This is a genomic window from Priestia sp. JV24, from assembly GCF_025910025.1.
Lineage (GTDB): Bacteria > Bacillota > Bacilli > Bacillales > Bacillaceae_H > Priestia > Priestia megaterium.
Window position 1 is genome coordinate 1 of record NZ_JAPCIN010000002.1, and the last position, 49,365, is coordinate 49,365.

Sequence of the window (49,365 nt, forward strand, 5' to 3'; positions counted from 1 at the left end):
AAATAGCTAGTCCTTTTTTTATTATTCACAGAGTATAAGCTATCTACATAAAATGGGGTAAATGAAGTGCATAAAGAAGTTATATCTTGTCGATACTTATTTAGTGGAGGTGGAGAGTAATGGAAAAACAAATTAAAACATGTTCCGTTTGTCATGAACAGCATACAAAGGGTATTGAGGTGTTTTCCAGCTTTATATGCCAACACTGCGAGGTAGAGATTGTAGAGGTGGATTCATCTCATTTTCGTTATCAATTGTTAGTAAATCAATTAAAGAGAATATCAGGAGTGTTTTCTTACTAAAAGCCCTTTTTTATAAGGGCTTCTTTATATGGCTCAAAAAAATCATCTAAGTTTGTTATAATGAAAGAAAAATGAATTTTGATAGGAAAAATACTTACATATTCTTTTATCAAGTTAGCAATGTTATATTTACAAAAGTAAGGAATGGATGTATGGATACATATTTACCTTTATATAACCGTTTAGTAAGGCACAGCGAAAAGAGGTCACTCTCTTATCACGTGCCCGGCCATAAAAATGGTCAAATTCTACCTTCACATATTCAGTCTTCTTACGCAGACTTTTTGCAATACGATCTAACGGAAATTAGCGGATTAGATGATTTACATGAAGCAGAATCTGTTATTAAAGAAGCACAAGAGTTAACGGCAAAGTTGTATGGAGTAGATGAAAGCTTTTTTTTAGTTAATGGTTCTACTGTTGGCAATCTCGCCGCGATTTTATCTCTTTGTCATGAAGGAGATAAAATTGCTGTTCAAAGAGATTCTCATAAATCTATTTTTAATGCTATTGCTTTATCAAAGGCATCACCTATTTTTTTAGCTCCTGAAATAGATTCCAAAACACATCTTAGTACAGGTGTATCCATTAAAACAATTAAAGCAGCTTTAGAGGGTTCTCAGGATATAAAAGCATTTGTATTAACAAATCCTACTTATTACGGGGTGGCGCGAGATCTAAAGGAGATCATTGACTTTATTCATGGCTACAATATTCCTATAATTATTGATGAAGCTCATGGAGCCCATTTTATTTTAGGTAATCCTTTTCCGTCGTCAGCTGTTACGTATGGAGCGGATCTTGTTGTTCAGTCAGCACATAAAACGCTGCCAGCTATGACTATGGGTTCTTATTTACATATGCAGGGGACGTTGATAAATAAGCAAAGCGTTCGGCATCACCTACAAGTACTGCAGTCAAGCAGTCCCTCATACCCTATTATGGCTTCTCTCGATTTAGCACGGTATTATCTGCAGCAGTTTACTCAGTATGATATTGATAGAATGACTGAAAATATTCATTCGTTTGTTGAAAAGATTAATGAGATTGATACACTTTCAACTATTGATGTGGAAACAGATCAAACTGCTACCGACCTTTTGAAAATGACGTTGACTTGTTCGGCTGCAACAGGATATCATTTGCAAAAGGAACTGGAAAAGCAAGATATTTATACAGAACTAGCTGACGTTAACTATGTATTGTTTGTGCTACCTTTAAGCAGCAGTTGGGATTTTAATGATACAATTAAGCGGGTTAGACAAGCAGTAGAGAATATACAGCGTAAGTCATACGAAAAACTAATAATCAAACCATTTCGTTTTTCAAAAGCAACGGTTCTCCTGCCTATGGAAGAAAGAAAACTAAGAACAAAGCATATGTGTTCTTTTGAAGAAGCGATTGGGCGTGTAAGCGCACAATCTGTTATTCCATATCCTCCTGGAATTCCTATTTTAATGGAGGGAGAAACGATTACAAGCAATCATATTGACTATATTTTGCATATTCAAAGGTTAAATGGTCATATTCAGGGCGGCTCTTGTATGGAAGAAGGAAAGATAGAAGTATTTAAATAGAGAAAGGAATTTATATACATGTCAGGAACGTTTATTACATTCGAAGGGCCAGAAGGTGCTGGTAAGACGACGATCATCCACATGGTTCAACAAAAATTAATACAAGAGGGCTATAATATTGTATTAACAAGAGAGCCTGGAGGCATACGAATTGCTGAACAAATTCGTGAAATCATCTTAAATCCATCTAACACGGAAATGGATGCCAGAACCGAAGCGCTTCTTTATGCTGCGGCTAGAAGACAACATCTTGTAGAAAAAGTGATTCCTGAGCTAAATAAAGGGAATATAGTATTATGTGATCGTTTTATTGATAGCTCACTTGCTTATCAAGGAAATGCGCGGGGTATAGGCGTAGAAGATATTTTTGCTATCAATCAATTTGCTATTGAGCAAACGATGCCACAGGCCACTTTATATTTTGATATTGAGCCTGAGGTAGGGTTAGAAAGAATTAATAAAGGTCGAAAAGATGAGATTAATCGATTAGATTTAGAATCCTTAGACTTTCATTACAAAGTACGAGATGGATATTTATCTCTTTTGAGTGAATTTCCAGAGCGTATTCGACGAATTGATGCAAATAAATCCGTTGAAAAAGTCTGTGAAGAAGCTTATAAACAAATAAAATTGATTTTAAAATAAATACAGATGATCGTTATTCTTGCTATACTATTCTTAACAAAAAAGTAAAATGAGGTGTTATTCATGAAATTAGTAATGGCCGTTATTCAAGATTCAGATAGCTCAAAGCTTTTAAATGCACTTGTAGAAAGAGGGTTTCGTTCAACCAAATTATCAAGTACGGGCGGATTTTTAAAATCAGGGAATACAACAATTATGATTGGTACAGATGATCATAAAGTAGATGAAGTACTTGATATTATTAAGGGCCAATGTGAAAACCGCAGGCAGATGATTTCTCCTGTGGCACCGATGGGCGGTAATGCAGATTCATACATTCCGTATCCTGTTGAAGTTGAAGTGGGCGGAGCTACAGTATTCGTACTACCAGTAGATCAATTTCATCAATTTTAAGAGAGAAGATTTTAAATAGAAAGTGATGATTGAATGGGAAATACATGGGAACACCTTGAAGCTCTTCAGCCGAACGTATTAAAGATTTTGCAAAACAGCTTACTTAAAGAGCGAGTTGCTCATGCTTATTTATTTGAAGGAAGCAAAGGAACAGGTAAAAAACAAATTAGTTTTTTGTTTGCTAAAGCGCTGTTTTGCCAAAATCCAGTTAATCATAGGCCGTGCCATGAGTGCAGTAACTGCCGGCGAATTGATTCAGGTAATCATCCAGATATTCACTTGATTGAGCCAGCCGGTTTATCGATTAAAAAAGAGCAAATTCAATTTTTGCAATCAGAATTCACAAAAACCGGTGTTGAATCTAATAAAAAGTTATATATTGTGAATCATGTTGATAAAATGACAGTAAGCGCAGCAAATAGTTTACTGAAATTTTTAGAAGAGCCTGGCAACGGAACTTATGCAATTTTATTAACAGAAAATATACAGCGCTTATTAGATACAATTATCTCACGTTGCCAAGTAATATCATTTCGATCTCTTACACCAGAACAGTTAGCTGAAAAACTAGTAGAAAATGGCCTTTCCGGAGTAGATGCGTCCATCTTGTCTAATTTAACAAACAGCATTGATGAAGCAATTGAATTAAGTAAAGATGAATGGTTTGGACTTGCAATAAAGTTAGTGATACAATTATATGAAGTGTTAACAACGAGACCTCAACAAGCTCTTCTTTTTATTCATGAAAAGTGGGTAGCACATTTTAAAGAAAAAGAACAAGCACATATTGGTTTAACTTTATTGATGCTTCTTTATCGTGATTTGTTGACGCTGCAAGTTGGACAAGAGTCTAAAATCGTCTATCGTCATAAAATAGAAGAATTAAAACAGCAAGCTCTTCAGACAACGCAGGAAAAAGCGATTTATCGCTTAGAGGTTATCTTGAAGGCCAAAAATAAATTAAATTCAAATATGAATCTACAGTTATTAATGGAACAGCTGGTGTTGGATTTGCAGGAGGGATAAAAGCTTGTATGATGTAGTAGGCGTTCGCTTTAAAAAAGCGGGAAAAATATATTATTTTGACCCTGGAGAACTTACAATTCCAGATGGTGAGTTTGTTATTGTAGAAACAGTTCGTGGTGTTGAATTTGGCAGAGTGGTTATTAATAAAAAGCAAGTAAGTGAACACGATGTCGTACTTCCTTTGAAAAAAGTAATCCGCATTGCCGAACAAAAAGACAGGCTGATTGTGGATGAAAATAAACAAGCTGCTAGAGAAGCGTATGATGTATGCGTGCAAAAAATTCAATCACACGATTTAGATATGAAGTTAGTAGATGTAGAATATACGTTTGATCGTAATAAAGTCATTTTTTATTTTACAGCAGACGGCCGTATTGATTTTAGGGAGTTAGTTAAAGATTTAGCTGCTATTTTCCGTACGCGAATTGAGCTTCGTCAAATCGGTGTACGAGACGAGGCAAAGCTGTTGGGCGGGATAGGTCCTTGTGGACGTATGCTATGTTGCTCAACGTTTTTAGGTGATTTTGAGCCGGTTTCTATTAAGATGGCCAAAGACCAAAACCTATCGCTTAATCCAACGAAAATTTCTGGTTTATGCGGACGTTTGATGTGTTGTTTAAAATATGAAAATGATGAGTACGAAACGGCAAAAGAACAGCTTCCTGATATAGGCTCAACAATTAAAACTTCAGATGGTTCAGGACGTGTAGTGGGTTTGAATATTTTGGAAAGAATTATTCAAGTGGAACTGTCAGATCACGAACAAATTTTAGAGTATACTCTGGATGAGATCAATAATGAAGGTGCTGTTTCGTTTCAAGCCACAGATTAACGAGGTGGGCAAAGGTGGATAAAAAAGAGATTTTTGATTCGGTGACAAACATGGAGGAACAAATTGGTCATTTATATAAGCAGTTAGGTGAGTTGAAAGAGCATCTTGCTGAGCTAATTGAAGAAAATCATCACCTGCAAATAGAAAATGATCATTTGCGCCGTCGCCTTGACCAGACAAACTTCGAAACGAAGCTGAAAAATAGACATTCAAAAGCAAGCGCTCAAACAAAAGAGCAAAAACAAATTGATATCGGAGAAGGATATGACAATTTGGCTCGCCTTTACCAAGAGGGTTTTCATATTTGTAACATTCATTATGGAAGTGTGCGTAAAGATGGAGACTGTTTGTTTTGCTTGTCATTTTTAAATAAAAAGTAACAACACCTCTCCCTTTTGGAGAGGTTCTTTTTATGAGTAAAAGATATAAATAATAGATGTACAAGGAGAAGAACGACTATGGTTGAGTTATATGGAGATGAACGTTTAGATTATCTATTAGCGGATGAGGAGATGCGCATTATTCAAAGTCCGTCTGTCTTTTCCTTTTCATTGGATGCTGTGCTTTTATCTCACTTTGCTTATGTCCCAATTCGTAAAGGTAACTTGGTTGATTTATGTTCAGGAAACGGTGTAATCCCCCTGTTTTTATCTAAACGAACGAAGGGAAAAATCATTGGTGTAGAAATTCAAGAGCGGCTACACAGTATGGCGCAAAGAAGTATTGCGTATAATCAGCTCGATGGGCAGATTAAAATGATACATGGTGATTTAAAAAATGCGCCTCAAGAACTGGGTTATGGACAATATGATGTTGTAACATGTAATCCTCCTTATTTCACCACATCCAATAAAGAAGAGATAAATGAAAACGAACATTTTGCAATCGCTCGCCACGAAATTCATTGTTCGTTGGAAGATGTGATTAGAGCCAGTAGCCAACTAGTGAAGCAAGGCGGAAAAGTGGCATTAGTTCACCGTCCAGGAAGACTATTAGATATCGTTACGTTAATGAGGCAGTACCGTTTAGAGCCAAAGAGACTTCAGTTTGTCTATCCTAAAGATGGGAAAGAAGCAAATACACTTTTAATTGAAGGTACGAAGGATGGAAGTCCAGATTTAAAGATTCTTCCTCCCCTGGTGGTCTACCAAGATAATGATGAATACACGGACGAATTAAAAAGGATTTTATATGGAACAAAATAATCATTATTTTTATGTAGTTGAATGCAAGGACTGTACGTATTACGCTGGTTACACGAATAATTTGCAAAAACGTATTTCTGTCCATAATGAAGGAAAAGGGGCAAAATATACGAGAGCAAGAAGGCCTGTTTCATTAATTTGGCATGAGGTGTTTACTTCTAAAACAGAAGCTATGCAAAAAGAGTATTGGTTCAAACAGTTAAGCAGAGTGCAAAAACAGGCTTACATTCGAAGGGAGCAAGAAAAGCAGAATGAAATCACAAAAAAGTTATGATGTATCGAATGAACGAGGCGTTTTATATTTAGTTCCCACTCCTATTGGAAACTTAGAGGATATGACATTTCGTGCGATTCGAATTTTAAAAGAAGTTGATTATATTGCCGCAGAAGATACGAGACAAACGAAAAAACTATGTAACCACTTTGAGATCGATACGCCTATTACAAGTTATCATGAACATAATAAACATACAAAAAGTGAACAGCTGTTAAGCGACTTAGACAGTGAAAAAAATATTGCTTTAGTAAGCGACGCGGGCATGCCTTGTATTTCAGATCCTGGTTATGAGTTAGTGGTAGCTGCCGTTAAAGAAGGATATACGGTTGTTCCGCTGCCGGGGCCTAACGCAGCATTAACAGCTTTAATTGCTTCGGGACTACCTACGGGGCAGTTTTACTTTTATGGATTTTTAAACAGAAATAAAAAGCAGCGTAAAGAACAGCTTCAAGAGCTTCAATATATTAAGGAAAGCATGATATTTTATGAAGCTCCTCATCGATTAAAAGAAACGCTAAAGAGTATAGAAGAAATTTTAGGGAACCGATCTATTGTGTTATGTAGAGAGTTAACAAAACGCTATGAAGAATTTTTAAGAGGAAGTGTATTAGAAGCAATTGAATGGACAAATGCCACAGATATTAGAGGCGAATTCTGCTTAATTCTTGAAGGGACAAATGAAGAAGCGCCAGATGAAAGTAATCTATGGTGGGAACAGCTCACCATTATCGAGCATGTTGATCACTATGTAGAAGAAGGACTTTCAAACAAAGAAGCTATTAAGCAAGTGGCAAAAGACCGAGATGTGTCAAAGCGAGACATTTACAGTGAATATCACGTACATTAAAAAAAGCTGTCTATCATAGACAGCTTTTCGTTTTATTTAGAAGCTTGTAAAGAATCTTGAAGTTCTTTCATGATTTGTTCTGCACCTTCACGGCTTAGAATTAATTTGCCGCTAGCAAGCTGAATGTTATCATCAGATACTTCACCTGTTACTTGGCAAGTCATGTTTGGTTTGTATTTTTTTAAGATGATGCGCTCTTCATCTACATAGATTTCTAGAGCATCTTTCTCTGCAATTCCTAATGTACGACGTAATTCAATTGGAATTACTACGCGTCCTAATTCATCAACTTTACGAACAATACCTGTAGATTTCATGTTAATCGTTCTCCTCTCAGTAATCATTTTTCTATGTTATTACTTTCGTCATTATTCGACAATTTCAACGTACTTTCATAATACCAGCGTTTCCAAAACTAGTCAATCATTTTATATGTAAAAAAATGTAGCTGGTAAAAAATTTTTTTCTCCACTTGTTTACAAGCTAATTGTGACCGTCAGTCAAGGAATGACAAGGGGTTTCATTGGAAAAAAGATTAATCGCCTAAATAGCTTGATATTAACTATTTTGAAGATAGGGTAAATATAATTCGACATAAAACGACAAAATTAGACCTATTTGTCGTTTTCATCAAAATGACTTTTTGAATGAGAGTATATTTTATATAAAAATAGGGCGAAGCTGATACAATTAACAGGATTATTTTTTGGGAAAATAACGATTATTTAAAAATGAAGTGAATCCGTCATATTCCCATGTATATAGGAAGAGAATGTTTTGAAATTATCATGTAAAATAGTATGATAGATAGTAGAATAAGAAGACAGGGTTTATATGATTACATACATATAAACCAAAATGTTGAAATGGAATGTTGGAGGTTATGAACATGGCAGATGGAAATAATACATTTTATATTACTACGCCGATTTATTATCCGAGTGGTAAATTACATATAGGACATGCATACACGACGGTAGCGGGAGATGCAATGGCTCGTTATAAACGTTTGAGAGGGTTTGACGTACGTTATTTAACAGGTACAGATGAACATGGTCAAAAAATCCAGCGAAAAGCAGAAGAGAAAAACGTGACACCTCAGCAATACGTAGATGATATTGTATCTGGAATCAAAGAGCTGTGGGATAAGATGGATATTTCGTATGATGATTTTATCCGTACAACAGAACCAAGACATAAAGAAATCGTGGAAAAGATTTTCGCGCGCCTTTTAGAACAAGGTGATATTTATCTTGATGAGTATGAAGGTTGGTATTCAGTTCCCGATGAGACGTATTATACAGAGCATCAACTAGTAGATCCAATCGTTGAAAATGGAAAAGTTGTAGGCGGAAAAAGCCCGGATAGCGGACACCCTGTAGAGCTCGTTCGAGAAGAGTCCTATTTCTTTAAAATGGGGAAATACGTAGATCGTTTACTAGCTTTTTATGAAGAAAACCCTTCATTTATTCAACCAGAGTCCCGTAAGAACGAAATGATCAATAATTTTATTAAGCCTGGCCTTGAAGACTTAGCTGTTTCTCGTACGACGTTTGATTGGGGGGTAAAAGTTCCAGGTAACCCAAAACACGTTATTTACGTATGGATTGATGCGCTTTCTAACTATATCACCTCTCTTGGGTATGGTACAGAGAACGATGAAAACTATCGAAAGTATTGGCCGGCTAACGTACATTTAGTAGGAAAAGAAATCGTACGTTTTCATACCATTTATTGGCCAATCATGTTGATGGCCCTTGATTTGCCACTTCCTAAGAAAGTATTTGCTCACGGCTGGTTATTAATGAAAGATGGAAAAATGTCGAAGTCAAAAGGGAATGTAGTAGACCCAGTGACATTGATTGACCGCTATGGATTAGATGCCCTTCGTTACTACTTACTTCGTGAAGTTCCATTCGGTTCAGACGGTGTATTCACACCAGAAGCGTTTGTTGAACGTATTAATTTTGACTTAGCAAATGACCTTGGCAACCTAGTTAATCGTACAGTGGCGATGATTAATAAGTATTTTGATGGTGTTATTCCGACTTATGAAGGCAATGTAACAGAGTTTGATGCACTTATCGTCCAAGCTCAAAAAGATACAGTGAACAAATATGAAGAAGCGATGGAAGATATGGAGTTTTCAGTGGCTCTTGCTTCTATCTGGCAATATGTAAGCCGTACGAATAAATACATTGATGAAACGCAGCCTTGGGCGTTAGCAAAAGATGAGAATAAGCGTGCAGAACTTGCTTCTGTTATGACACATCTAGCTGAATCAATTCGTCACATTGCGGTATTGCTGCAGCCATTCTTAACACGTACACCTGAGAAAATTTTTGCTCAGATTGGTGTAAAAGAAGATGTATTAAAAACGTGGGAAAGCACGACGCGTTTTAATATGCTTAAAGAAGGCACAAAAGTAGAAAAAGGTGAGCCAATGTTCCCTCGTCTAGATCGAGAAGAAGAGGTAGCGTTTATTAAAGAGCAGATGCAAGGAAGTGCTCCAAAGGAAGAAAAACCTGTTGTGAAGGAAGAGCCTTCTGAAGAGATTACAATTGATGATTTCATGAAAGTAGAGCTTCGTGTAGCGCAAGTTACGCAAGTAGAACCAGTTAAAAAAGCAGATAAACTATTGAAGCTTCAGCTTGATCTTGGCTATGAAAAACGCCAGGTTGTATCAGGTATTGCCAAGTTTTGTAAGCCTGAAGAATTAGTAGGTCGAAAAGTAATTTGTGTAACCAATTTAAAACCTGTGAAACTGCGCGGTGAACTATCACAAGGAATGATTTTAGCGGGTGAAGATGAGAATGGTCTTTCACTAGCAAGCGTAGATCAAAACTTAGCAAATGGCACGAAGATAAAATAACTATAGGTAAAAGGGGTGTTTCACGTGTAACATGCGAGGACCCCCTTTTATTCATGGAAAGGATCGATTAGATGTTATTTGATACACATGTTCATTTAAACGCAGAACAGTATGAAGATGATTTGCAAGAAGTAATTAATCGTGCGTTAGAAAAAGGTGTTCAAAACATGGTAGTTGTTGGATTCGATGAACCTACCATTAAAAAGGCTATTCAAATAGCTGAAACGTATGACTTTATCTATGCTAGTGTAGGGTGGCATCCAGTAGATGCAGTTGATATGACGGATGAGCACTTAGCTTGGATTGAAAAGTTAGCTCAGCATCCGAAAGTTGTTGCTTTAGGGGAAATGGGATTAGACTACCATTGGGATAAATCACCTAAAGAGGTTCAAAAGGACGTATTTCGCCGTCAAATTCGCTTAGCTCGCAAAGTGAATTTACCTATCATTATTCATAATCGTGATGCAACAGAAGACGTGGTAACCATTTTAAAAGAAGAGCACGTAGAAGAAGTAGGCGGGATTATGCATTGCTTCACGGGCAGTATTGAAGTAGCGAAGCAGTGTATGGATATGAATATGTATATTTCTTTTGGCGGACCTGTTACTTTCAAAAATGCGAAAAAACCAAAAGAAGTTGCTACAGAGCTTCCTTTAGATAAACTATTAATTGAAACAGACTGTCCTTATCTGACTCCTCATCCATTCCGCGGCAAGCGCAATGAACCTGGTTATGTTTCATACGTAGCAGAGCAAATTGCAGAGTTAAAAGGTATAACGTATGAAGAATTAGCTGATATTACAACAGCTAACGCTAAAAAGCTATTTGGCATTAATGATTAAAACTTTTTCTCATATAACAATCATTTTCGTGTTAAAGTAAAGATAGGCGCAGAGGAGAATGTTATCCTCTGCCTTTTTCAGTTAAAATAACAGGTAGATGTTTTTTAATTTAGTTGATAATAAGATAAAACGTTGATTTCATAGAAGAAAAATGATGTGCGCAACTAGCATTTCATTTTTACTGAAAAGCAAATGAACAAAACTGAATGTTTTGGAGGAAGCAATGAAGATTAAAGAAATTATTGTAGTAGAAGGCCGAGATGACACTGTAGCAATTAAACGTGCAGTGGATGCGGATACCATTGAGACAAATGGATCAGCTGTAAATGAAGAAACCATTGAGAAAGTAAAATTAGCTCAAAAAACACGAGGCGTGATTATTTTTACAGATCCAGATTATCCAGGACAGCGAATTCGAAATATTGTTTCAGAACGTGTTCCCGGATGTAAACATGCATTCTTAGATAAAGAAGAGGCTCGCCCTAAAAATGGCAAAGGTATTGGAGTTGAACATGCTTCTATTGCATCTATTCAAAAAGCACTAAAAGATGTGAAGCAAGAGTGGATGGGGGCAGCTATGGAGATTTCTCAAGAGGATTTAATCGTAGCTCGTTTGATAGGAGATAGTAAAGCCAAGTCTCGACGTGAAAGAATAGGCAAGTTATTAAAAATTGGTTATGCCAACGGAAAGCAGCTCCATAAACGATTACAGATGTTCCAAATTTCAAAAGAGGACTTTATCAGAGCTGTTGAGCAGATAAATAAGGAGGAAAAGGGATCGTGTTAAAAGATATTGCAACGCCTAATCGAACCAAGGAAATTTTAAAGAAATACGGTTTTACATTTAAAAAGAGTTTGGGACAAAATTTTTTAATTGATACGAACATTTTACATCGTATTGTTGATCATGCGGAAATAACAGAAGAAACGGGAGCTATTGAGATTGGACCTGGTATCGGGGCCTTAACTGAACAGCTAGCAAAGCGCGCAAAAAAAGTGCTGGCATTTGAAATCGATCAGCGTTTGCTTCCGATTTTAGCTGATACTCTTTCTCCTTACTCAAATGCAAAAGTTATTCATCAAGATGTGTTAAAAGCGGATTTAAAAGGGACGCTCGAACAAGAATTCGAAAACATAGAAGATTTAATGGTCGTTGCGAATTTACCGTATTACGTGACGACACCCATTTTGATGAAATTATTAGAAGAGCAAATTCCGGTACGTGGAATCGTCGTTATGCTTCAAAAAGAAGTTGCTGAACGTATAGCAGCTAAACCGGGAACAAAAGAGTACGGTTCACTTTCTATTGCTATTCAATACTATACAGAGGCTGAGACGGTTATGATTGTGCCTAAAACAGTGTTTAATCCGCAGCCTAATGTGGACTCAGCTGTTATTCGATTGTTAAGAAGACCGAAGCCAGCGGTAGAAGTCCGAGATGAAGCATTCTTCTTCCAAGTTGTACGGGCAAGTTTCGGACAGCGTCGAAAAACAATTTTAAACAATCTAGTGAACAACTTGCCAAATGGAAAGCAGAAAAAAGCGGACATTGAGCAAGCACTTTCAACTGCTGAAATTGATCCGAAACGAAGAGGCGAAACGTTATCTATTCAAGAATTTGGAAAGCTAAGTGATCAACTTTTAAAATCATTTCGCTAAATTATCACATTTTTATCATGAAGTCATAGGCTATGAAGAGAATTTATTTTTGAAGTAGCAAAGACGGAGTGAAGCATATGAACATCAAAATTGGTGATATAGTTACACGACCTTCTTATCAAAGAGATTTGCTTTTTCGTGTTATAGCTATTAATGACAGCGAAACGGGGAAATATGCGACTTTAATAGGAGAAGACGTTCGGTTGATTGCGGACGCTCCTTGTACAGATCTAGAGGTTGTGGATGCTAAAGAACAGGATCAAAGAAAAAAACAAGAAGAAGAACTTTTAGAAAGATCCTTGGAGCTTATTCAACAGGATTATCGGCTCGTTCGAGAGAAAACTGAATATAGCATGACAAATGGATACAGCCATTCACATCGCTTATTTCAAATTCCAGGAAAGGTCCTGCACGTAGACGGAGACCCTAATTATTTACGTAAATGTTTGTTGGTTTACGAAAAAATTGGTGTTCCTGTTTATGGTGTTCATTGCGTTGAGTCAGAAATGCCTGAGAAGGTTGGAAAGCTAATTGAGGATGTAAGACCCGATATTCTAGTGCTGACAGGTCATGATGCCTATTCCAAAGGAAAAGGAAATAAAGATGATCTCCTTGCTTATAGACATTCCAAGCACTATATTCAAACAGTCCAAGAAGCAAGAAAAAGAGTTGGTAATTTAGATCAGCTGGTGATTTTTGCAGGTGCCTGTCAATCGCATTTTGAATTATTGATTCAAGCTGGAGCAAACTTTGCTAGTTCACCCTCACGTGTAAATATTCATGCTCTTGACCCTGTGTATGTAGTAGCAAAACTAAGTTTTACTCCTTTCACGGATCGTATTAATGTATGGGACGTCTTACGTAATACATTAACGGGTGCTAAAGGTTTAGGAGGAGTAGAAACAAAAGGGCTGCTTCGCACGGGCATGCCTTATGAAAGCGATGAGTAGAAATAAAAACAACTGGTTACAGCATGTACACGCATGATGTGCAACCAGTTGTTTTTTCGTATGAAGCCAAAGTATACGCTTAATTACACAAAATCATTTTCAATATTTGCTAAAGATATACATATTTCGTTGAAAAACGAGCATACTAACAGCGAAATGTAGATTCATGTTGAAAATTATTTATTGACACAATTAGAGATAGATTGTTATAATTTTATGTTTTTGACTATTTTTCTAACATGTGTTATACTATACATAGTGAGGTGGACCAATATGGCGAAAACTTTGTCTGATATTAAGCAAGCGCTGGATTTGCACCTAGGCCAACGATTAACTTTAAAAGCAAACGGTGGTCGTAGAAAAACAGTAGAACGTTCAGGTGTATTAACAGAAACGTACCCATCTGTTTTTATCGTTGAATTAGATCAAGAGGAAAACTCTTTGGAGCGGGTTTCGTATAGTTACGCAGATGTGTTAACGGAAACAGTGCAACTAAAATTTTTCTAAGAATGACATAGGCAATATAGCAAGTGGTGATGAGCAGTGGACATTGGTTTACTGCTTTTTTATTGGTCTTTTTTTCAAATTATATATGCATTATTTTTTATACATACTATACATATCGTCCTCGCGTTTCTTATGTAAAAGAGCGAGGAGATTCAGGTTGAAATTTCATTTTATACGTAAAGGAGCCATGTGCAATGTCAAGGCGTAGAGGGATTATGTCATCGAAGCTGAAAGAAGAACTGGCTAAAGAACTTGGTTTTTACGATACTGTACAAGCAGAAGGCTGGGGCGCTATTCGGGCAAAAGACGCAGGCAATATGGTGAAGCGAGCTGTAGAGCTTGCACAGCAGCAGCTAAAGCAATAGCATAGTGAAAATCAATGCTTATACGACTATTTAAAGTGAAATGAGGAAAACCGAAGTGTATAACCGCTTCGGTTTTTTTGTCCCAAAATGAAAGATAAAACAGAGGATTAAACAAAGATGTTTAAATGAACAGCTATATCTTGTTCATTTTATGATAAAATAGCGTTAAACTCGATAAGATGAAGTAGGTGAAGTAAGTTGAAATTAATGGTGAAAGCACCGGCTAAAATAAATTTGTCACTTGATGTGTTACATAAACGTCCAGATGGTTACCATGAAGTTAAGATGATTATGACAACAATTGATTTAGCGGACAGAATTGAACTTTCTGACCGTGAAGATGGACGAATTGTTATCTATTCTCATAATCGCTTTGTTCCAGATGACCAGCGAAATCTCGCTTATCAGGCAGCGCAGATTTTGAAGCGACGTTATAACATTTCAAAAGGTGTAAATATATTAATTGATAAACATATTCCAGTAGCTGCTGGATTAGCTGGAGGCAGCAGTGACGCGGCTGCTACATTACGCGGTTTAAATACGTTATGGGAATTAGGGTTATCATTAGACACACTTGCACAAATAGGGGCTGAGATTGGCTCTGACGTATCTTTTTGCGTGTACGGAGGGACAGCTCTTGCTACAGGGCGCGGAGAGATTGTAGAGCATATTGAGGCACCTCCAAGCTGCTGGGTGATTTTGGCTAAGCCTGAAATAGGTGTTTCTACAGCAGATGTATATCGAAACTTAAAAATTGAAGAGATGGATCATCCTAAAGTAGATGAGATGGTTCACGCCATACAATCAGGAAATTATGATCAAATGTGTAGCCTTGTAGGAAATGTATTGGAAGCAGTAACGCTGAAAATGCATCCGGAAGTAGCTCTCATTAAAGAACAAATAAAGCGTTTTGGCGCCGATGCTGTGCTCATGAGCGGCAGTGGGCCAACTGTATTTGGACTTGTACAGCATGATTCACGTATGCATCGCATTTATAATGGATTACGTGGCTTTTGTGATAAAGTTTATGCAGTTAGGCTACTAGGTGAACGAATAACGCTTGAATAAATCCGTATGTTAATGTTATATTTACATTACAATATTCGGATTTTCAGGAGGATGTTATGAAGTTTCGACGTAGTGGACGATTAATTGATATGACCAACTATTTCATTCAAAACCCTCAGCGCCTTATCCCTCTTACGTATTTTGCAGATAAATATGATTCCGCAAAATCATCTATTAGCGAAGATATGGCGATTATTAAACAAACTTTTGAACAGCAGGGTATCGGAACTTTGGTTACGCTACCAGGGGCTGCCGGCGGAGTTAAATTCATTCCAAAGATGACGAATAAAGAAGCTGGTCAGCTTGTTCAAGAATTATGTGGGTTGATTGAAAAACCTGAGCGTTTACTGCCAGGTGGATATTTATATTTAACTGATATTTTAGGGAACCCCCGCGTTGTGAATAAAATCGGTCGCTTGTATGCATCGCTTTTTGCTAACCGCAAAATCGATGTGGTGATGACTGTAGCAACAAAAGGTATTCCTATTGCGTATGCGGTTGCTCAGTATTTAGACGTGCCGGTTGTTATTGTGCGCAGAGACAGTAAAGTAACTGAAGGATCGACCGTTAGTATTAACTACGTGTCGGGTTCATCTAAGCGCATTCAAACGATGCTGTTAGCTAAAAGAAGTTTAGCGGTGGGGTCAAATGTACTCATCATTGATGATTTCATGAAAGCTGGCGGTACTGTAAATGGAATGGTTAGCTTGCTTGAAGAGTTCGATGCAACTGTTGCTGGTATTGGAGTTTTAGTAGAATCAGAAGATATTGAAGAACGTTTAGTGGATGAGTATGTGTCCCTTGTACAATTAACAGATGTAAATATCAAAGATAAACAAATTCGAGTACAAGAAGGCAATTACTTAAAATATATTTGATCAAGTAAGGGAGAGGAACATATGTTACAGGTTCAAACAAAAAATGCACCGCAAGCTATTGGTCCATATTCACAGGGAATTGTTGTGAATAACTTGTTTTACAGTTCAGGTCAAATTCCACTTCGTCCAGATGGTACGTTGGTCGAAGGAGATGTTCAAGTACAAGCTACTCAAGTATTTGAAAATCTAAAAGCAGTTCTTGAAGAAGCTGGAGCTTCTCTAAATACAGTTGTAAAGGCAACCGTGTTCATTAAAGATATGAACGACTTCGCAGCGTTAAATGAAGTCTATGGCGACTACTTCGGGGACCATAAGCCGGCACGTTCATGTGTAGAAGTTGCGAGACTACCTAAAGATGTACTTGTTGAAATTGAAGTTATTGCGCTTGTTAAAGGGTAATTAAATTAACAAATTTCTAACAAAAAGCAAGTAACTTCCAATTGTTCACTTTTTTTGCGAAAATTTTCTAAAAAATTTTTCTGAATAGCAGGAAAACACAAAATTCTGTGGAATTAAGTATGTAAAGCTTCGCATAGAAAAAGGTGGTGAACAAGATGGAAGTAACTGACGTAAGATTACGCCGCGTGAACACTGAAGGACGTATGAGAGCGATTGCTTCAATCACATTAGATGGTGAATTTGTTGTTCATGATATTCGTGTGATTGATGGTAATAATGGCTTATTTGTAGCCATGCCAAGTAAACGTACACCGGATGGTGAGTTCCGTGATATTGCACATCCAATCAATTCAAATACTCGCGGAAAGATTCAAGATGCTGTTTTAGCAGAATATCATCGTTTAGGTGAGGTAGAAGTTGAATTCGAAGAAGCGGGTGCTTCGTAAACATATGATACATTAAGAGTCTACTGAAAAGTAGGCTCTTTTCTTTTTGATTACCACTTATATAATTTCACACCTTTGTAAAACTTTAGCATTACCAAAAAATAAAATTCATGACTTATAAATGATTCCTTGAAATGCTGTCATTTTTGATATAATATTCTTAATGGATAAAAAGGTAAAATTGGAGGCCTGTTATGTCAAAAAGATATGCAGTCATATTGGCAGCTGGTCAGGGTACACGTATGAAGTCATCTTTATATAAAGTGTTACACCCTGTGTGTGGCAAACCGATGGTGCAACACGTAATTGATCAGTTATCACGTTTGGATTTAACAAGTTTAATTACAGTTGTAGGTCACGGTGCCGAAAAAGTGAAATCACATGTTGGAGATAAAAGCTTATTTGCTTTACAAGAAGAGCAGTTAGGAACAGCTCATGCAGTAATGCAAGCAGAATCTTTACTTGCACATGAAAAAGGTACGACAATTGTTGTATGTGGAGATACTCCGCTTATTACAGCTGAAACAATTGAATCTTTATTAAAGCATCATGAAGCAACAAATGCAATGGCAACTATTTTAACAGCTCATGCAGAAGATCCAACAGGATATGGACGCATCATTCGAAATGAACAAGGGTCTGTTGAAAAGATTGTGGAGCATAAAGATGCCACAGAACAAGAGCGTCTTGTACAGGAAATTAATACTGGTACGTATTGTTTTGATAATGAGAAATTATTTGAGACACTTTCAAAAGTTTCAAATGATAATGTACAGGGAGAGTATTATTTACCTGATGTTATCGAAATTCTAAAAAATGAAGGTCAAATTATTTCTGCATATCAAACATCCGATTTTGCTGAAACATTGGGCGTTAATGATCGATTTGCTCTGTCTCAAGCAGAAGAAACAATGAAAAAGCGCATCAACAAGCAGCATATGTTAAATGGAGTGACGATTGTGGATCCTTCTAACACGTACATTTCAGCAGATGCTGTCATTGGCAGAGATACGGTTATTTATCCTGGTACGGTTATTCAAGGAACAGTTGTAATTGGAGAGAATTGTGAAGTAGGACCTAACAGTGAAATTAAAGACTGCAAAATAGGTAATAATACTTCTATTCGCCATTCTGTTGCTCACGATAGTGAAATTGGTCACGAAGTCACAATTGGCCCATTTGCACATATTCGTCCTCAATCATTAATTGGAGATGAAGTGCGCGTAGGAAACTTTGTAGAAATTAAAAAAGCATCTTTTGGCAAAGGTAGCAAAGCTTCTCATTTAAGTTATATTGGAGACGCAGAGGTCGGAAAAGATGTAAACTTAGGGTGCGGATCTATTACAGTTAACTACGATGGGAAAAATAAATTTTTAACAAAGATTGAAGATGGGGCATTCGTAGGATGTAACTCAAACTTAATTGCACCTGTAACAATTGGTGAAGGCGCCTATGTTGCAGCTGGTTCAACCGTAACGGATGATGTGCCAGGAAAAGCATTATCAATTGCTCGTGCGAAACAAGTAAATAAAGAAAACTATGCTGAAAAGCTTGATATTAATAAAAAATCCTGACGGAGGTTTCACAATAAAATGTCAAATGTATATGCTGATGAAAATTTAAAGTTATTTACGCTAAATTCAAACAAGGCTTTAGCTGAAGAGATCGCAAAAGTAATTGGTGTGGAATTAGGTAAATGTTCGGTTGATCGTTTCAGTGACGGTGAAATTCAAATTAACATTGAAGAAAGTATCCGTGGTTGTGATGTATTTATCATTCAATCAACAAGTGCTCCAGTTAACGAACACTTAATGGAATTATTAATTATGATTGATGCATTAAAACGTGCATCAGCTAAAACAATTAACATCGTTATGCCTTACTATGGCTATGCTCGTCAGGATCGTAAAGCTCGTGCACGTGAACCAATCACTGCCAAATTAGCAGCAAATATCATTGAAAAAGCGGGAGCTACTCGTATTATCACATTAGATTTACATGCTCCTCAAATTCAAGGTTTCTTCGATATTCCAATTGACCATTTAGTAGGTGTTCCAATTTTAGGTGAATACTTCAAGAGTAAAAACCTTGATGACGTTGTTGTTGTATCTCCGGACCACGGTGGCGTAACGCGTGCTCGCCGTTTAGCGGAACGTCTAAAAGCGCCGATCGCTATCATTGACAAACGTCGCCCACGTCCAAACGTAGCAGAAGTTATGAACATTGTTGGACAAGTGGAAGGAAAAACAGCAATCTTGATTGATGACATGATTGATACAGCTGGTACAATTACAATTGGTGCAAGTGCATTAATTGAAGCAGGTGCAAAAGAAGTATATGCTTGTTGTACACACCCAGTACTTTCAGGCCCTGCGATTGAGCGTATTCAAAACTCTACAATCAAAGAGTTAGCTGTAACAAACTCTATTGCTTTAACAGAAGATAAGAAAATTGATAAAGTAACAGAACTTTCAGTAGCTCCGTTAATCGGTGAAGCGATTATTCGTGTTCACGAAGAGCAATCAGTTAGTACATTATTTGATTGATAAACAGAACCTCTTTCCATTTGGAAAGAGGTTTTTTTGAAAAAAATTTAAATGTGCCAACCCTTGATTTTAAAGCGCTTTGGATGGAATGCACAAAGATATATTACTGTTCAAACTGGGTTTCATGTTTAGCAACCTTCTAAAAAGGGTACATTTTAAGTAGAAAACATACTGGAAGGTGAATAAAATGAGTATTTCAATTCAAGCAAATAAAAGAACGGATTTCAAAAATTCTACAAATAGAAAGATTCGCGACGAAGGAAACTTCCCAGCGGTTGTTTACGGAAATAAAACAGAATCCACACCTATTTACTTAAACAGTGCTGATTTTATTAAGACTATTCGTGAAGCAGGACGCAATGGAGTGTTAACGTTACAAGTGGATAAGCAAAAATATTCCGTAATGTTACATGATATTCAAACTGATCCATTAAAAAACGAAATTGTCCACGCCGATTTCCAAGTGATCGACATGAAGAAAGAAATTGATACTGAAGTTTCTTTATCTCTAGTAGGAGAAGCAAAAGGAACAAAAGAAGGCGGCGTATTACAGCAGTCTTTATATGAAATTTCATTAAAAGGCTTGCCGCAGGATATCCCATCGTCTATTGATGTAGATGTATCAGAGTTAGGAATTAATGATACAATCACAGTAGCGGATATTAAGGTAGGTAAAAAGCTGGAAATTACGCATAATGCAGAAGATACAGTTGCTTCTGTGCTACCTCCTCAACAGGAAGAAGAGCCGGACAGCGGCGAAGTTCAGGATGCTGAAGGCGATGTTGAAGCAACAAAAGAAAAAAATAACGAAGAATAATATAAAAAGACGTAACCAAAAGGTTACGTCTTTTTATGTGAATTGATTATAATAAAAGTGATACTATATAGTAATGTAAAACATTAAAGACATTTACCTATTATGTACAACTTACATAGAGTGGAAAGGAGTATCTATTTTGAAATTAATCGTTGGTTTAGGGAATCCTGGAAAAGAATATGACCGTACCCGTCATAACATAGGATTTATGGCAATTGATAAAATTGCTGAACAGTTTATGATTTCACTAGATAAAACAAAGTTTAGCGGAATATATGGAACAGGTATAATAAAAGGAGAAAAAGTCATATTATTAAAGCCTCTAACATATATGAATTTATCAGGAGAAAGTATTCGCCCGTTAATGGACTATTTTGATATAGACGTCGAAGACTTGCTTGTTATTTACGATGACTTAGATTTACCGTGCGGAAAAGTAAGATTGCGTACAAAAGGAAGTCCGGGCGGCCATAACGGAATAAAATCAATTATTCAGCATTTAAAAACCCAAGAGTTTAACCGAATTCGTATTGGAATCGATCGTCCGAAAAACGGTATGAAAGTAGTTGATTACGTACTAGGGCGCTTTACAGAAGATGAAATGGTTCATATGGAAGAAGCGATGAAAACGTCTATACACGCGAGTGAAGATTTTTTAGGTAAACCGTTCTTAGAAGTAATGAATCGCTATAATTAAGTAGAATAAAATTTCTCTCAATCGTCCATACTAACACTAAAAGATTTGGGAGGATTTGTATGTCTATTCATTATTTCTGTAGACATTGTGGCGCAAAAGTCGGTATGATAGAAAAGACAGCTCACAATACAGAAGCACTCGGTTTTAATCACCTAACCGCAGATGAACGAAAAGACTTTATTCACTACCATAATAGTGGAGATATCGTGGTTAAAATTATTTGTGAAGACTGTCAAGAAGCGCTAGAACGAAATCCAGACTATCATCAGTACGAAACATTTATACAATAAAAAGCTTTGGTCTCAAACCAAAGCGTTTTTCTGTTTAGTTTAGACATATTATGGGAGGAGGGAATTCCTTTGCGAGGGATTAGACAGCAATTTGAAGAAAATAAAGAAATTGGAGCTGTTGTCAGCAGCTTAGAAGAAGGTTTGAAAGAACAGTTAGTAACGGGAATTTCCGGTTCAGCTCGATCTGTATTAATGGCACTCTTAAATGAGGATAAAAAATACCCTTTATTAGTAGTGACTCATAATTTATATCAAGCTCAAAAAGTGTATGAAGACCTTTTGCATCTTTTACCGGAAAAAGACGTTTTCTTATACCCTGTTAACGATTTAGTTGCTACAGAAGTGGGGATTGCAAGTCCAGAATTAAAGGCTCAGCGAATTGAAGTACTCAATTATTGGAGTCAACATACAGGTGGAGTAGTTGTAACACCGCTTGCAGGAATTCGAAAGCTGCTGCCTCCTAAAGCAAGATGGGAGCAAACACAGCTGCCGTTTCAAATGGGAATTGACATCGACGTTGATCATTATTTAAAAAGGTTAGTTGAGTTGGGCTATGAGCGGGCATCTATGGTTTCAGCTCCGGGTGAGTTTAGTGTGCGCGGAGGAATCATTGACATTTATCCGTTAACAGAAGAGCTACCTGTCCGAATTGAACTATTTGATACGGAGATTGATTCCATTCGTACTTTTACAATCGAGGATCAACGCTCTCAAGAGCAGTTAAAAGAAATTTCAATCGGTCCTGCTACGGAAATCATTGTGAACCAAAATGAAGTGGCCCAAGGAATTGAAGAACTAGAAGCACAGCTGGCTTCGACGCTGCAACAAGTAAAAAACGCAGCGCTAAAAGCTACCTTAACAGAAAATATTAAAGGTGAAATCGAACAGCTGCGTCAAGGTCAGCTTCTTGAAAATATGTTCAAGTATTTATCATTCTTCTACGAATCGCCTGCTAGTTTACTAGATTATTTACCAGAAGGCGGCCTTGTCATCTTTGATGAAACCACTCGAATTCAAGAAACGTCTGATCAGCTTGAAACAGAGGAAGCTGAATGGATAACCGAATTATTAGGACAGGGGCAAATTGTTCGAGATGTTCAATTATCTCATAAGCTCCCATCTCTTATTCAGCGAGCAAAACATCAGTTTTTATACTTATCGTTATTTTTGAAGCACGTATCGTATACGAGTCCGCAAAATATTATTAATATTTCATGTAAGCAGATGCAGCAGTTTTACGGCCAAATGAACTTATTAAAAAGTGAAATTGAACGTTGGAAAAATGCTAATTATACGGTAGTCCTCTTAGGAGCAGATAAAGAGCGCGTGAAAAAACTTGAAGGTGTACTAGCAGATTATGATATTGATTCATCTATTTTAGATGGAAATGGTCAGCTTGTGCCAGGTCTTGTTCAAATTATTGAAGGCGATTTACAAATGGGCTTTGAACTGCCGATGCAAAAATTAGCTGTTTTAACCGAGGAAGAATTGTTTAAAAAACGGGTAAAGAAATCAAAGCGTCGTCAAAAGCTTTCCAATGCAGAACGTATTAAAAGCTATTCAGAGTTAAACGTAGGTGACTATGTCGTTCACGTGAACCACGGTATTGGCCGTTATTTAGGAATGGAAACGTTAGAGATTAACGGTAATCATAAAGATTATATCCATATCAAATATGAAGGCTCTGACAAGCTGTACGTTCCTGTTGAACAGATTGATCAAGTACAAAAATATGTAGGCTCTGAAGGGAAAGAGCCAAAAGTATATAAACTTGGCGGAAATGACTGGAAGAAAGTGAAACGAAAAGTTGAGTCTTCTGTTCAAGATATCGCTGATGATTTAATTAAACTGTATGCAGAGCGTGAAGCAAGTAAAGGTTATGCATTTTCCCCGGATGGCGATTTACAAAGAGAATTTGAAACAGCTTTCCCTTATCAAGAAACCGAAGATCAGCTTCGTTCTGTACAAGAAATTAAAAAGGATATGGAACATGAAAGACCAATGGATCGTTTGCTTTGTGGAGACGTTGGATATGGAAAAACAGAAGTAGCCATTCGTGCTGCATTTAAAGCTGTGACAGATGGAAAACAAGTGGCTATTTTAGTGCCAACCACTATTTTAGCTCAGCAGCACTATGAAACCATCCGTGAGCGTTTTCAAGACTATCCAATCAACATTGGGCTATTGAGCCGCTTTCGCAGTCGTAAACAGCAGCAAGAAACAATTAAAGGGCTAAAAAACGGGACCGTAGATGTGGTGATTGGTACACATCGTTTACTATCTAAAGACGTGATTTATAAAGATTTAGGATTGTTAGTTATCGATGAAGAGCAGCGTTTTGGTGTAACGCACAAGGAAAAAATCAAGCAAATGAAAGCAAACGTTGATGTCCTTACACTTACAGCAACACCTATTCCACGAACATTACATATGTCTATGTTGGGCGTAAGGGATTTGTCTGTTATTGAAACGCCGCCTGAAAATCGTTTTCCGGTTCAAACATATGTAGTGGAGTATAATCCGGTTTTAGTTCGTGAAGCGATTGAGCGTGAGTTAGCGCGTGATGGCCAAGTTTACTTTTTATATAATCGCGTAGAAGATATTGAACGAAAAGCAGAAGAAATTTCGATGCTCGTGCCTGATGCTAGGGTAACGTATGCCCACGGAAAAATGAATGAAACCGAACTCGAAGCGGTTATCTTAAGCTTTTTAGAAGGCGAATATGACGTGATTGTGAGTACAACCATTATCGAAACGGGAGTAGATATTCCCAATGTAAATACGCTTATTGTCAATAATGCTGATAAGATGGGATTATCACAACTGTATCAATTAAGAGGGCGTGTAGGTCGTTCAAATCGCGTGGCATATGCGTACTTTACGTATCACAAAGACAAAGTACTGACAGAAGTAGCTGAAAAGCGTCTGCAAGCTATTAAAGAATTCACCGAATTAGGTTCTGGTTTTAAAATTGCTATGCGTGATCTTTCAATACGTGGTGCCGGAAACTTACTGGGTGCTCAGCAGCATGGATTTATCGATTCTGTCGGTTTCGATCTCTACTCGCAAATGCTTAAAGAAGCGATAGAGGAAAGACGCGGGTCTGACGGAGAAAGTGTGAAATTTAATGTGGAAATGAATCTGGACTTAGACGCATATATTCCTGATCAGTACATTACAGACGGCCGCTTGAAAATTGAGATGTATAAGCGCTTTAGAGGAATTGAAGCACTAGAAGATATTCAAGAATTGCAGGATGAAATGATTGATCGTTTTGGAGAGTATCCGGCTGAGGTTGAGTATTTGTTTAAAGTAGCTGAAACAAAAGTATATGCAACGCAGAACTTAGTAGAATCTATTCTTCAGTCAAAACAAGAAATTTCTATTCTGTTGTCTGAAGAAGCGAGCTCAACGGTAGACGGCCAAAAATTATTCATGCTAGGTGATCAATTCGGCAGAATGGTCAGCTTAGGTATGGAAGGCAAGAAAGTAAAATTAGTGGTTAATGTAAAAGGACTTGCTCAAAAAGAATGGCTCAATATTGTGTATCAGTTAGTAAAAGGAGTAGCCACTGTTAAAAAAGAACAAGTTACGAATTAAAACAGGCAAGACAAAAGTATTTTAGTTAAAGGAAAATCCGAACGATGAATTGAGGTTCTTGATAAAGAATCCAACCCGTTCGGATTTTTTTATTGATATGGTGAATACAGGTTTCATGTATGTGGCTGCTTTTAGATGGTGATTGAAGGACAAGACAAAGACTCCCGCGGGAAAAGCGGAAAGCGAAGTCTTGCACAGAAATCAGCAGCGGTGTCTCAAGCGGTTTACCTCATGTCTCCTAGTTGTTCGTCTTTAGGCGAGATAGGTTTAGTTATGTCTCAGCCTCTCTTGTATAGTCAAATAAAAATATCCAGATCCCCATGTTTTGGCGGTTTTTTGGACATTTTTTTAATAAAAGCACACTTTTTAACAAAAAAAGAGATGGTTGGTGAATAGAAGTTGTAGAGTGAAGAATACTAACCTCAACAAAGGTGAACCTTTTATCATATAGCCATCAGTGATATTCACCAACTATTTTAATCATCATATGAAAGAGAGGCTTCAATGAATGAAAGCAACAGGTATTGTTCGTCGTATTGATGATTTGGGTCGCGTTGTGATTCCAAAAGAAATTAGAAGAACGCTTCGCATCCGAGAGGGAGATCCGCTAGAGATTTTCGTCGATCGCGATGGAGAAGTTATTTTAAAGAAATATTCGCCAATTAGTGAATTAGGAGACTTTGCAAAAGAGTATGGCGAAGCGCTATACGATAGCTTAGGTCATCCTGTACTTATTTGTGATCGCGATGTATTTATTGCGGTAGCAGGAAGTTCTAAAAAAGAATACTTAAATAAAAACATTAGTTCGTTAGTGGAATCTGTTATGGAAAGCCGCAGTTCTTCTTTAGTAACCGATGGGAAAAACCTTGAATTTGTCGATGGATACGAAGAAAATATTTCTTCTTATACAATCGGTCCGATTATTGCAAATGGAGATCCGATTGGAGCTGTTGTCATTTTCTCAAAAGATAAGTCCCTTGGTGAAGTAGAGCATAAAGCCGCCGAAACAGCAGCTAGCTTCTTATCTCGTCAAATGGAGCAGTAAGCGTAATTATCTTTATTTTACATTATCTACTGAAAAGGTAGCAGTTTCTGCTGCCTTTTTTCATGCTGTCTTACCTTAGAAATAAAGAGAACATGATATAATGGTACGGTATTTTATTTATTGGAAAGTGCAGGATGTTTTATAAGAACAAAGCTCTATTCTATTGCGGTTAGCGGCTAATAAAAAGAGTTGTTCACATCATTACAAGCTGCAGGTGAAAGGTGTAGGAATGCAGAAACAATCAAAGCTCTATTCTATTTTTAACGGCGCCATTATTTTAACGCTCGCAGGTTTATTTACGAAAATCTTAAGTGCCACTTATCGTATTCCATATCACCATATTGCGGGAGATATAGGGTTTTATATCTATCAGCAAGTTTATCCGCTATATGGAATTGCGCTACAGCTAGGTACATATGGTTTCCCTGTAATTATTTCAAAGTTAGTAGCTGATTATGGGGCAACAAACCGGAGAAAGGAAATACGGGGAATACTTCAAGTTTCATTTGCTTTTTTGTTTGTAGTAGGCTGCACGATATTTGCGCTCGAATATATCTTTGCAGAAACAATCGCCGAGTGGATGGGAGATCGGGAGTTAACGATTCTCATTGAAATTATTTCATTTTCCTTTTTACTTATTCCGTTTATTGCTGTTATTCGTGGTTATTATCAAGGATTATATAATATGTTTCCTACAGCGCTGTCTCAAATCGCAGAACAAGTTGTGCGAGTAGGGACTATTTTGTATCTATCTATTTTCTTTGTGCACCATGGATATGGTCCTTATACTACGGGGGCGGGAGCAATTTTTGGCTCCATAACAGGCGGTCTAACATCTCTTATTGTTTTGTTTTTATTTGTTTTTAGAACAAAGACAAATTCTAAGGGAATGTTTCAACGCATAAAGAAAGCAGACGTCAAAAAAATAGTAAAAGTCCTGGTTATTCAAGGTTTATTAATTTGTATTAGCGGTATGGGTCTGCTGTTTATCCAGCTTATTGACTCCTTTACTTTATATTCTAGTCTAACGGCGCACGGCATAGCTGAAGAAGCAGCACAAATTTTAAAAGGTATTTACGACCGCGGTCTTCCGTTGATTCAATTAGGTACAGTAGTAGGTACAGCTTTTTCGCTTTCGCTTGTACCTGTTATTTCTTCAGCCATTGCGAAAAAGAACTTGTCATTTGTGGTTGAAAAAGTTCAGCTGTCTCTCCGTCTATCGCTTGTAGTCGGAGTTGGAGCAGCTTTTGGCTTGATTGCGCTGATGAAACCCATTAATATGCTTTTATACGGTGACTCCCACGGAACGGACGTTTTACAAATTTTGAGCTTGTTAGTTATATTTACAACAGTAGCAGCAACTGCTGGAGCTGTGCTGCAGGGGATGGGAGCTGTTTTCGCGCCTGTAATAGCCGTCATCGCTGGCATGGCAGTCAAACTGATATTGAATCTTTGGCTAATACCAGATTTTCAAACCATAGGAGCAGCCATTGCTTCCTCAGCTGGATTCGCTATCGTTGCAGCAATCAATCTATTTAGTCTGTATAAAAAGTTAGCTGTACCTCTTGTTCCGAAAAAGGTGAGTGGAGGTATTTTTATAACGGGCATAGCAATGGTCGTTCTTTTGCAAAGCTATTTATTTTGTTTACATCACTTTGTATGGTCTAATGGTTTAGATACAAGCAAACAAGTGGTTGAAACAGGAGCTGGTGTTTTAATAGGCGGTTTGTTTTATTTGTTTATCATTATGAAACAACACATTTTTACCGAAGAGGAATTACGTTTACTTCCAATGGGAAGTGTTTTAGCTAAATACGTATTAAAAAATAAATAAGAAGGTGAAGCAATGACAGGTAAAGTAACAGTTATTGGTTTAGGAGCAGGCGATTTAGAACAGCTACCTGTAGGCATTTATCGCTTGCTACAGCAGGAAAAGCATATTTATATGCGCACAAAAGAACATCCTGTAATCAAAGAATTAGAAAGTGAAGGCTTGACGTATGTATCCTATGATGACGTATACGAATCTTATGATGCATTTGAAGAGGTATATGAACATATATCAAATGATTTAATCGATAAAGCTTCAATAGAAGAAGTGGTGTATGCCGTTCCTGGGCACCCTTTAGTGGCAGAACGTACGGTTCAATTACTTTTACAAAAAGGAAAAGAACGAGGCATTCCTGTTGAAATTAAAGGAGGACAAAGCTTCTTAGACCCAATTTTTGGTGCGCTAAAGATCGATCCTATCGAAGGATTTCAGCTGCTAGACGGAACAGATTTAAAGCGAAGCGAAATAGAGTTAACCGGTCATGTTCTAATTGCTCAAGTGTACGATCAGTTCGTTGCTTCAGAGGTAAAGCTAACGCTGATGGAACACGTTCCTGATGATTACCTCGTTTATATTGTAACAGCAGCAGGAAGCAGTGAAGAAAAAATCCAGCCGGTCAAGCTGTATGAATTAGATAGAGAAATGTCGCTCAATAACTTAACGACTATTTATGTGCCTCCCGTAGCAGACGAAACAATTTTATATCATCAATTTGACTCGTTCAGAAGGATTATTGCCACGCTCAGAGGGCCAAACGGATGTCCTTGGGATCAAAAACAAACGCATGAATCGCTCAAGCGCTATTTGCTAGAAGAGTCATATGAGTTATTAGATGCAATTGACCGTCAAGATGACGATAATATGATTGAAGAGCTCGGTGATGTATTGCTGCAAGTATTGCTTCATGCCCAAATCGGTGAAGATGAAGGAATGTTTTCAATTGATGATGTCATTCGCAGTGTTTCAGAGAAAATGGTAAGACGCCATCCACATGTATTTGGGGAAGTGAGCGTGAATGATGCAGATGAGGTCTTAAAAAATTGGGATGAAATCAAAAAAGAAGAAAAAGGAGAGGAACCTTCTTCTCTGTTAGCTTCTGTACCTGGGGCTATGCCTTCTTTAATGAAAGCGCATGGATACCAAAAACAAGCTGCAAAAGTTGGTTTCGATTGGTCAGAAGTTGAACCTATGTGGGAAAAAGTACAGGAAGAACTTGCTGAATTCCAAGAGGAAGTACAGCATGCTGATAAAGAAAAAATGAGCGATGAATTTGGAGATATTTTATTTGCTTTAGTGAATATTGCAAGGTTTTATAAAATTGACTCTGAAGCCGCATTAGCTAAAACGAATACAAAATTTTTAAATCGATTTCAATATATTGAAGAAAAAGTGAGAGCTTCTGAAAAACCATTTGAATCTTTTTCGTTAGAAGAGTTAGATGAATTTTGGGAAGACGCCAAAAAAACAGGTTTGTAAAACAGAAAGGTGAGGGAATTATGAGGTTAGATAAATTTTTAAAAGTATCACGTTTAATTAAGCGCCGTACATTAGCAAAAGAAGTATCAGACAAGGGCCGTATTACCATTAATGGTATTGTTGCAAAAGCAAGCACAAATGTGAAAGTAGGAGATGAGTTAGCGATCACATTTGGCACGAAGAAAATTACCGTTAAAATAGAGGCTCTTCAAGAAGCAGCTAAAAAAGAAGAAGCAGCTAATTTATACTCAATTGTCAAAGAAGAGCGTATTTCATCTGAAGTATAACTGATGAAGGCTTGTTCTAAATCACCTTTCTCATTCATATGTTTTAAACAACAGATAACAAGAGCGAATGCTCTTAATGAATGAGGTGGGGATGAAGATATGAGCCAATTTTACGAAACAAGCAATTCAAACAAAGACCATACTCCAAATCATGATTTAGTGATGAAGGGTCGGCGTCTCTTAGATATCACGGGTGTGAAGCAGGTAGAGAGCTTTGACAATGAGGAATTTTTACTTGAAACAGTGATGGGTTTCTTGTCAGTTAGAGGGCAAAACCTGCAAATGAAAAATTTAGACGTTGATCAAGGAATTGTATCGATAAAAGGAAAAATCTTTGATATAGTTTACTTAGATGAGAACCAATCGGAGAAGGCTAAAGGATTCTTTAGTAAGTTGTTTCGATGAGTTTAAACATTCAGCTCTATACAATGCTTGCGATGGTATCGATGGGAAGCGGTTTAGGTGCTTCTCTCGATACTTATCGTTACTTTGTTAATCGCTCTAAATCACGCCCATGGTTTGTATTTGTGAATGACGTGTTGTTTTGGATGGTGCAAGCTCTTCTCATTTTTTATGTGTTGTTTTTAGTGAATGAAGGAGAACTGCGTTTGTATGCGTTTCTTGCTTTGTTTTGCGGCTTTGCCGCGTATCAAAGCTTATTTCAATCACTGTATTTAAAAGTATTAACATTTACTGTCTCGAGCGTATTAAGTTTATATCGAGGTGTTCTAACGCTTAGTAATATTTTTTTGGTCAAGCCTATCCGCTTCTTTATTCATATTTTAGTTGTAGTCGCTTTAGGGATCTACCGAGCTGTTCATAAGCTGCTCGTATTCTGTCTAAAGCTTATTTACGTACCGACCAGGTGGCTTCTTTTCGTATTTTGGAGAATGATGCCTAAACCTGTAAAACGATTTTTACATATGGGTTTTCGGTATATAGAAGGAATTTACAATCGTGCAAAGAATATGATAATGAGAATTGTTGCATGGGTGAACACTTTAAAAAACAAGGGGGACGACTAATTCAATGAGTGCGGTACGAAAAAAAAAGGTCGCGAAGTTAAATACTGATTATAGCCATAAACAAGAGCAAATTAAACAAAATACAGATCGAAAGCGTATCGGTTTAATTAGGCGTTTGACTGTTTTCGGAGTGTTGGCCTTAATCATTGGTGGATTGATGGTATCAGCTTTAATTACGCAAACCTCAGCTATTGAGAACAAAAAAGCTGAGAAGGTGAAATTAGAACAGCAGCTGACAAAATTACAAAGCAAGCAAAAACAGTTAAAAGGTGAAATCGTCAAGTTAAATGACGATGATTATATTAAAAAGATTGCCCGCAGAGATTATTTTTTATCAGAAGACGGGGAAATTATCTTTAATGTAAAAAAAGACTAAACGTATGGTTCGTTGACAGTGTATTTTTGCTTTTTGTATAATATAATAAATTGATTTCTTTTATCATTTAAGGAGGAGCATTTTTTTTATGTCAATCGAAGTAGGCAGCAAGTTACAGGGAAAGGTAACAGGTATTACGAACTTTGGAGCTTTTGTTGAGTTACCAGGAGGTTCAACAGGCTTGGTTCATATCAGTGAAGTAGCTGATAATTACGTAAAGGACATTAACGACCATTTAAAAGTGGGCGACGAAGTTGAAGTCAAAGTAATTAACGTTGAGAAAGATGGTAAAATTGGTCTTTCAATTAAGAAAGCGGTAGACAAACCAGAACGTCCAGAAAGACCAGAGCGTCCTGCAAGAGCGCCACGCTCAGACCGTCCACGTGATTCACGCCCACAACGTAATAACAATCGTGGTGGCGGTAATGATTTCCGTACAAAAGAAACATTCGAACAAAAAATGAATCGTTTCTTAAAAGACAGTGAAGAACGTTTATCTTCCCTAAAACGCCATACCGAATCAAAACGCGGTGGACGCGGTGCAAAACGCGGTTAACTTGCTGCTTATATCAAATAGATAGCGAGTTTTTGGAAAGTGCCTTTTATCTAAAAGGTGCTTTTTTTATATGTAAAAAAGAGTAGAAAAAAAGCATGTACTGTTGTACATGCTTTTTGATGACCCGTACGGGATTCGAACCCGTGTTACCGCCGTGAAAGGGCGGTGTCTTAACCGCTTGACCAACGGGCCTTTATTCGAGTAGCGGCGGAGGGGATCGAACCCCCGACCTCACGGGTATGAACCGTACGCTCTAGCCAGCTGAGCTACACCGCCATTATACGTTCTCTAAAAGACATTTATAATGATATAAAAAAGAAGGGTTATTGTCAATAACTTTTTTGTTATTTTTATAGACTATTATTTGCTTTTAAAAAAGAATGATGATCATAGGCTTTCTCTGAGGCAAACAGTATCTCTGATATTTTTTAAATTGCCATGTAAGATTGTACATCTTTTTGTATAGTTTTCAATATAATACTAGAAAATAGTCGAACGATTATAGGTATTTTGCTAGTCCGTTTGACAAAATTTCACCTTTCGTCGCGATATAATAATGAATAAGTATAATTAGCGGGTGGTGGGAGAATGCAAAAGACGGAAAGAGATTTTGCAAGTCCAACAACAGAGGCGGTATTTAACCGAACTAGATTAGAAATGTCCCGTGTGTTTACAAAGGCGGGTATGAAAACGGAAAAGGTGTTATTTCAATGGGGATTGTTGCTGCTAGTCGTAGGTTTTTTATTAGGACGAGCGTTAATTTTAATGAAAATCATGCCATTTGCTTTGCCATTCTTTGCAGCTGTAATGGCTATAAAGAAAGAAAAAGCACCATTGGCAAGTTTAGCCGTATTGGCAGGGGCATTTAGTGTTTCCATTCAAAATGGAGGTACCGTATTTGCTACACTATTTGTTTTCTTACTAATTCATCGATTTAGCGGCATACTGACAATGGATCCGTTAAAAAAGCTGCCGTTCACTGTATTTAGCGCGATGTTACTTACAAAACTAACTATTTTTTATGTGTTTACCAAGGAATTCACCATGTATGATTTTACATTTGTGGCAGTAGAAGCAGGGTTGAGCTTTATCTTAACTATGATTTTCTTACAAAGCGTGCCTTTAATTTCATACCGAAAGCGAAAACAATCATTAAAAACAGAAGAAGTGATTTCTCTAATTATTTTGTTGGCATCTGTTATGACGGGGACAATAGGGTGGATGATTTACGGGCTTTCGGCTGAACATATATTATCTCGTTACTTAGTATTAGTTTTTGCTTTTGTATCTGGCCCCACGATAGGAGCTACGGTAGGGGTCGTAACCGGTTTAATTTTAAGCTTCGCGAATGTTTCTAGTTTGTACGAAATGAGTTTACTCGCCTTTTCCGGCTTACTTGGAGGACTTTTAAAAGACGGTAAAAAGCTAGGGGCAGCTCTTGGGCTGGTTGTTGGTTCATTGCTAATCGGCCTATATGCTCAGGCTGATCAAGGATTGACGACTAATTTGTATGAATCACTGACGGCTGTTGTCCTATTTTTATTAACCCCATCTTTTGTTTTGAAAAACTTGAGTAAACTAGTACCAGGGACATCTGAAAACATGCTTGAACAACAGCAGTACGTGCGTAAGATCCGAGATGTAACAGCGAATCGCGTAGAACAGTTCTCAAATGTTTTTCAAGCACTTTCCAAAAGCTTTACGCAAAATGGGTTTTATGATGAAAAGCCAAGCGCCGATAAAGAAGTTGATTATTTCTTAAGCAGCGTTACCGAAAGGACATGCCAATTTTGTTTTAAAAAAGAACAATGTTGGGCACAGCAGTTTGATACAACCTATGAATATATGAAGGAAATTATGCTTGAAGTTGATAATGGCACTCTTGAACAAAATCCAAGACTAATTCGAGAAATGGACAAACATTGTGTGAAATCGAAAAAAGTCATCGATGTGATTGAGCATGAACTTACGTATTTTAAAGCGAATCAGCACTTAAAAGCCCAAATTCAAGAAAGTAGAAGGATTGTAGCAGAACAGCTTCACGGTGTTTCTGAAGTCATGGGAAATTTTGCAAAAGAAATTAAGCGAGAGCGCGAAAATTTAAATGTACAAGAAGAACAGATTTTAGAAGCTCTTCGTAACTTTGGGATGGAAATCAATCAAATTGAAATTTATAGCTTAGAACCTGGAAATGTAGATATTGAAATGTGGGTGCCATATTGTCACGGAAGAGGAGAATGCGAGAAGATTATTGCGCCAATGCTTACAGATATTTTAGGTGAAAGTATTGTAGTAAAGAACGAAGAATGTGCTAAATATCCTCAAGGCTATTGCCACGTTTCGTTTGGCTGTACAAAAGCGTACGTTGTTGATACAGGCGTAGCACATGCTGCTAAAGGCGGAGGGTTTGTATCCGGTGACAGCTACTCCATGATTGAGCTAAACGCTGGTAAGTATGCACTAGCTATTAGCGATGGTATGGGGAATGGAGAGCGTGCCCACTATGAAAGCAGCGAAACGCTTCAGCTGTTAAAACAAATTTTACAAACAGGAATAGAAGAGACAATTGCAATTAAATCGATTAACTCTATTTTATCGCTGCGTACAAACGATGAGATCTTTTCTACGTTAGATTTAGCGATGATCGACTTACAAGATGCCAATGTAAACTTCTTGAAAATCGGTTCTACGCCAAGCTTCATCAAACGTGGAGATAAGGTGATTAAAATACAGGCAAGCAATTTGCCAATGGGCATTATTGAAGAATTTGAAGTCGATGTTGTGAATGAACAAATGAAGGCCGAAGACTTATTAATTATGATGAGTGATGGCGTATTTGAAGGACCAAAACACGTTGAGAACTACGAAATGTGGATGAAGCGAAAAATTGGCGAGCTTCAAACAAACGATCCACAAGAAATTGCAGACTTAATTATGGAAGAAGTTATTCGAACAAAATCAGGTTTAATTGAAGATGATATGACGGTAGTTGTGGCAAAGCTTCAGCACAATACCCCGAAATGGTCATCGATTCCTTCTTACGCTTATCGTAAAAAAGCACAATAGTTAGATAGAAGTATATTTTATCTCCTCCTCGTCTATCATGTTAATACTGATAATGAGGAGGGGATTTTTTTTATGAAAAAAGGTACATTGAAACAGATGTTGGTCATTACGGACGGTGGTTCGAATACAGGTGAAGATCCGGTAGCAATGGCAGCACTAGCTAAAGAACAAGGGATTAGTGTAAACGTTATTGGTGTGATGGAAGAGGACACAATTGATGAGCAAAGTACGAATGAAATAGAAGGCATTGCCATGTCAGGCGGTGGCGTGAGTCAAATTGTTTACGTAAAACAGCTATCTCAAACTGTTCAAATGGTTACAAGGCAGGCAATGACGCAAACACTTCAAGGTGTTGTAAATAAAGAACTTCAGCAAATTCTAGGTTCCTCTAATTCAAGATTAGAAGAGTTATCTCCTGAGAAGCGAGGAGAAATCATGGAAGTTGTTGATGAACTTGGGGAAACGGTTGACTTAGAGATTCTTATTTTAGTTGACATGAGCGGAAGTATGAAAAATAAGCTTCCTACTGTAAAGGAGTCGCTGTTAGATTTATCGTTAAGCTTGAATGCTCGCATGGGGCATAATCAATTTTCAATCTTTTTATTTCCTGGGAAAAAGAAAGACGTAGAGAAGCTAATGGACTGGAATCCAAGGTTAGAGTCGCTTTCAACGATTTTTCCGAAACTAACAGCAGGAGGTATTACGCCTACTGGACCGGCTATCAAAGAGGCTACTCATTATTTCACCAAAAAGCGCTCATTGAGAGGGTTGTTAAAAAATAATGAACAATACATTGAAGAATCAGGTATGTAACCTATCTCCGGGAACAGAAATTCAAGGAAAATGGCATCACGTCCATTATAAAATTCTTGAGAAATTAGGCGTGGGGGCAACTGGAGTTGTCTATTTAGTTCAATTAGTAAACGGAACGCTAGCAGCGTTAAAAATAAGCTTTTCCAACATGTCCGTTACAGCAGAAGTGAATGTGTTAAAAAAGCTCTCTCAAGTCAAAGACAAAGTGCTAGGACCACGCTTACTTGATGTAGATGATTGGAGCTACGGTTCTCATGCTCTTTCTTTTTATGTAATGGAGTATGTGAAAGGGCAGCCTCTCCTTTCCTTTATCTCAACAAGAGGGACAGAATGGCTGCAAGTATTTGCAAGTCAGCTCTTAACAGACTTAGAAAACCTTCATGAAGAAGGATGGGTATTTGGTGATTTAAAACCAGAAAACCTGGTCGTAACATCTAACCCCGTAAAAGTTCGATGGATTGACGTAGGAGGAACAACTCTGCAAGGGCGGTCAATAAAAGAATTCACCGACTTTTATGATCGAGCGCACTGGGGGCTTGGCTCCCGAAAAGCAGAACCAACCTATGATTTGTTTGCTGTATCTATGGTTTTGATTCACGCAGCTTATGGCAAGCGAATTAATAAAACGGACAAACCGGCTGAACAATTAAAACAATTTATATTAACAACAAAGCAGTTGGAACCTTTCGGGGACGTTTTGTATCAAGCGGTTACGGGAAAGTATAAGTCAGCTAAAGAAATGAAAACAGAGGTGTTATCGGTCGAAAAAAGAAGAGGGGCAAAAAGTAAAGGAACAAAGCCTCAAAACGTTCGTCAACCGTCTGCCCCTCGTGTTAAAGTAAAGAAGAAGCGTTCTCACGTGTTAGAGACGCTACTACTTTGTACGTCTGTAATGTTGATTTATATTTTGTATCTATTTATTCAAGTGCTATAAAGTTTGGAGAAATTGTGAAACTTTCCTTATAGTCATTCGTATAAAGTAAATTAATGATACATTATTGCGTGTACATTATAAGGATGAGTCATTCTTATGGAAAAGCAAGTGAACAATTTTATGACAAAACATCAGTTATTATCCGCAGGCTCTACAGTGGTTGTAGGTATTTCTGGTGGTCCTGATTCTTTAGCACTGCTGCATTTCTTATGGAGTCTGAAAGAGCAAAAATCTCTCACGATTATTGCTGCTCATGTTGATCATATGTTCCGGGGCGAAGAGTCACAGCAAGATATGGAATATGTGCAGAACTACTGCAAACAATTGAATATTAAATGTGAGGCGAAGCAGATTGATGTTACTGCCTATCAGAAGGAAAGAAAGTTATCTTCTCAAGTAGCAGCCAGGGAATGCCGCTATACATTTTTTACTCATGTTATGAAGAAGCACAAAGCAAATTTTCTTGCATTAGGACATCACGGAGATGATCAGATTGAAACGATGTTAATGCGAATGGTCCGAGGCAGTACGATGAATGGATACGCAGGGATGCAGCCCAAGCGGCCATATGCGGATGGATTTATTATTAGGCCGTTCCTAGCCGTAACGAAAGAAGAAATCAATCGCTACTGTAAGCTACATGGGCTTACCCCTCGGATTGATCCGAGTAATGAGAAAGACTCGTACACGAGAAATCGGTTTCGTCATTACGTTTTGCCATTTTTAAAGCAAGAAAACGCAGCTGTACATGAAAAATTTCAACAATTTAGCGAGAACTTGCATGAAGATCAAGCATACTTAGAGGAATTAACGACCGATGTGATGAATAAAGTAATGAGAAAGAAATTGCAAAATGAAATTCTCATCGATAGAGATTGTTTTCTAAGGATACGCAAGCCTTTACAAAGGCGTGGTATTCAACTAATATTAAACTATCTCTATAAAGAAATTCCTCCAACCCTTTCCTCAGCGCATGTTGACATGTTAGTAGGATTTTGCGAAAGTGAAAAACCGTCTGGGACGCTTGACTTTCCAAATGGTTTACGTATTATCCGATCTTACAACGACTGTCTTTTCACCTTTAATGAGGGGAACATCGAGCCATATGAATTTATTGTTCCGATTCCAGGGGTCGTCGAGCTTCCAAATGGTCACCAGCTTATTTGTGAAATACATAATAAAGTCGAAGATATAAAAGGAAACGATGTTTTTCTTTTAGATGAAGCTCACGATTTACAATCATTAAAGGTAAGGACACGAAAAAATGGCGATAAAATGCGAGTAAAGGGCATGAAGGGACATAAAAAAGTAAAGGATATTTTTATCGATGAAAAAATCCCTTTACACTTCAGAGATCATTGGCCGGTAGTGGAAGATAGCCAAGGAACTATTTTGTGGCTACCTGGTTTGAAAAAATCTGCTTATGAACTGCATACACATAAGTCCAGATATGTTATTTTATACTATAAGTAGCGAAAACTTCTAGGAGGCAAGTAAGGAATGAAGCAGGATATTCAAGAAATTTTGATTTCAGAAGAAGAAATACAACAGAAAGTAAAAGAATTGGGTAAGCTATTATCTGAGGAATACGCTGACCGTTTTCCTTTGGTAATCGGTGTATTAAAAGGCGCTATGCCTTTTATGTCTGATCTAATTAAGCGTGTTGATACATATTTAGAAATGGATTTTATGGATGTATCAAGTTATGGCAATGCAATGGTTTCTTCTGGTGAAGTAAAAATCCTAAAAGATTTAGATACATCAGTTGAAGGTCGAGATATTCTTATCTTAGAGGATATTATCGACAGCGGCTTAACGCTTAGCTATCTTGTAGAGTTATTCAAGTACCGTAAAGCTAAGTCAATTAAGATTGTCACACTCTTAGACAAACCAACAGGTCGTAAAGCATCTATTAAAGCAGATTACGTTGGATTTGAAGTACCTGATGCATTCGTAGTAGGGTATGGATTAGATTATCAAGAAAAATATCGTAACCTGCCGTATATTGGGGTTCTTAAACCGCAAGTATACAGCAATTAATAAGCACATATCCAAGTGCAATTTATTGGATAGGATAAATGTTCTATGTTAGTATTGAATACAGTATTTGTTTATCGTGGGAGGAGGTAAGAAATGAATCGGATCTTCCGTAATACCATCTTTTATTTACTTATATTTTTAGTCATTATTGGCGTGGTAAGCTTCTTTAGTGGCTCTAATCAAAAAGCAGAACCAATGAGATACGATACATTTGTTCAACACTTAGACAAAGGTGATGTGAAATCACTCTCTATGAAGCCTGAAAGAGGCGTGTATGTTGTGCAAGGGAAGTTAGATTCTTATAAAAAGGATCAAACGTTCCAAACTTACATCGTAGATGGTGACAAAGCACTTGATCGGATTGACGCTGCTTCAGAAAATAATCAAGTAGAAGTTGATTTTAAACCTGCTGATGAAACAAGCGGCTGGGTAACGTTCTTTACGTCAATCATTCCGTTTGTTATTATTTTCATCCTATTCTTCTTCTTACTGAACCAAGCTCAAGGTGGCGGAAGCCGCGTTATGAACTTCGGTAAAAGTAAGGCTAAGCTTTACAGCGAAGAAAAGAAGAAGGTTAAATTTAAAGACGTAGCTGGTGCAGACGAAGAAAAACAAGAACTTGTGGAAGTTGTTGAGTTCTTAAAAGATCCTCGTAAATTCGCAGAGCTAGGTGCAAGAATTCCGAAGGGTGTCTTACTTGTGGGACCTCCTGGTACTGGTAAAACATTATTAGCAAGAGCTGTTGCTGGTGAAGCAGGCGTTCCTTTCTTCTCTATCAGTGGTTCAGACTTTGTTGAAATGTTTGTTGGGGTGGGTGCTTCTCGTGTTCGTGATTTATTCGAAAATGCGAAGAAGAATGCTCCATGTATTATCTTTATTGATGAAATCGATGCTGTAGGTCGTCAACGTGGCGCAGGTCTTGGTGGCGGACACGATGAGCGTGAACAAACATTGAACCAATTGCTTGTTGAGATGGATGGTTTTGGTGCTAACGAAGGTATCATTATCATTGCAGCAACAAACCGCCCGGATATCTTAGATCCAGCGTTATTACGTCCAGGCCGCTTCGACCGTCAAATTACGGTAGATCGTCCAGATGTAAATGGCCGTGAAGCAGTGCTTAAAGTACATGCTCGCAATAAGCCTTTAGATGAATCAGTAAACTTAAAAGCAATTGCTATGCGTACGCCAGGTTTCTCAGGTGCAGATCTCGAAAACTTGTTAAACGAAGCTGCCTTAGTAGCTGCTAGACAGGACAAAAAGAAAATTGAAATGGTTGACATTGACGAAGCAACAGACCGCGTAATTGCAGGTCCAGCTAAGAAAAGTCGAGTTATTTCTAAAAAAGAACGCAATATTGTTGCTTATCATGAAGCAGGACATACAATTATCGGTGTCGTATTAGACGAAGCTGATATGGTACATAAAGTAACCATTGTTCCACGTGGGCAAGCTGGTGGATATGCTGTTATGTTACCAAAAGAGGATCGCTACTTTATGACGAAGCCAGAGCTGCTGGATAAAATTGTTGGATTGCTTGGTGGTCGCGTAGCTGAGGAAATTATTTTCGGCGAAGTGAGTACAGGTGCTCATAATGACTTCCAGCGTGCAACAAGCATCGCTCGTAAAATGGTAACAGAATACGGTATGAGTGAAAAGTTAGGACCAATGCAATTCGGTCAATCACAACAAGGCCAAGTATTCTTAGGTCGTGATTTACACAGTGAACAAAACTACAGTGATGCGATTGCTCATGAAATTGATAATGAAATCCAACGTTTCATTAAAGAAAGCTATGAGCGTGCGAAGCAGATCTTAACGGAAAACCGTGACAAGTTAGAGCTTGTAGCTCAAACATTGTTAGAAGTAGAAACGTTAGACGCTGAGCAAATCAACCACTTAGTAGATCATGGAACTCTTCCAGACCGTTCTAGTCACGTAACAGATGAAGATGTTAAAGTAAACATCCAAACAAAGACAGACGATGAAGAGCCAAAAGCATAAGACAATAAAGATCAGTGGAGATATTCTCCACTGATTTTTTAATGGGCAAAAGTTAGGTTTGGTAAAAGATTTTCGTATATATGGTGGATAAGTAGGATATCCACTAGAGAATCGTGTCATTATATTCCTATTTTATCTAGAATATACACGTCTATTTACCAGTTATGGTATGATGGTTTCAGTGTGAATACTGAATTTATATAAAGTGGTGATTGAAATGATTTTTGTATTAGATGTTGGAAATACGAATACGGTATTAGGTGTATACGATGGAGATGAATTGAAGTATCACTGGCGTGTAGAAACAAGCCGTAATAAAACAGAAGACGAGTATGGCATGACAATTAAAGCCTTGCTTGAGCACGTTAGTTTATCTTTTAAAGATATTCATGGTATTATTATTTCCTCTGTTGTTCCTCCTATTATGTTTGCATTGGAGAGAATGTGTCAAAAGTATTTTCATTTAAAGCCGCTTGTTGTTGGTCCTGGAATTAAGACGGGTTTAAATATTAAATATGAAAATCCGCGTGAAGTGGGAGCAGACCGTATTGTAAATGCTGTTGCTGGAATTCAGCTATATGGAAGCCCTTTAATTATCGTTGATTTTGGTACCGCAACCACATATTGCTATATTGATGAAAATAAGCAATATATGGGTGGCGCGATTGCCCCTGGTATTAATATTTCGACAGAAGCTCTTTATTCAAGAGCATCTAAGCTTCCGCGAATTGAAATTGCGCGACCAAATAGCATTGTGGGAAAAAATACAGTATCTGCGATGCAAGCAGGTATTTTATATGGATACGTTGGACAAGTAGAAGGAATTGTAGCAAGAATGAAAGAGCAAGCAACAGTAAATCCTAAAGTTATTGCTACTGGAGGACTCGCAACATTGATTGCTAAAGAGTCGGATATTATTGATATTGTGGATCCATTTTTGACTTTAAAAGGATTGCAAATAATTTATACAAAAAATATGGAGTAAGAGGTGTATATTATGGGTGACTATTTAGTAAAAGCATTAGCTTACAATAGTCAAGTTCGCGCTTATGCAGTAAAAACAACGGATACAGTTGGAGAAGCGCAGCGCCGTCACTATACATGGCCTACAGCCTCTGCAGCATTGGGGCGTTCAATGACTGCGGGAGTCATGATGGGGGCTATGCTAAAGGGTGAGCAAAAGCTAACAATTAAAATTGAAGGCCGCGGCCCAATTGGCGTTATTTTAGTAGACAGCAATGCTAAAGGGGAAGTGCGTGGATATGTAACGAATCCACAAACGCACTTCGATTTAAATCAGCATGGGAAATTAGATGTAGCACGTGCTGTAGGTACAGATGGCACGCTAAGTGTCGTAAAAGATATCGGAATGCGTGATCAATTTAACGGACAAGTACCTATTGTATCGGGAGAATTAGGAGAGGATTTCACGTATTATTTTGTGACATCTGAACAAGTCCCATCTTCAGTAGGTGTAGGTGTACTTGTTAACCCTGATAACACGATCTTAGCTGCGGGCGGATTTATCATTCAGCTTCTGCCGGGAACAGATGATAAAACGATTACAGCTATTGAACAACGATTACAGACGATTGAACCAATTTCAAAGCTGATTCAAAAAGGTCTTTCTCCTGAGGAAATCTTAGAAGAAGTTCTTGGAAAAGAAAATGTGAAGTTTCTGGAGACAATGCCTGTAGAGTTCAAATGTCAGTGCTCAGAAGAAAGAATTGCCAATGCTATTATCAGTTTAGGACAAGAAGAGATTCAATCGATGATTGAGGAAGACGGCCAAGCTGAAGCCCAGTGTCATTTCTGTAATGAGACCTATCGTTTTGATAAAAAGCAGCTTGAAGAAATGAAAGAACAAGCAATTTAAATGAAATAAAAGATTCTTAAAAGGCGTCATTTTATAAATGAGCGCCTTTTTTTATAGATATTAAGTTCTATTTCTGTATATATTGATCTAAAAATATAACAAAATTAGGTAAATGGAAAGACAAAATGATTGACAATTTAGAAAACATCTGATAAATTGTATACAAAATCAATAAAATTAGTTGGTATTAGGAGTGGTCATATGGCACGTATTGCAAATTCAATTACAGAGTTAATTGGTCAAACACCAATCGTAAAACTAAACCGTCTAGTTGAAGAAGATATGGCGGATGTATATTTAAAATTAGAATTTATGAACCCGGGAAGCAGCGTAAAAGATCGTATCGCATTAGCGATGATTGAAGACGCGGAAGCAAAAGGTGTGTTAAAACCTGGCGACACAATCATTGAACCAACAAGTGGTAACACAGGAATTGGCTTAGCAATGGTAGCTGCAGCAAAAGGATACCGTGCTATTTTAACAATGCCTGAAACGATGAGTATTGAGCGTCGTAATCTGCTTCGTGCATACGGTGCAGAGTTAGTGTTAACACCAGGTCCAGAAGGAATGAAAGGGGCGGTTAATAAAGCAACTGAGCTTGCAAAAGAGCACGGCTACTTTATTCCTCAGCAGTTCCAAAACGAGGCGAACCCAGAAGTGCACCGTCAAACAACGGCTAAAGAAATTATCGAGCAGTTTGGCGATCAGCTAGATGGATTTGTGGCAGGTATCGGTACTGGCGGGACTATTACAGGTGCTGGTGAAGTGTTAAAAGAAAAGTACCCAAATATCAAAATTTATGCGGTAGAGCCAGCTGATTCTCCGATTTTAAGCGGTGGTCAACCAGGGCCTCATAAAATTCAAGGAATTGGTGCAAACTTTATTCCGGATACGCTTAACACGGAAGTATATGACGAAGTTGTCGCTGTTCAAAACGATCAAGCTTTTGAATATGCCCGTAAAGTAGCAAAAACAGAAGGTGTACTAGTAGGTATCTCTTCTGGGGCTGCGATTTATGCTGCGTTAAAAGCTGCAAAACAGCTTGGAAAAGGTAAAAAAGTGTTAGCGATTATTCCAAGTAATGGTGAGCGTTACCTAAGTACTCCATTGTTCCAATTCGAGGAACAAACACAAGCATAAAAACGATAAAAAAACAGCTTCTACATGAAGCTGTTTTTTTTCATCTAAGAATCATGTAAAATGAAAGCAGGTGATTTATTTTTAGGAGAGTGAACAAATGCAGCAAAGAATGACTTGGGGCGAATCTATTTCTATCTCTAAAAACCAATGGTTCAAAAAATATCAAGAGTTGTCAAAAGAGGAATCGAATCATATCCTGCTTGAAAGCGGTCGAGGCGGAAAGTTTCAAATGATGGGATTAAAACCTGTAGCCATTTTGCGAGGCGAACAAAACGAGCTTCATATCAAAACGGATGACCAAACTACTGTTCAAAAAGGTAATCCGCTTCATCTTATGCGAGACTGGATGAAGAAGTTTGAAACAGAGGTGAATCCAGATCTTCCTCCTTTTCAAGGTGGAGCAATTGGCTTTATTAGCTATGATTATATCCGCTATGTAGAAACCATACCTGACCTTGCTGAAGATTCATTGAAAACGCCGGACGTTTATTTTCTTATTTTCGATGACGTATTTGTATACGATCAAGAAAAGGAAAAGCTCTGGATTATCGTTAATGACGAAGCAGATTGTAAAGAGCAGGCACATAAGCGTATTGATCAATACAAAAAGGACTGGATGGAGGCAAGTGATGAAGGACTCTCATATGAGCGGATTCATCGTGTTGCCGAAAAGAGTGAGGTTTCGATGTCTGAAGCTGCTTTTTCAGATGCCACAACTCGCGTACATGAGTATATCGGGCAAGGCGATGTGTTTCAAGTGAACTTATCTGTTCGACAGTCTCAACAGCTTCAAACTCATCCTATGCATATCTACGAACAGGTACGAAAAATTAACCCGTCTCCTTACATGTCTTATATGCAGACAGAAGAATTTCACATTGTGAGCTGTTCACCAGAACTATTAGTGAAAAAAGCCGGTGATGAAATCAGTACGAGACCGATTGCGGGAACACGCTCCCGCGGTAAGGGTGATCAAGAAGACCAACAGTTAGCGGATGAGCTTATTCATAACGAAAAAGAGCGTGCAGAGCATGTGATGCTTGTTGACTTGGAGCGTAATGATCTTGGTAGAGTAAGCGAATATGGTACTGTGCATGTTGACGAGTTTATGGTTATTGAAAAATATTCACATGTGATGCATATTGTGTCTAATGTAAAAGGCAAGCTCGCGCGCAACAAAGATTTTGTAGATATCGTAGATGCGGTTTTTCCTGGAGGAACGATTACTGGAGCACCTAAAGTTCGTACAATGGAAATCATTGAAGAACTTGAACCAGTTCGACGAGGAATTTATACAGGATCGATTGGTTGGATTGGGTTTAATGGAGATATGGAATTAAATATTGCGATTCGCACTATGATTATTCAAGACGGCCAAGCTTATGTGCAGGCTGGAGCGGGTGTTGTGATTGATTCAAATCCGAAACACGAATACAAAGAATCACTGAAAAAAGCAATTGCACTATGGAAAGCAAAAGAGCAGAGCGAAAATGAGCTGAGTGAGGGTGAGTAAAGATGATATTAATGATTGATAATTATGATTCTTTTACGTTTAATTTAGTACAGTATTTAGGTGAGCTAGGGCATGAGCTTCTTGTAAAAAGAAATGATGAAATTACACTTTCTGAAATTGAAGTGCTAAATCCAGATTTCTTGATGATCTCCCCGGGACCATGCAGTCCTAACGAAGCGGGAATCAGTCTAGAAGCCATCGAGTATTTTGCAGGTAAGATTCCAATATTCGGCGTATGCTTAGGGCATCAGTCAATTGGGCAAGCTTTTGGAGGGAATGTGATTCGTGCGGATAAATTAATGCACGGTAAAACATCTGAAATGCATCATGATGGCCGTACTATCTTTAAAGGTCTTGATAATCCGTTCACGGCAACGCGATATCATTCTTTGATTGTAGAAAAAAGTTCACTGCCGGATTGCTTTGAAATTTCAGCGTGGACAGCAGAAGATGAAATTATGGCGATTCGCCATAAATCATTACCTATTGAAGGAGTACAGTTCCATCCTGAATCTATCATGACTTCTTACGGTAAAGAAATGCTGAAGAATTTTATTGAAACTTACGAAAAAAAGCGAGTGTAATGATATGTATATATACGTAAATGGCGAAGTAAAGCCTGCGTCTGAAGCCACTATTTCTCCGTTTGATCACGGATATATGTATGGCCTAGGGCTGTTTGAAACGTTACGAGTTTATGAAGGTCATCCATTTTTAGTGGAAGACCATCTGGATCGACTGCATAGCAGCTTACGTGAATTAAATATTGTATGGGACTACTCTACACAGGACGTGTTGGAAATCATTAATAGTCTGTTAATGAACAACAATGAGAGAAATGCGTATGTTCGATTAAATGTCTCAGCAGGAAATGGCGGAATTGGCTTGCAAGTGGAAGAATACGACAAGCCATCTACAATCGTATATATGAAATCAATGCCTCATCCATCGAGCCCCCTTGTAAAAGAGGGGCTTATTCTTGAGACGAAACGAAATACGCCTGAAGGAACCATGAGGTTAAAGTCTCATCATTATTTAAATAATGTACTAGCTAAGCGAGAAGTTGGTTCAGACTTAAATAAAGAGGGTATCTTTTTAACAAAAGAAGGGTTCTTAGCCGAAGGTATTGTGTCCAATTTATTTTTTGTAAAAGGTGATTGCGTATATACGCCGTCTCTTGAAACAGGTATCTTAAATGGAATTACGAGACAGTTTATTTTTACGCTTTTAAAAAAGAAAAACATAGAAGTTGTAGAAGGCTTATTTACAGTGGAACACCTCTTGGAGGGGGATGAAGCTTTCCTTACAAATTCTATTCAAGAAATCGTACCTCTTCGAAGTATAAAGGATAAGCAGTTTTCAGTAGGAGACCATACGCTGACAGCTCAGTTGCAAAAAGAGTATCGCTCTTACACGATGTCGCTAATGAGTCGACACGAGCTACATGTATAAAAGCGAAAGGAGAGACTAAAGATGGATAAAATTTATGTGAATGATATGCGTTTCTATGGTTATCATGGCGTATTTCCAGAAGAAAATAAATTAGGGCAGCGTTTTCACGTGGATTTAGCTGTGGAACTGGATTTAAAGCAAGCTGGTACTACGGACAATTTAGAATACTCGGTGAGCTATGCAGATTTATACCAAACATGCCAGGAAGTTGTAGAGAAGCGCACGTTCAAGTTAGTTGAAACGGTGGCTGAAACGATTGCATCTGAATTGCTTTCTAATTACGAACTCGTGCAGGCTTGTACAGTAAAGGTATATAAGCCGGATCCGCCAATTCCCGGTTATTATCAATCGGTAGCTATTGAAATTAAAAGGAGCCGTTGAATGACAACAGAAGTATATATTGCATTAGGATCAAATATTGAAAATCGAATGGAACATTTGAAGTCAGGAGTTACTGGCTTGATGAAACACTCTGAGATTAAGGTAGTGGCTGTTTCATCTGTTTATGAAACGGCCCCGGTCGGGTATACGAATCAAGCAAGCTTTTTAAACATGGTAGTAAAAATACAAACAACGTATTCGTCAGAGCACCTTTTAGATTGTTTGCAAGCCATTGAACAAACGGCAGGCCGAAAAAGAGAGATTGTATGGGGACCTAGAACCCTTGATTTAGATATCTTACTTTATAGTAATGAAATCATTCATACGGATAGACTGAGCGTCCCTCATCCCCGAATGTTTGAACGAGCGTTTGTGATGGTTCCTCTAAACGAACTAGCTCCATCTCTTATTCTCCCTGTAGCAGAAGAAAAAGTTGAAACCATCACAACACGTTTATCAGATTTAAAAGATGTAAAATTATTTCGAGAGCAAACAACGGGTATACTAGATATGTTCGAAAATAATCGTAATGATTTACATAAGTGAAAATGAATCTTATTAGTTGATTCATTTTTATATTGGCGTAAAGTAGAGTTCATAGTGAAAACTTTGAGGTTTGGGTTCGCAGGTTGTTGGTTTATTCGGTAGCTTGTTAGAGAAATCGAAGAAAAAGAGAAGCGAAGCAAGAATAAAGCGATTTGACATAGAGAAACGACTGAACCTATAATAATTTTAAAGAAACGTAGTAGTTGCCAGTAAACATGCTGGCCTTTTTTCTGTTTCGGAAAACTTAATTATACGATGGAGATGAGTAAACGATGAGTCATGAAGAATTAAATGATCAATTTCTCGTTCGTCGCGAAAAAATGAGCAACCTACGAGATCAAGGTATTGATCCGTTTGGTCAACGTTTTGAACGTACACATACATCACAGCAATTAATTAGTGAGTATGACGAGTTAACAAAAGAACAGTTAGAAGAAAATGAAGTACCTGTGTCACTAGCTGGTCGTATTATGACAAAGCGTGGAAAAGGAAAAGCAGGTTTCGCTCACGTTCAAGATTTAACAGGACAAATTCAGCTTTATGTACGTAAAGATGCAATTGGCGAAGAACAGTACGAAATCTTCAGCAGCGTAGATATCGGTGACTTGGTAGGGGTTGAAGGTGTTTTATTCAAAACAAAAGTTGGCGAACTTTCTATTAAAGTAAAAGATTTTACGTTACTAACAAAAGCGCTTCGTCCACTTCCAGATAAATATCATGGTTTAAAAGATATTGAACAGCGCTACCGTCAACGTTACTTAGATTTAATTACAAATCCAGAAAGTAAACAAACATTCATCTCAAGAAGCCGTATTATTCAATCGATGCGCCGTTACTTAGATAATCATGGATATTTAGAAGTTGAAACACCGATGATGCATTCAATCGCAGGTGGAGCAGCAGCTCGTCCGTTTGTGACACACCACAACGCGCTTGATATGGAACTTTATATGCGTATTGCGATTGAACTTCATTTAAAACGTTTAATCGTAGGTGGATTAGAAAAAGTATATGAAATTGGCCGTGTATTCCGTAATGAAGGTGTATCTACACGTCACAATCCTGAATTTACAATGATCGAATTGTACGAAGCGTATGCGGACTACAAAGACATCATGGCTTTAACAGAGAACTTAATTGCACACATTGCGCAAGAAGTACTTGGCACAACAAAGATTCAGTATGGCGATCAAGAGGTGGATTTAACTCCAGAGTGGACAAGACTTCATATGGTCGATGCTATTAAACAATATACGGGCGTAGACTTCTGGGGAGAAACATCTGTTGAAGAAGCTCGTGCTTTAGCAAAAGAACACGGGGTAGAAATCACTGAACATATGCAATATGGACATATTGTAAACGAATTCTTTGAACAAAAAGTAGAAGAGCAGTTAATTCAACCAACGTTCATTTACGGACATCCTGTAGAAATCTCTCCATTGGCTAAGAAAAATGCGGAAGATCCGCGTTTTACTGACCGTTTTGAGCTGTTTATCGTTGCGCGTGAACACGCGAACGCATTTACAGAGCTAAATGATCCAATTGACCAACGTGAGCGCTTTGAAGCTCAGTTGAAAGAGAAAGAACAAGGAAACGATGAAGCACATGAGATGGATGATGACTTCATTGAGGCATTAGAATATGGTATGCCACCTACAGGTGGTCTAGGAATCGGTATTGACCGCCTTGTTATGTTACTAACAAATGCACCGTCAATCCGTGATGTACTATTATTTCCACATATGCGTCAACGCTAAAAAAGAGATGGCTACGGCCATCTTTTTTTTAGTTAATAATATTAGAAAATTTAAACTTTTAATTCACCTCTTGTTTTTATAAAAATGATTTGGTATATTTATATCTGTTGCTAACGCAGACAAGCGAAAACAACAAAAAGAAATAAAAAAGTTATTGACATTACGTTAATAACTTGATAAGATAGTAAAGTCGCTTAAGAGCGGCGG

Annotated in this window: 52 protein-coding genes and 2 tRNA genes; 51 read left to right on the forward strand and 3 right to left on the reverse strand. The window is 37.7% G+C overall.

Going from position 1 to position 49,365, the window contains the following annotated elements; translation table 11 throughout:
- Positions 1-119 precede the first annotated feature (119 nt).
- The 10 genes from OK414_RS00095 to rsmI all read left to right on the forward strand — a co-directional run bounded on the left by OK414_RS00095 (position 120) and on the right by rsmI (position 7,104).
- Positions 120-302, forward strand: a complete 183-nt coding sequence (locus tag OK414_RS00095) for a sigma factor G inhibitor Gin (protein WP_080621343.1) — start codon at positions 120-122, stop codon at positions 300-302.
- Positions 303-454: 152 nt separating this feature from the next.
- Positions 455-1,879 carry an aminotransferase class I/II-fold pyridoxal phosphate-dependent enzyme gene (locus OK414_RS00100; RefSeq protein WP_034654916.1) on the forward strand — a complete coding sequence of 475 codons (1,425 nt, stop codon included), beginning with the start codon at positions 455-457 and terminating at the stop codon, positions 1,877-1,879.
- 18 nt (positions 1,880-1,897) lie between these two features.
- Positions 1,898-2,524 carry a dTMP kinase gene (gene tmk / locus OK414_RS00105; RefSeq protein WP_263046182.1) on the forward strand — a complete coding sequence of 209 codons (627 nt, stop codon included), beginning with the start codon at positions 1,898-1,900 and terminating at the stop codon, positions 2,522-2,524.
- A 63-nt stretch (positions 2,525-2,587) separates the two neighbouring features.
- On the forward strand, positions 2,588-2,917 hold the full coding sequence (locus tag OK414_RS00110) for a cyclic-di-AMP receptor (protein WP_013054845.1): 330 nt from the start codon (positions 2,588-2,590) through the stop codon (positions 2,915-2,917).
- 33 nt (positions 2,918-2,950) lie between these two features.
- Entirely contained in the window at positions 2,951-3,943 is a 993-nt protein-coding gene (gene holB, locus OK414_RS00115; protein ID WP_216877121.1) for a DNA polymerase III subunit delta', read from the forward strand.
- A gap of 4 nt (positions 3,944-3,947) precedes the next feature.
- Positions 3,948-4,775 carry a stage 0 sporulation family protein gene (locus OK414_RS00120; protein WP_013054847.1) on the forward strand — a complete coding sequence of 276 codons (828 nt, stop codon included), beginning with the start codon at positions 3,948-3,950 and terminating at the stop codon, positions 4,773-4,775.
- Positions 4,776-4,789: 14 nt separating this feature from the next.
- A complete protein-coding gene (gene yabA, locus OK414_RS00125; RefSeq protein WP_013054848.1) occupies positions 4,790-5,155 on the forward strand; it encodes a DNA replication initiation control protein YabA in 366 nt (121 codons plus the stop codon).
- 78 nt (positions 5,156-5,233) lie between these two features.
- Positions 5,234-5,980 carry a tRNA1(Val) (adenine(37)-N6)-methyltransferase gene (locus tag OK414_RS00130; RefSeq protein ID WP_013081333.1) on the forward strand — a complete coding sequence of 249 codons (747 nt, stop codon included), beginning with the start codon at positions 5,234-5,236 and terminating at the stop codon, positions 5,978-5,980.
- Positions 5,967-6,254, forward strand: coding sequence for a GIY-YIG nuclease family protein (locus OK414_RS00135; protein WP_013054850.1), 288 nt, complete (start codon positions 5,967-5,969; stop codon positions 6,252-6,254). The genes OK414_RS00130 and OK414_RS00135 overlap by 14 nt, the downstream gene beginning before the upstream one ends.
- Entirely contained in the window at positions 6,232-7,104 is an 873-nt protein-coding gene (gene rsmI, locus OK414_RS00140; RefSeq protein WP_016762698.1) for a 16S rRNA (cytidine(1402)-2'-O)-methyltransferase, read from the forward strand. Before OK414_RS00135 ends, rsmI begins: the two co-directional genes overlap by 23 nt.
- A gap of 32 nt (positions 7,105-7,136) precedes the next feature.
- Here the strand turns inward: rsmI and OK414_RS00145 are convergent, their stop codons facing one another.
- Positions 7,137-7,427: an AbrB/MazE/SpoVT family DNA-binding domain-containing protein gene (locus OK414_RS00145; protein WP_170836841.1), complete on the reverse strand. Its 291-nt coding sequence runs from the start codon at positions 7,425-7,427 to the stop codon at positions 7,137-7,139.
- A gap of 566 nt (positions 7,428-7,993) precedes the next feature.
- On the opposite strand from OK414_RS00145, the gene metG reads away from it, so the two are divergent.
- From metG to OK414_RS00275, 26 genes are all read left to right on the forward strand, one after another.
- Entirely contained in the window at positions 7,994-9,976 is a 1,983-nt protein-coding gene (gene metG / locus OK414_RS00150) for a methionine--tRNA ligase (protein ID WP_263046181.1), read from the forward strand.
- A gap of 71 nt (positions 9,977-10,047) precedes the next feature.
- Entirely contained in the window at positions 10,048-10,818 is a 771-nt protein-coding gene (locus OK414_RS00155; RefSeq protein ID WP_013081336.1) for a TatD family hydrolase, read from the forward strand.
- 223 nt (positions 10,819-11,041) lie between these two features.
- Positions 11,042-11,605 carry a ribonuclease M5 gene (rnmV, locus tag OK414_RS00160; RefSeq protein WP_013081337.1) on the forward strand — a complete coding sequence of 188 codons (564 nt, stop codon included), beginning with the start codon at positions 11,042-11,044 and terminating at the stop codon, positions 11,603-11,605.
- Positions 11,599-12,477, forward strand: coding sequence for a 16S rRNA (adenine(1518)-N(6)/adenine(1519)-N(6))-dimethyltransferase RsmA (gene rsmA / locus OK414_RS00165; protein ID WP_034654919.1), 879 nt, complete (start codon positions 11,599-11,601; stop codon positions 12,475-12,477). Before rnmV ends, rsmA begins: the two co-directional genes overlap by 7 nt.
- A gap of 77 nt (positions 12,478-12,554) precedes the next feature.
- Positions 12,555-13,427 carry a sporulation peptidase YabG gene (yabG, locus tag OK414_RS00170; protein ID WP_013081339.1) on the forward strand — a complete coding sequence of 291 codons (873 nt, stop codon included), beginning with the start codon at positions 12,555-12,557 and terminating at the stop codon, positions 13,425-13,427.
- 273 nt (positions 13,428-13,700) lie between these two features.
- Positions 13,701-13,934, forward strand: a complete 234-nt coding sequence (gene veg / locus OK414_RS00175) for a biofilm formation stimulator Veg (RefSeq protein ID WP_013054859.1) — start codon at positions 13,701-13,703, stop codon at positions 13,932-13,934.
- Between the two features lie 194 nt (positions 13,935-14,128).
- Positions 14,129-14,299 (forward strand): small, acid-soluble spore protein, alpha/beta type, encoded by a 171-nt coding sequence (locus OK414_RS00180; protein WP_013054860.1) that lies wholly within the window; start codon positions 14,129-14,131, stop codon positions 14,297-14,299.
- A gap of 198 nt (positions 14,300-14,497) precedes the next feature.
- Complete coding sequence (ispE, locus tag OK414_RS00185) at positions 14,498-15,367, forward strand: 4-(cytidine 5'-diphospho)-2-C-methyl-D-erythritol kinase (RefSeq protein WP_016762701.1); 870 nt, start codon at positions 14,498-14,500, stop codon at positions 15,365-15,367.
- Between the two features lie 56 nt (positions 15,368-15,423).
- Positions 15,424-16,245 (forward strand): pur operon repressor, encoded by an 822-nt coding sequence (gene purR / locus OK414_RS00190; RefSeq protein WP_047932853.1) that lies wholly within the window; start codon positions 15,424-15,426, stop codon positions 16,243-16,245.
- Positions 16,246-16,266: 21 nt separating this feature from the next.
- Positions 16,267-16,644 (forward strand): RidA family protein, encoded by a 378-nt coding sequence (locus OK414_RS00195; protein ID WP_013054863.1) that lies wholly within the window; start codon positions 16,267-16,269, stop codon positions 16,642-16,644.
- Between the two features lie 155 nt (positions 16,645-16,799).
- On the forward strand, positions 16,800-17,090 hold the full coding sequence (spoVG, locus tag OK414_RS00200; protein ID WP_013054864.1) for a septation regulator SpoVG: 291 nt from the start codon (positions 16,800-16,802) through the stop codon (positions 17,088-17,090).
- 194 nt (positions 17,091-17,284) lie between these two features.
- A complete protein-coding gene (glmU, locus tag OK414_RS00205; RefSeq protein WP_034654921.1) occupies positions 17,285-18,664 on the forward strand; it encodes a bifunctional UDP-N-acetylglucosamine diphosphorylase/glucosamine-1-phosphate N-acetyltransferase GlmU in 1,380 nt (459 codons plus the stop codon).
- Positions 18,665-18,682: 18 nt separating this feature from the next.
- Positions 18,683-19,636 carry a ribose-phosphate diphosphokinase gene (locus OK414_RS00210; RefSeq protein ID WP_013054866.1) on the forward strand — a complete coding sequence of 318 codons (954 nt, stop codon included), beginning with the start codon at positions 18,683-18,685 and terminating at the stop codon, positions 19,634-19,636.
- A gap of 187 nt (positions 19,637-19,823) precedes the next feature.
- Positions 19,824-20,453, forward strand: a complete 630-nt coding sequence (locus OK414_RS00215) for a 50S ribosomal protein L25/general stress protein Ctc (RefSeq protein WP_034654922.1) — start codon at positions 19,824-19,826, stop codon at positions 20,451-20,453.
- 139 nt (positions 20,454-20,592) lie between these two features.
- Positions 20,593-21,150: an aminoacyl-tRNA hydrolase gene (pth, locus tag OK414_RS00220; protein WP_034654924.1), complete on the forward strand. Its 558-nt coding sequence runs from the start codon at positions 20,593-20,595 to the stop codon at positions 21,148-21,150.
- A gap of 59 nt (positions 21,151-21,209) precedes the next feature.
- The gene (locus tag OK414_RS00225; RefSeq protein ID WP_013054869.1) at positions 21,210-21,440 is read left to right on the forward strand and encodes an anti-sigma-F factor Fin family protein; all 231 of its coding nucleotides are present in this window, start codon (positions 21,210-21,212) and stop codon (positions 21,438-21,440) included.
- A gap of 69 nt (positions 21,441-21,509) precedes the next feature.
- Positions 21,510-25,040, forward strand: a complete 3,531-nt coding sequence (gene mfd / locus OK414_RS00230; protein WP_016762704.1) for a transcription-repair coupling factor — start codon at positions 21,510-21,512, stop codon at positions 25,038-25,040.
- A gap of 135 nt (positions 25,041-25,175) precedes the next feature.
- Positions 25,176-25,436 (forward strand): hypothetical protein, encoded by a 261-nt coding sequence (locus tag OK414_RS00235; protein ID WP_034654927.1) that lies wholly within the window; start codon positions 25,176-25,178, stop codon positions 25,434-25,436.
- 112 nt (positions 25,437-25,548) lie between these two features.
- Positions 25,549-26,085 (forward strand): stage V sporulation protein T, encoded by a 537-nt coding sequence (gene spoVT, locus OK414_RS00240; RefSeq protein ID WP_013054872.1) that lies wholly within the window; start codon positions 25,549-25,551, stop codon positions 26,083-26,085.
- Between the two features lie 229 nt (positions 26,086-26,314).
- The gene (locus OK414_RS00245) at positions 26,315-27,919 is read left to right on the forward strand and encodes a polysaccharide biosynthesis protein (RefSeq protein WP_263046180.1); all 1,605 of its coding nucleotides are present in this window, start codon (positions 26,315-26,317) and stop codon (positions 27,917-27,919) included.
- Positions 27,920-27,931: 12 nt separating this feature from the next.
- The gene (gene mazG / locus OK414_RS00250; protein WP_013081346.1) at positions 27,932-29,392 is read left to right on the forward strand and encodes a nucleoside triphosphate pyrophosphohydrolase; all 1,461 of its coding nucleotides are present in this window, start codon (positions 27,932-27,934) and stop codon (positions 29,390-29,392) included.
- A 20-nt stretch (positions 29,393-29,412) separates the two neighbouring features.
- The gene (locus tag OK414_RS00255; protein ID WP_013054875.1) at positions 29,413-29,679 is read left to right on the forward strand and encodes an RNA-binding S4 domain-containing protein; all 267 of its coding nucleotides are present in this window, start codon (positions 29,413-29,415) and stop codon (positions 29,677-29,679) included.
- 99 nt (positions 29,680-29,778) lie between these two features.
- On the forward strand, positions 29,779-30,084 hold the full coding sequence (gene yabP, locus OK414_RS00260; protein WP_013054876.1) for a sporulation protein YabP: 306 nt from the start codon (positions 29,779-29,781) through the stop codon (positions 30,082-30,084).
- Positions 30,081-30,704: a spore cortex biosynthesis protein YabQ gene (gene yabQ / locus OK414_RS00265; RefSeq protein WP_025753169.1), complete on the forward strand. Its 624-nt coding sequence runs from the start codon at positions 30,081-30,083 to the stop codon at positions 30,702-30,704. Before yabP ends, yabQ begins: the two co-directional genes overlap by 4 nt.
- Before the next feature lie 4 nt (positions 30,705-30,708).
- Positions 30,709-31,080: an FtsB family cell division protein gene (locus tag OK414_RS00270; protein WP_013054878.1), complete on the forward strand. Its 372-nt coding sequence runs from the start codon at positions 30,709-30,711 to the stop codon at positions 31,078-31,080.
- 88 nt (positions 31,081-31,168) lie between these two features.
- Complete coding sequence (locus tag OK414_RS00275; RefSeq protein WP_013054879.1) at positions 31,169-31,636, forward strand: S1 domain-containing RNA-binding protein; 468 nt, start codon at positions 31,169-31,171, stop codon at positions 31,634-31,636.
- 120 nt (positions 31,637-31,756) lie between these two features.
- Here the strand turns inward: OK414_RS00275 and OK414_RS00280 are convergent.
- Together OK414_RS00280 and OK414_RS00285 are read right to left on the reverse strand one after the other, a co-directional pair.
- Positions 31,757-31,828, reverse strand: a tRNA-Glu gene (locus OK414_RS00280).
- A gap of 10 nt (positions 31,829-31,838) precedes the next feature.
- Positions 31,839-31,912: transfer RNA gene (locus OK414_RS00285), tRNA-Met, on the reverse strand.
- Between the two features lie 312 nt (positions 31,913-32,224).
- Here OK414_RS00285 and spoIIE point away from each other — a divergent pair.
- The 15 genes from spoIIE to lysS all read left to right on the forward strand — a co-directional run bounded on the left by spoIIE (position 32,225) and on the right by lysS (position 49,158).
- Positions 32,225-34,702, forward strand: a complete 2,478-nt coding sequence (gene spoIIE, locus OK414_RS00290) for a stage II sporulation protein E (RefSeq protein WP_013054880.1) — start codon at positions 32,225-32,227, stop codon at positions 34,700-34,702.
- Between the two features lie 63 nt (positions 34,703-34,765).
- Entirely contained in the window at positions 34,766-35,515 is a 750-nt protein-coding gene (locus OK414_RS00295) for a VWA domain-containing protein (protein WP_256656515.1), read from the forward strand.
- Positions 35,484-36,449, forward strand: coding sequence for a protein kinase domain-containing protein (locus OK414_RS00300; protein ID WP_034654932.1), 966 nt, complete (start codon positions 35,484-35,486; stop codon positions 36,447-36,449). The genes OK414_RS00295 and OK414_RS00300 overlap by 32 nt, the downstream gene beginning before the upstream one ends.
- Positions 36,450-36,545: 96 nt before the next feature.
- On the forward strand, positions 36,546-37,922 hold the full coding sequence (gene tilS, locus OK414_RS00305) for a tRNA lysidine(34) synthetase TilS (protein WP_013081349.1): 1,377 nt from the start codon (positions 36,546-36,548) through the stop codon (positions 37,920-37,922).
- A gap of 27 nt (positions 37,923-37,949) precedes the next feature.
- Positions 37,950-38,489: a hypoxanthine phosphoribosyltransferase gene (hpt, locus tag OK414_RS00310; protein WP_013054884.1), complete on the forward strand. Its 540-nt coding sequence runs from the start codon at positions 37,950-37,952 to the stop codon at positions 38,487-38,489.
- Positions 38,490-38,582: 93 nt separating this feature from the next.
- Positions 38,583-40,493 carry an ATP-dependent zinc metalloprotease FtsH gene (gene ftsH, locus OK414_RS00315; protein ID WP_013054885.1) on the forward strand — a complete coding sequence of 637 codons (1,911 nt, stop codon included), beginning with the start codon at positions 38,583-38,585 and terminating at the stop codon, positions 40,491-40,493.
- Between the two features lie 217 nt (positions 40,494-40,710).
- On the forward strand, positions 40,711-41,478 hold the full coding sequence (locus OK414_RS00320) for a type III pantothenate kinase (RefSeq protein WP_013054886.1): 768 nt from the start codon (positions 40,711-40,713) through the stop codon (positions 41,476-41,478).
- Between the two features lie 12 nt (positions 41,479-41,490).
- A complete protein-coding gene (gene hslO / locus OK414_RS00325) occupies positions 41,491-42,369 on the forward strand; it encodes an Hsp33 family molecular chaperone HslO (RefSeq protein WP_013054887.1) in 879 nt (292 codons plus the stop codon).
- A gap of 201 nt (positions 42,370-42,570) precedes the next feature.
- Complete coding sequence (cysK, locus tag OK414_RS00330) at positions 42,571-43,509, forward strand: cysteine synthase A (protein ID WP_034654934.1); 939 nt, start codon at positions 42,571-42,573, stop codon at positions 43,507-43,509.
- 97 nt (positions 43,510-43,606) lie between these two features.
- Positions 43,607-45,022, forward strand: a complete 1,416-nt coding sequence (pabB, locus tag OK414_RS00335; RefSeq protein ID WP_095380454.1) for an aminodeoxychorismate synthase component I — start codon at positions 43,607-43,609, stop codon at positions 45,020-45,022.
- A gap of 2 nt (positions 45,023-45,024) precedes the next feature.
- Positions 45,025-45,606, forward strand: coding sequence for an aminodeoxychorismate/anthranilate synthase component II (pabA, locus tag OK414_RS00340; RefSeq protein WP_013054890.1), 582 nt, complete (start codon positions 45,025-45,027; stop codon positions 45,604-45,606).
- Positions 45,607-45,610: 4 nt separating this feature from the next.
- Positions 45,611-46,474: an aminodeoxychorismate lyase gene (gene pabC / locus OK414_RS00345; protein ID WP_263046179.1), complete on the forward strand. Its 864-nt coding sequence runs from the start codon at positions 45,611-45,613 to the stop codon at positions 46,472-46,474.
- Positions 46,475-46,495: 21 nt separating this feature from the next.
- Entirely contained in the window at positions 46,496-46,855 is a 360-nt protein-coding gene (gene folB, locus OK414_RS00350; RefSeq protein WP_016762714.1) for a dihydroneopterin aldolase, read from the forward strand.
- Positions 46,856-47,401 (forward strand): 2-amino-4-hydroxy-6-hydroxymethyldihydropteridine diphosphokinase, encoded by a 546-nt coding sequence (gene folK, locus OK414_RS00355; protein WP_016762715.1) that lies wholly within the window; start codon positions 46,856-46,858, stop codon positions 47,399-47,401. It abuts the gene before it with no gap.
- A gap of 272 nt (positions 47,402-47,673) precedes the next feature.
- On the forward strand, positions 47,674-49,158 hold the full coding sequence (gene lysS / locus OK414_RS00360) for a lysine--tRNA ligase (RefSeq protein WP_013054894.1): 1,485 nt from the start codon (positions 47,674-47,676) through the stop codon (positions 49,156-49,158).
- Positions 49,159-49,365 lie beyond the last annotated feature (207 nt).

Bases quoted from the DNA above. Each gene is read 5' to 3' on its own strand.
- OK414_RS00195 (WP_013054863.1), top strand. From the start codon at position 16,267: ATGTTACAGGTTCAAACAAAAAATGCACCGCAAGCTATTGGTCCATAT.
- pabA (WP_013054890.1), top strand. From the start codon at position 45,025: ATGATATTAATGATTGATAATTATGATTCTTTTACGTTTAATTTAGTA.
- OK414_RS00100 (WP_034654916.1), top strand. From the start codon at position 455: ATGGATACATATTTACCTTTATATAACCGTTTAGTAAGGCACAGCGAA.
- spoVT (WP_013054872.1), top strand. From the start codon at position 25,549: ATGAAAGCAACAGGTATTGTTCGTCGTATTGATGATTTGGGTCGCGTT.
- veg (WP_013054859.1), top strand. From the start codon at position 13,701: ATGGCGAAAACTTTGTCTGATATTAAGCAAGCGCTGGATTTGCACCTA.
- spoIIE (WP_013054880.1), top strand. From the start codon at position 32,225: ATGCAAAAGACGGAAAGAGATTTTGCAAGTCCAACAACAGAGGCGGTA.
- pabB (WP_095380454.1), top strand. From the start codon at position 43,607: ATGCAGCAAAGAATGACTTGGGGCGAATCTATTTCTATCTCTAAAAAC.
- OK414_RS00245 (WP_263046180.1), top strand. From the start codon at position 26,315: ATGCAGAAACAATCAAAGCTCTATTCTATTTTTAACGGCGCCATTATT.
- tilS (WP_013081349.1), top strand. From the start codon at position 36,546: ATGGAAAAGCAAGTGAACAATTTTATGACAAAACATCAGTTATTATCC.
- yabP (WP_013054876.1), top strand. From the start codon at position 29,779: ATGAGCCAATTTTACGAAACAAGCAATTCAAACAAAGACCATACTCCA.
- hpt (WP_013054884.1), top strand. From the start codon at position 37,950: ATGAAGCAGGATATTCAAGAAATTTTGATTTCAGAAGAAGAAATACAA.
- OK414_RS00215 (WP_034654922.1), top strand. From the start codon at position 19,824: ATGAGTATTTCAATTCAAGCAAATAAAAGAACGGATTTCAAAAATTCT.
- glmU (WP_034654921.1), top strand. From the start codon at position 17,285: ATGTCAAAAAGATATGCAGTCATATTGGCAGCTGGTCAGGGTACACGT.
- tmk (WP_263046182.1), top strand. From the start codon at position 1,898: ATGTCAGGAACGTTTATTACATTCGAAGGGCCAGAAGGTGCTGGTAAG.
- OK414_RS00320 (WP_013054886.1), top strand. From the start codon at position 40,711: ATGATTTTTGTATTAGATGTTGGAAATACGAATACGGTATTAGGTGTA.
- OK414_RS00210 (WP_013054866.1), top strand. From the start codon at position 18,683: ATGTCAAATGTATATGCTGATGAAAATTTAAAGTTATTTACGCTAAAT.
- ftsH (WP_013054885.1), top strand. From the start codon at position 38,583: ATGAATCGGATCTTCCGTAATACCATCTTTTATTTACTTATATTTTTA.
- purR (WP_047932853.1), top strand. From the start codon at position 15,424: ATGAAGTTTCGACGTAGTGGACGATTAATTGATATGACCAACTATTTC.
- OK414_RS00275 (WP_013054879.1), top strand. From the start codon at position 31,169: ATGTCAATCGAAGTAGGCAGCAAGTTACAGGGAAAGGTAACAGGTATT.
- cysK (WP_034654934.1), top strand. From the start codon at position 42,571: ATGGCACGTATTGCAAATTCAATTACAGAGTTAATTGGTCAAACACCA.
- OK414_RS00155 (WP_013081336.1), top strand. From the start codon at position 10,048: ATGTTATTTGATACACATGTTCATTTAAACGCAGAACAGTATGAAGAT.
- OK414_RS00225 (WP_013054869.1), top strand. From the start codon at position 21,210: ATGTCTATTCATTATTTCTGTAGACATTGTGGCGCAAAAGTCGGTATG.
- pabC (WP_263046179.1), top strand. From the start codon at position 45,611: ATGTATATATACGTAAATGGCGAAGTAAAGCCTGCGTCTGAAGCCACT.
- OK414_RS00095 (WP_080621343.1), top strand. From the start codon at position 120: ATGGAAAAACAAATTAAAACATGTTCCGTTTGTCATGAACAGCATACA.
- OK414_RS00135 (WP_013054850.1), top strand. From the start codon at position 5,967: ATGGAACAAAATAATCATTATTTTTATGTAGTTGAATGCAAGGACTGT.
- holB (WP_216877121.1), top strand. From the start codon at position 2,951: ATGGGAAATACATGGGAACACCTTGAAGCTCTTCAGCCGAACGTATTA.
- OK414_RS00180 (WP_013054860.1), top strand. From the start codon at position 14,129: ATGTCAAGGCGTAGAGGGATTATGTCATCGAAGCTGAAAGAAGAACTG.
- yabQ (WP_025753169.1), top strand. From the start codon at position 30,081: ATGAGTTTAAACATTCAGCTCTATACAATGCTTGCGATGGTATCGATG.
- OK414_RS00130 (WP_013081333.1), top strand. From the start codon at position 5,234: ATGGTTGAGTTATATGGAGATGAACGTTTAGATTATCTATTAGCGGAT.
- yabG (WP_013081339.1), top strand. From the start codon at position 12,555: ATGAACATCAAAATTGGTGATATAGTTACACGACCTTCTTATCAAAGA.
- spoVG (WP_013054864.1), top strand. From the start codon at position 16,800: ATGGAAGTAACTGACGTAAGATTACGCCGCGTGAACACTGAAGGACGT.
- OK414_RS00255 (WP_013054875.1), top strand. From the start codon at position 29,413: ATGAGGTTAGATAAATTTTTAAAAGTATCACGTTTAATTAAGCGCCGT.
- OK414_RS00270 (WP_013054878.1), top strand. From the start codon at position 30,709: ATGAGTGCGGTACGAAAAAAAAAGGTCGCGAAGTTAAATACTGATTAT.
- mazG (WP_013081346.1), top strand. From the start codon at position 27,932: ATGACAGGTAAAGTAACAGTTATTGGTTTAGGAGCAGGCGATTTAGAA.
- rnmV (WP_013081337.1), top strand. From the start codon at position 11,042: ATGAAGATTAAAGAAATTATTGTAGTAGAAGGCCGAGATGACACTGTA.
- hslO (WP_013054887.1), top strand. From the start codon at position 41,491: ATGGGTGACTATTTAGTAAAAGCATTAGCTTACAATAGTCAAGTTCGC.
- rsmI (WP_016762698.1), top strand. From the start codon at position 6,232: ATGAAATCACAAAAAAGTTATGATGTATCGAATGAACGAGGCGTTTTA.
- OK414_RS00110 (WP_013054845.1), top strand. From the start codon at position 2,588: ATGAAATTAGTAATGGCCGTTATTCAAGATTCAGATAGCTCAAAGCTT.
- OK414_RS00300 (WP_034654932.1), top strand. From the start codon at position 35,484: ATGAACAATACATTGAAGAATCAGGTATGTAACCTATCTCCGGGAACA.
- lysS (WP_013054894.1), top strand. From the start codon at position 47,674: ATGAGTCATGAAGAATTAAATGATCAATTTCTCGTTCGTCGCGAAAAA.
- folB (WP_016762714.1), top strand. From the start codon at position 46,496: ATGGATAAAATTTATGTGAATGATATGCGTTTCTATGGTTATCATGGC.
- metG (WP_263046181.1), top strand. From the start codon at position 7,994: ATGGCAGATGGAAATAATACATTTTATATTACTACGCCGATTTATTAT.
- OK414_RS00235 (WP_034654927.1), top strand. From the start codon at position 25,176: ATGGTGATTGAAGGACAAGACAAAGACTCCCGCGGGAAAAGCGGAAAG.
- folK (WP_016762715.1), top strand. From the start codon at position 46,856: ATGACAACAGAAGTATATATTGCATTAGGATCAAATATTGAAAATCGA.